The organism is Ostreiculturibacter nitratireducens (genome assembly GCF_032670585.1).
In the GTDB taxonomy this organism is placed as follows: Bacteria; Pseudomonadota; Alphaproteobacteria; order Rhodobacterales; family Rhodobacteraceae; genus Ostreiculturibacter; species Ostreiculturibacter nitratireducens.
In genome coordinates this window covers 1,341,253-1,387,500 of record NZ_JAVQHL010000002.1, presented here as the reverse complement: position 1 = coordinate 1,387,500, position 46,248 = coordinate 1,341,253, and the positions used below count along the sequence as shown (strand labels likewise).

General features: G+C 66.3%; 44 protein-coding genes and 2 pseudogenes (1 of these 46 only partly in view). 28 read left to right on the top strand and 18 right to left on the bottom strand.

Features of this window, described 5'->3' with window-relative positions; genetic code table 11:
• From ABCN56_RS14145 to ABCN56_RS14120, 6 genes are all read right to left on the bottom strand, one after another.
• Positions 1-337, bottom strand: the 5' portion of a protein-coding gene (locus tag ABCN56_RS14145) for an N-carbamoyl-D-amino-acid hydrolase (protein WP_343081435.1). It extends 581 nt beyond the left edge of the window; only the first 337 of its 918 coding nucleotides appear in the window; it begins with the start codon at positions 335-337; the stop codon falls past the left edge of the window.
• Positions 334-1,563 carry a M20 family metallo-hydrolase gene (locus ABCN56_RS14140; protein WP_343081434.1) on the bottom strand — a complete coding sequence of 410 codons (1,230 nt, stop codon included), beginning with the start codon at positions 1,561-1,563 and terminating at the stop codon, positions 334-336. Before ABCN56_RS14140 ends, ABCN56_RS14145 begins: the two co-directional genes overlap by 4 nt.
• A complete protein-coding gene (locus ABCN56_RS14135; RefSeq protein WP_343081433.1) occupies positions 1,563-2,801 on the bottom strand; it encodes a diaminopropionate ammonia-lyase in 1,239 nt (412 codons plus the stop codon). Before ABCN56_RS14135 ends, ABCN56_RS14140 begins: the two co-directional genes overlap by 1 nt.
• Before the next feature lie 76 nt (positions 2,802-2,877).
• A complete protein-coding gene (locus ABCN56_RS14130) occupies positions 2,878-3,915 on the bottom strand; it encodes a DctP family TRAP transporter solute-binding subunit (RefSeq protein ID WP_343081432.1) in 1,038 nt (345 codons plus the stop codon).
• A gap of 38 nt (positions 3,916-3,953) precedes the next feature.
• Positions 3,954-5,237: a TRAP transporter large permease gene (locus ABCN56_RS14125; RefSeq protein WP_343081431.1), complete on the bottom strand. Its 1,284-nt coding sequence runs from the start codon at positions 5,235-5,237 to the stop codon at positions 3,954-3,956.
• The gene (locus tag ABCN56_RS14120; RefSeq protein WP_343081430.1) at positions 5,237-5,770 is read right to left on the bottom strand and encodes a TRAP transporter small permease; all 534 of its coding nucleotides are present in this window, start codon (positions 5,768-5,770) and stop codon (positions 5,237-5,239) included. The genes ABCN56_RS14125 and ABCN56_RS14120 overlap by 1 nt, the downstream gene beginning before the upstream one ends.
• Before the next feature lie 102 nt (positions 5,771-5,872).
• On the opposite strand from ABCN56_RS14120, the gene ABCN56_RS14115 reads away from it, so the two are divergent.
• The gene (locus ABCN56_RS14115) at positions 5,873-6,733 is read left to right on the top strand and encodes a MurR/RpiR family transcriptional regulator (protein WP_343081429.1); all 861 of its coding nucleotides are present in this window, start codon (positions 5,873-5,875) and stop codon (positions 6,731-6,733) included.
• Positions 6,734-6,891: 158 nt separating this feature from the next.
• On the opposite strand, the gene glpD is transcribed toward ABCN56_RS14115, so the two are convergent.
• Positions 6,892-8,496, bottom strand: coding sequence for a glycerol-3-phosphate dehydrogenase (gene glpD, locus ABCN56_RS14110; protein WP_343081428.1), 1,605 nt, complete (start codon positions 8,494-8,496; stop codon positions 6,892-6,894).
• A gap of 278 nt (positions 8,497-8,774) precedes the next feature.
• On the opposite strand from glpD, the gene ABCN56_RS14105 reads away from it, so the two are divergent.
• A complete protein-coding gene (locus tag ABCN56_RS14105; RefSeq protein WP_343081427.1) occupies positions 8,775-9,539 on the top strand; it encodes a DeoR/GlpR family DNA-binding transcription regulator in 765 nt (254 codons plus the stop codon).
• Positions 9,540-9,599: 60 nt separating this feature from the next.
• On the opposite strand, the gene ABCN56_RS14100 is transcribed toward ABCN56_RS14105, so the two are convergent.
• Both ABCN56_RS14100 and ABCN56_RS14095 read right to left on the bottom strand, forming a co-directional pair.
• A complete protein-coding gene (locus ABCN56_RS14100) occupies positions 9,600-11,633 on the bottom strand; it encodes a DEAD/DEAH box helicase (protein WP_343081426.1) in 2,034 nt (677 codons plus the stop codon).
• A 462-nt stretch (positions 11,634-12,095) separates the two neighbouring features.
• Complete coding sequence (locus tag ABCN56_RS14095; RefSeq protein WP_343081425.1) at positions 12,096-12,299, bottom strand: hypothetical protein; 204 nt, start codon at positions 12,297-12,299, stop codon at positions 12,096-12,098.
• Positions 12,300-12,936: 637 nt separating this feature from the next.
• Here ABCN56_RS14095 and ABCN56_RS14090 point away from each other — a divergent pair.
• The 6 genes from ABCN56_RS14090 (at position 12,937) to ABCN56_RS14065 (ending at position 19,998) form a co-directional block, all read left to right on the top strand.
• Positions 12,937-14,094 carry a mandelate racemase/muconate lactonizing enzyme family protein gene (locus ABCN56_RS14090; protein WP_343081424.1) on the top strand — a complete coding sequence of 386 codons (1,158 nt, stop codon included), beginning with the start codon at positions 12,937-12,939 and terminating at the stop codon, positions 14,092-14,094.
• Entirely contained in the window at positions 14,091-15,653 is a 1,563-nt protein-coding gene (locus tag ABCN56_RS14085) for an ABC transporter substrate-binding protein (protein WP_343081423.1), read from the top strand. Before ABCN56_RS14090 ends, ABCN56_RS14085 begins: the two co-directional genes overlap by 4 nt.
• 106 nt (positions 15,654-15,759) lie before the next feature.
• Positions 15,760-16,713, top strand: coding sequence for an ABC transporter permease (locus ABCN56_RS14080; RefSeq protein WP_343081422.1), 954 nt, complete (start codon positions 15,760-15,762; stop codon positions 16,711-16,713).
• Between the two features lie 4 nt (positions 16,714-16,717).
• Positions 16,718-17,632, top strand: coding sequence for an ABC transporter permease (locus tag ABCN56_RS14075; protein ID WP_343081421.1), 915 nt, complete (start codon positions 16,718-16,720; stop codon positions 17,630-17,632).
• 4 nt (positions 17,633-17,636) lie between these two features.
• Positions 17,637-19,253: an ABC transporter ATP-binding protein gene (locus tag ABCN56_RS14070; protein WP_343081420.1), complete on the top strand. Its 1,617-nt coding sequence runs from the start codon at positions 17,637-17,639 to the stop codon at positions 19,251-19,253.
• Positions 19,246-19,998, top strand: coding sequence for an SDR family NAD(P)-dependent oxidoreductase (locus tag ABCN56_RS14065; RefSeq protein ID WP_343081419.1), 753 nt, complete (start codon positions 19,246-19,248; stop codon positions 19,996-19,998). The genes ABCN56_RS14070 and ABCN56_RS14065 overlap by 8 nt, the downstream gene beginning before the upstream one ends.
• On the opposite strand, the gene ABCN56_RS14060 is transcribed toward ABCN56_RS14065, so the two are convergent.
• Positions 19,999-20,886, bottom strand: coding sequence for a LysR substrate-binding domain-containing protein (locus tag ABCN56_RS14060; RefSeq protein WP_343081418.1), 888 nt, complete (start codon positions 20,884-20,886; stop codon positions 19,999-20,001).
• 164 nt (positions 20,887-21,050) lie between these two features.
• Between ABCN56_RS14060 and ABCN56_RS14055 the strand changes: the two genes are divergently transcribed.
• From ABCN56_RS14055 to ABCN56_RS14030, 6 genes and pseudogenes are all read left to right on the top strand, one after another.
• A complete protein-coding gene (locus tag ABCN56_RS14055; RefSeq protein WP_343081417.1) occupies positions 21,051-22,658 on the top strand; it encodes a fatty acid--CoA ligase in 1,608 nt (535 codons plus the stop codon).
• Positions 22,658-23,841: pseudogene (locus ABCN56_RS14050) on the top strand (thiolase family protein). Before ABCN56_RS14055 ends, ABCN56_RS14050 begins: the two are co-directional and overlap by 1 nt.
• Positions 23,842-24,036: 195 nt before the next feature.
• The gene (locus ABCN56_RS14045) at positions 24,037-24,528 is read left to right on the top strand and encodes a hypothetical protein (protein WP_343081416.1); all 492 of its coding nucleotides are present in this window, start codon (positions 24,037-24,039) and stop codon (positions 24,526-24,528) included.
• Between the two features lie 15 nt (positions 24,529-24,543).
• Entirely contained in the window at positions 24,544-25,647 is a 1,104-nt protein-coding gene (locus tag ABCN56_RS14040) for a glycine cleavage T C-terminal barrel domain-containing protein (protein ID WP_343081415.1), read from the top strand.
• A gap of 7 nt (positions 25,648-25,654) precedes the next feature.
• Entirely contained in the window at positions 25,655-27,022 is a 1,368-nt protein-coding gene (locus ABCN56_RS14035; protein ID WP_343081414.1) for an FAD-dependent oxidoreductase, read from the top strand.
• Positions 27,019-28,323 (top strand): FAD-dependent oxidoreductase, encoded by a 1,305-nt coding sequence (locus tag ABCN56_RS14030; RefSeq protein WP_343081413.1) that lies wholly within the window; start codon positions 27,019-27,021, stop codon positions 28,321-28,323. Before ABCN56_RS14035 ends, ABCN56_RS14030 begins: the two co-directional genes overlap by 4 nt.
• Positions 28,324-28,590: 267 nt before the next feature.
• Here the strand turns inward: ABCN56_RS14030 and ABCN56_RS14025 are convergent.
• The 5 genes and pseudogenes from ABCN56_RS14025 to ABCN56_RS14005 all read right to left on the bottom strand — a co-directional run.
• A pseudogene (locus ABCN56_RS14025) lies at positions 28,591-28,785 on the bottom strand (transposase); the annotation flags it as partial.
• Between the two features lie 376 nt (positions 28,786-29,161).
• Positions 29,162-29,680, bottom strand: coding sequence for an SH3 domain-containing protein (locus ABCN56_RS14020; RefSeq protein ID WP_343081412.1), 519 nt, complete (start codon positions 29,678-29,680; stop codon positions 29,162-29,164).
• On the bottom strand, positions 29,677-31,530 hold the full coding sequence (locus ABCN56_RS14015) for a serine hydrolase domain-containing protein (protein ID WP_343081411.1): 1,854 nt from the start codon (positions 31,528-31,530) through the stop codon (positions 29,677-29,679). The genes ABCN56_RS14020 and ABCN56_RS14015 overlap by 4 nt, the downstream gene beginning before the upstream one ends.
• A 116-nt stretch (positions 31,531-31,646) precedes the next feature.
• Positions 31,647-31,859, bottom strand: coding sequence for a hypothetical protein (locus tag ABCN56_RS14010; protein WP_343081410.1), 213 nt, complete (start codon positions 31,857-31,859; stop codon positions 31,647-31,649).
• A gap of 31 nt (positions 31,860-31,890) precedes the next feature.
• Positions 31,891-32,541: a pyridoxamine 5'-phosphate oxidase family protein gene (locus tag ABCN56_RS14005; RefSeq protein ID WP_343081409.1), complete on the bottom strand. Its 651-nt coding sequence runs from the start codon at positions 32,539-32,541 to the stop codon at positions 31,891-31,893.
• Positions 32,542-32,619: 78 nt separating this feature from the next.
• Between ABCN56_RS14005 and pdxR the strand changes: the two genes are divergently transcribed.
• Complete coding sequence (pdxR, locus tag ABCN56_RS14000) at positions 32,620-34,056, top strand: MocR-like pyridoxine biosynthesis transcription factor PdxR (RefSeq protein ID WP_343081408.1); 1,437 nt, start codon at positions 32,620-32,622, stop codon at positions 34,054-34,056.
• A gap of 96 nt (positions 34,057-34,152) precedes the next feature.
• Positions 34,153-35,253, top strand: a complete 1,101-nt coding sequence (locus ABCN56_RS13995; protein WP_343081407.1) for an acyltransferase family protein — start codon at positions 34,153-34,155, stop codon at positions 35,251-35,253.
• A 12-nt stretch (positions 35,254-35,265) separates the two neighbouring features.
• Here ABCN56_RS13995 and ABCN56_RS13990 read toward each other — a convergent pair whose 3' ends face one another.
• The 3 genes from ABCN56_RS13990 to ABCN56_RS13980 are packed head-to-tail and all read right to left on the bottom strand — an operon-like array spanning position 35,266 to position 37,696.
• Complete coding sequence (locus tag ABCN56_RS13990) at positions 35,266-35,862, bottom strand: DUF1349 domain-containing protein (RefSeq protein WP_343081406.1); 597 nt, start codon at positions 35,860-35,862, stop codon at positions 35,266-35,268.
• Positions 35,859-36,764, bottom strand: a complete 906-nt coding sequence (locus ABCN56_RS13985; RefSeq protein WP_343081405.1) for a GNAT family N-acetyltransferase — start codon at positions 36,762-36,764, stop codon at positions 35,859-35,861. The genes ABCN56_RS13990 and ABCN56_RS13985 overlap by 4 nt, the downstream gene beginning before the upstream one ends.
• On the bottom strand, positions 36,761-37,696 hold the full coding sequence (locus ABCN56_RS13980) for a GNAT family N-acetyltransferase (RefSeq protein WP_343081404.1): 936 nt from the start codon (positions 37,694-37,696) through the stop codon (positions 36,761-36,763). Before ABCN56_RS13980 ends, ABCN56_RS13985 begins: the two co-directional genes overlap by 4 nt.
• 148 nt (positions 37,697-37,844) lie before the next feature.
• Between ABCN56_RS13980 and ABCN56_RS13975 the strand changes: the two genes are divergently transcribed.
• The 12 genes from ABCN56_RS13975 to ABCN56_RS13920 all read left to right on the top strand — a co-directional run bounded on the left by ABCN56_RS13975 (position 37,845) and on the right by ABCN56_RS13920 (position 46,228).
• Positions 37,845-38,852, top strand: a complete 1,008-nt coding sequence (locus ABCN56_RS13975) for a GlxA family transcriptional regulator (RefSeq protein ID WP_343081403.1) — start codon at positions 37,845-37,847, stop codon at positions 38,850-38,852.
• 140 nt (positions 38,853-38,992) lie between these two features.
• On the top strand, positions 38,993-39,418 hold the full coding sequence (locus tag ABCN56_RS13970; RefSeq protein ID WP_343081402.1) for a hypothetical protein: 426 nt from the start codon (positions 38,993-38,995) through the stop codon (positions 39,416-39,418).
• Between the two features lie 138 nt (positions 39,419-39,556).
• Entirely contained in the window at positions 39,557-40,618 is a 1,062-nt protein-coding gene (locus ABCN56_RS13965; RefSeq protein ID WP_343081401.1) for an NAD(P)H-dependent flavin oxidoreductase, read from the top strand.
• Positions 40,619-40,646: 28 nt separating this feature from the next.
• Positions 40,647-40,886, top strand: coding sequence for a DUF1127 domain-containing protein (locus ABCN56_RS13960; protein ID WP_343081400.1), 240 nt, complete (start codon positions 40,647-40,649; stop codon positions 40,884-40,886).
• A gap of 11 nt (positions 40,887-40,897) precedes the next feature.
• Positions 40,898-41,521: a LysE family translocator gene (locus ABCN56_RS13955; protein ID WP_343081399.1), complete on the top strand. Its 624-nt coding sequence runs from the start codon at positions 40,898-40,900 to the stop codon at positions 41,519-41,521.
• Between the two features lie 21 nt (positions 41,522-41,542).
• Positions 41,543-42,343, top strand: coding sequence for a glucose 1-dehydrogenase (locus tag ABCN56_RS13950; protein WP_278030116.1), 801 nt, complete (start codon positions 41,543-41,545; stop codon positions 42,341-42,343).
• Positions 42,340-42,855, top strand: a complete 516-nt coding sequence (locus ABCN56_RS13945) for a DUF6653 family protein (protein ID WP_343081398.1) — start codon at positions 42,340-42,342, stop codon at positions 42,853-42,855. The genes ABCN56_RS13950 and ABCN56_RS13945 overlap by 4 nt, the downstream gene beginning before the upstream one ends.
• A complete protein-coding gene (locus ABCN56_RS13940) occupies positions 42,848-43,609 on the top strand; it encodes an alpha/beta fold hydrolase (protein WP_343081397.1) in 762 nt (253 codons plus the stop codon). The genes ABCN56_RS13945 and ABCN56_RS13940 overlap by 8 nt, the downstream gene beginning before the upstream one ends.
• Before the next feature lie 40 nt (positions 43,610-43,649).
• Positions 43,650-44,501, top strand: a complete 852-nt coding sequence (locus ABCN56_RS13935) for an alpha/beta fold hydrolase (protein WP_343081396.1) — start codon at positions 43,650-43,652, stop codon at positions 44,499-44,501.
• Positions 44,498-44,911: a hypothetical protein gene (locus ABCN56_RS13930; protein ID WP_343081395.1), complete on the top strand. Its 414-nt coding sequence runs from the start codon at positions 44,498-44,500 to the stop codon at positions 44,909-44,911. Before ABCN56_RS13935 ends, ABCN56_RS13930 begins: the two co-directional genes overlap by 4 nt.
• Entirely contained in the window at positions 44,904-45,446 is a 543-nt protein-coding gene (locus tag ABCN56_RS13925; protein ID WP_343081394.1) for a GNAT family N-acetyltransferase, read from the top strand. The genes ABCN56_RS13930 and ABCN56_RS13925 overlap by 8 nt, the downstream gene beginning before the upstream one ends.
• Before the next feature lie 227 nt (positions 45,447-45,673).
• On the top strand, positions 45,674-46,228 hold the full coding sequence (locus ABCN56_RS13920) for a TetR/AcrR family transcriptional regulator (protein ID WP_343081393.1): 555 nt from the start codon (positions 45,674-45,676) through the stop codon (positions 46,226-46,228).
• Positions 46,229-46,248: the final 20 nt, after the last annotated feature.

Here is a 46,248-nt window from a genome sequence, read left to right as displayed (position 1 = left end):
AAACGAGGATCGCGGTATTGAAATGCCGCCCTTCCGGCGTGAGTTCGGCATAGCCCAGATGGAAGCCGATCCCGAGTTCGCGCGCCAGGTCGAAAAGCGGCCGCACGTCGTCGTTGGGCATCTGCTTCTCGAACCATGCGTCCAGCGCGGCGTCATCGTCGATGAACCATCGCGGAAAGAACGTCGTGAGTGCCAGTTCGGGGAATACGACCAAGGCGGCGCCGCGCTCATGGGCCTTATGCATCATTGTGCACATGCGCGCGACGGCGGAGGCTCGCGGCTCGTCTTTCGTGATCGGACCCATTTGCGCGCCCGCGACGATGAATTTCCGGCTCATGCTTGGACTCCTGCCAGTTCGCACAGGACATCGAGCAGAACTTGCGCCCCCGCGACGACATCCTCTTCTTCGCTGAATTCCTTGATGTTGTGGCTCAGCCCCCCTGCCGACGGGATGAAGATCATCGCCGTGGGGCAATTCGGGGCGAACATCTGCGCGTCATGCCCGGCACCCGACGGCATCTGCCTAACCGAGAGTTGCCGCGCGTGCGCCACCTGTTCGATCCGCGCGACGATGGCGGGATCGAAGGCGACTGGCGCGAAACGGGCCAGCGGACGGTGGCTTACTTCGCATCCGGCGGCGCGTGCCAGTTCCTCGGCTTCTGCGATCAGTCGTCCGGTCGCGGCATTGAGGACATCGCCATCCGTGTTGCGCAGGTCCACGGTCAGGCGCGCGCGCTGCGGCACGACGTTGACGAGGCCCGGCGACAGTTCGAACACGCCGACCGTCGCGACCTGCGGCGGCCCATTTTCCGCCGCGATCCGGTCCGCCGCCAGCGCGATCCGCAGTGCGACCTGCCCCGCGTCGCGGCGCAGGGCCATCGGGGTGGTTCCCGCGTGGTTCGACTGACCCGTTACGGTGAACTCCGTCCAGTGGATGCCCTGAACCCCGGTCACGGCCCCGATCCGGATGCCGTCCCGCTCCAGAACGGGGCCCTGTTCGATGTGGTATTCAAGGTAAGCCGACGGGGTGAACGGTTCGGCCGTCCCCCGATAACCGATGCGGTCGAGTTCATCTCCGACCACGCCATCCCCATCGGTGGCGCGTGTCGCCAGCATGTCTTCCAGATCGAGGGCGCCCTGGTGCACGCCCGACCCCATCATGTCGGGCGCAAAGCGCGCGCCCTCCTCATTGGTGAACGCGGCCACGGCGACCGGTCTGGCGGTCCGTGCCCCTGCCGCGTTCAGCGCGGACATGACTTCGAGCCCGGCGATGACGCCCAGCGCGCCGTCGTAGATTCCCCCGGTCGCCACGCTGTCGATGTGAGAGCCGATCAGGACGGGTGGCCCCTCGTCGATCCCCGCCCGGACGCCCCATATGTTGCCGATCGCGTCGACCGACACGCTCAGACCCAGATCCTTCATCTGCGCGACAAGCCAGTCGCGACCCGTCCGGTCCGCGTCGGTCAGGGCGAGGCGGCAGACGCCGCCTCCGTCGAGCGCGCCGATCCCGCCCAGATCGCGCAGGCGCGCCATGAGCCGTGAGGGCGAAATCTCGGGACGCATCAGGCTTTCCCTCTGACCGCGTCGCCGGTCATGCCGACGAGCTTCTCGTAGAGTTCCCGGTCGGTGTCGCCCTCCGTGCCGAACAGCAAGACCCGCGAGTCCGCATCTAGCGCCAATGCGCTGCGGGCCTCCTCGTCAGACATGGCGGCGATGAGACCCGCGAGGCCAGCCACAGCGGACTCGCCTGCCACGATCGCCGGGTCGCCTCCCTCGGGCCGCGCCAGTTTCCGCATGGCCGCGACGGCGGAATCGTCCGTCAGCCCCATGACCGCATCCGCGTGATCGCGCAGGATTTCCCAAGCGAGCGACGAAACCTCGCCACAGGCGAGACCCGCCATGAGCGTATCGAGATCGCCCTCGACCGCGGTCGGCTCGCCCGCGCGGATTGAAACCAGCCAGCAGGCCGACTTGTCCGGATCACAGAGGACGATCCTCGGCCGCTCGCGCCCCCAGCGACGGACGGCGAGGGCCGTGACGGCCGCGGCCATGCCCCCTACCCCGGTTTGCAGGAAGATGTGGGTGGGCCGCGTCCCGATCGCTTCGAAAGCCTCGGCCGCCATGACCTCGTAGCCCTGCATGACGTCCTTTGGCACGTCCATGTAGCCGGGATAGGACGTGTCGGAGACGACGAACCAGCCCTCGCGCGTGGCCGTTTCCTGTGCCTCGCGAACGGAGTCGTCGTAATTCCCCGCGCAGCGCCGGACCTCGGCGCCGTAGGCTTCGATCGCCTCCTTCCGGCCTTCCGAAACCGTGGCGTGAATGAAGATCACGCAGCTGCAGCCGAAGGTCTGCGCACCCCAGGCGACGGAGCGCCCGTGGTTGCCATCGGTGGCGCAACACACCGTGATCGACGAAACCTCGTCGGGATGGGCCTTCCCGATGACTTCGTCCATCGCGACCGCACGCCCGAGCATCCGGGACAGTTCCGACTGCAACAGACGCGCCACCGCGTAGGCACCGCCGAGAGCCTTGAAGCTTCCCAGGCCGAACCGCTCGCCTTCGTCCTTGTAATGGAGGGAGGCCACGCCGATCTCCCGCGCCAAGGCCGGCAGCGCGACCAGCGGCGTCGGAGCATAGCCGGGCCATGCGCCGATGGTCGCCCGCGCCGCGGAAAGTCCGGCATCGCTCAGGATCGCGTTCTGCGCCTCGGTCCAGGGTCTGTCAGGCCCGGAGAGGGGGTTCAGGCAAAGCGTGAAGGCATCAGGGGTTCCTGCGCCTCGTATGATCTCGTCGGTCATTTAGTCCTCGAATGGAGATGCCCCTGCGGGGCGATGCCGGGGCGCGAAAGCCTGCGCCCCGGCGGGATTGGTTGTCTCAGAAGTCGTTCTTTTCTTCCTCGATCGAGGCGAGCATCGCATCAAGCATCGCGATCCCCTCCGCGCCGTACTGCTCTTCGATCAGCTTCCGCACCGCGGGCTGAGCTGCGGCTGCGAAATTGGCCTGCTCTTCGGGCGTCACGACGTTGACCTCCATCTTCGCGGAGAGTGCGGGCAGGCCCTTGTCGGAAGCCTCGATCACCCGGCTCATCGCGCGCCCCGCATCGGTCGCGACGTCGGCGGCCCAGCGGACCAGGTACTGGTCCTCCTCGCTGAGACCGCCAAGGAACTCAGCGTTCATCGTCCAGATGTAGGGCGTGATCAGGTGATTGGTGATCGACAGGTATTTCTGCACCTCGTCGAACTTGGCGAAGGCGATGATCGGAACCGGGTTCATCTGGCCATCGGCAACGCCGGTCTGAAGCGCCGTGTAGACCTCGGCCCAAGGCAGCGCCGTCGGTTGCCCGCCGAGCGAGGAGATGATCGCCTCGTGGGTCGGCAGCGTCATGGTGCGGATGCGAAGCCCTTCCATGTCCTCCACCTTGGCGATCGGGCGCTCGTTGTCGGTGAAGGCGAAGAACCCGCCCGAATCCAGAAGGCCCAGGACCTCGAGACCGGTCTTCGCCTCGAGGTCGGCGATGAACTTCTCGCCAAAGGCGCTGTCATCGGTGATCACCTTGGAGGCCACGCCGATGTTCGGGAAGGCGAAGGGCATGTCGAAGACGCCGACCAGCGGATAGTGCTGGGCCATGCCGCCCGAGGAAGAAATGGTGCTCTCTACCAGGCCGGACCGAACCTGATCGATCACCTCGTTGTCCTTGCCGAGCTGGCCGTTGGCGAAGAGCTGCACTTCGATGCGGCCGTTCGAGTTGGACTCGACCAGCGACTTGAACACGGCGGCCATGGCGCCGGAGTGGCTGGCGAAGGGATCCTCCGGGTTGAGGTGGGCGAGGCGGATCGTGATGTCGGCAGCTTGTGCCTGCGCGGCCATCAGGATCACGGCAAGGGCCGTGGCTGCTGTCTTCTTGAGGGTCATGGTCTGTCCTTTCCTGTTGGGAGGGTGTGCTGCCGGGTTCAGAACCCCAGCATGCGTGGTATGAAGAGCGTGAGATCCGACCAGAAGGCGATCACAAAGAGGACCCCTACCTCCGCGAAGATGAAGGGCCATAGTTCGCGCGCGATGCTTTCGACCTTCTCGCCCGTGACGGATGCGAGGACGAAAAGGCAGGCACCGACGGGCGGTGTCATGAGGGAGATGTTCAGCGCGAGGATGATCATGATCCCCGCGTGAACAGGCTCCATCCCGATCTGGGCCGTGAGTGGGGCAAGAACCGGGGCAAGGATGATCAGCGTCGCGTTGATATCCATCACGAGGCCGATCAGCAGCAAGAGAACGAGAATGAGTGCAACGATAATCTGAGGGTTGTCGGAAACGGACAGCAGGGCCGTGGCGATGGCCTGCGGTATGCGGTTGAACGTCATCCACCAGCCGAGGATCGAGGCCGAGGCGATGATCAGGAAGATCACCCCCGTGATCCGGGTCGTGCGGACACCGATTTCGTAGAGGTCGCGCCAGCTCAGCGCGCGATAGATCACGCCGCCGATGAACAAGGCATAGGCGACGGCGATGGCGGCTGCCTCGGTAGGCGTGGCGAACCCGCCGAGGATCGAACCGAGGATGAACACCGGCAGCAGCGCGGCAAGGAAGCCTTCGCGCAGCGCGCTCCAGATTGCGCAGAGACTCGGGCGGCCCTTGCCCTCGGGCAGGTTCTTGGCCTTGGCCGTCAGCGCGATCACGGCCATGCAGATGATGCAGATCATGAGCCCGGGCAGAATGCCCGCCGCGAAGAGCCCGGCTATCGAGACCCCCATGATCGAGCCATAGATGATGGCGAGCGTCGAGGGAGGGATCGTCGGCCCGATGATGGAGCCCGCCGCGGTGACGGCGCAGGCGTAGGACCGGGTGTAGCCGGCCTTCTGCATCGCCGGCACAAGCGTGTTGCCGAAAGCGGCGGCGTCGGCGGTGGCGGAACCCGTGATCCCCGCGAACATCACGGACGCGACCATGTTCGAATGCGCCATGCCGCCGCGCATCCAGCCCACCAGCGCATCGGCGAGCCGCACCAGACCATAGGTGATGCCAGAGCGGTTCATGATCTCGCCGGCAAGGATGAAGAACGGCATTGCGAGGAACGGGAAGAGGTCGAGCCCGGCAAAGAGGCGGTCGGGCGCCATCTGCATAAACCGCGGCCCCATTTCGAGGATGCCCACCATCCCCGCGACGCCAATGGCGAAGCCTACCGGCATCCCGAAGGCCATCAGGCCGAAGAAGGCGAGCGCTACGAGAAAGGCACCCATCATTCGTCTCCCGGAATGGCCACGGTCGCGCCGGTCGACTCGGGCGCGCGCTCGGCGAAGAAGTCGTGGATGCCGATCAGTGCCAGCTGGATGCAGGCCATTGCGGCGGCGAGGGGCACGCCCATGAAGGGGTAGCCCTTGGGAATTGCGTAGATCATCGTCAGCCGCGAGAAGCCCTGCGCGGCAAAGCCGATCCCGTAGAAGAAAAGCGCGAAGAAGAACGCGAAGGCGATCACGTCGAAAGCCACGGCCAGCCAGCGCCGCGCCCTCGCGGGCAGGCGGCCGAAGATGAACTCGACGCCGATGTGTTCACGGTGGGCGATGCTCGACGAAACGGCCAGGAGCGCCATCCAGATCATCAGGTAGCGCGCCAGTTCCTCGGTGAAGGTCAGGGGAAGCGGAATCGCGTAGCGCACGAGAACGCCCAGCCAGACATCGAGCACGAGGATCACGAGCAGCGCCACACAGACGCGCTCGACAAGCCAGTTGAGCCGGAGGCTCAGGTCCTTTGCCGTGGTTGCGATCCCCGCCATGTGGCGAATCCCTCGTCCCGCATCGGTTGACACAGACATGAAAAGAGATTTTCATTAGCTTGCATAGTGAGAAAATTAGTTTTCATCTCGGGGAATCCACAAATGCCCAGAACCGATGCACAATCCGCCCCCCGCCCGCTGGTTCGGCGCATTCATGAGGCATATTCCTCACTGTCCAGCAGCGAGCGCCGGATCGCAGACACCATCCTCGAGTCGACCTCGGAACTGGCGGTGTGGTCGGCTTCGGAACTGGCGCACCGGGCGAATGTCTCCAACGCGACGGTCAGCCGGTTCTTCCGGCGCCTTCAATACGCGAACTACGAAGAGGCAAGGCAAGCCGCCCGGCGTCTGCGGGAAACGGGATCCCCGCTCTTCACCGGAAGCACGAGTTCGAGCGCGAGGGATCCGATCTCCAAATTGGTCCAGGAGGAAACGGCCGTCATCGAGGCAACCCTGTCCCGGTTGAACCCGCTGACCCTCAGGGAAATCGGGCAGGCGATCGCTGAGGCGCCGCGGGTGCGAACACTCGGCTTCCGCAACAGCCATTTCCTTGCCCAATACGTGACGGCGCAGGTATCGCAGATGCGCCCCGGAGTGGCGCCGATGCTTCTTCCGGGGCAAACGCAGGCGGAGGGCATCTCTACCCTTGGCCGGGGTGACCTCGCGATCGTCGTCGGCCTTCGCCGCCGCCCCGCCGGCTTCGCGCGCATGGTGGAGGCGATCGCGTCGCGGGGCACACAGGTTCTTCTCCTTGCCGACCAGACCGTGCGCGAAGCGCCTGCCTTCGCGACCTGGACCCTGGATTGCGTGGTCAACACCAGCCAGTTCGCGGATTCCTATGGCGGGGCGATGGCGGTGCTTCGCCTGATCGTGCTGGAGGTCCGCCACGCCCTAGGAGAACGCGGACGCAGCCATCTCGAGATGGTTGAAGAATTGCGCGAGGAACTCGGAGAGCTGGAATAATGGGGGCATTGCCGCCCCCCGGGACCGGACCAGGGGATTACCCTGGGATACGGGGAGGTTCATCCATGCCGGCCTCAGTGCCGTAGGGGCGCTCGATCGCCCGGCATCCACGTCATGGCTGAACAGTCGGACCGTCCCAGCGGCCCACCACGTTCCCACTATTCGGCGGCAGCCACACAGTTGCTGTCGGCTGCCGAATTCCTCATCCACTCATCCAACGCGGCGATCTCCTCCGCACTCATCCGCAGGCCCAGCTTCGATCGGCGCCAGACCACATCCTCCGCGCGGCACGCGAACTCCTTCGACATCAGCCAGCGGACTTCGCGCTCACTCAGAGTGGCGCCGAAATCGCGGCCGAGGTCTTCTACGCGGTGGGCGTCCCCGAGAATCTCCCGCGCCTCGGTTCCGTAGGCGCGCACGAGGCGAAGTGCCCACGAGTCGCTGAGGAACGGGTAGTCGGAGCGCAGATCGGCGACAAGCCGCAGGACGCCGTCGACGGGGAAATCTCCGCCCGGCAGGGCCTCGCGCGCCGTCCATTTCCCCGGCATGCCGGGGAAATGCGGCTCAATCTTCTCAAGCGCGCCTTCCGCAAGGCGGCGATAGGTGGTGATCTTGCCGCCGAAGACGTTCAGAAGCGGCGCGCCCTCGCCCTCGTCGAGGCTCAGCACGTAGTCGCGGGTGGCGGCGGTGGCCGATTTCGCCCCGTCATCGTAGAGCGGCCGCACGCCCGAATAGGTCCAGACGATATCTTCCCGCGTCACCGGCCGCTTGAAGTATTCCGAGGCGAAGGCGCAGAGGTAGTCCTGCTCTTCCTCGGTGCACACCGGCGGCTCCGCGGCATCGGGATGATCGGCGTCCGTCGTGCCGATGAGCGTGTAGTCCGTCTCGTAGGAGATGGCGAATATGATGCGCCCATCGGCCCCCTGGAAGAAGTAGCACTTGTCGTGGTCGAAGAGCTTGCGGGTCACGATATGGCTGCCGCGCACCAGCCGGACGCCTTCGCGGCTGTCTATCCCGGCGACATCGTGGATCACGTCGCCGACCCAGGGTCCGCCGGCATTCACCAGCATGCGCGCGCGGCGTGTCTGGGTCTCGCCCGTTTGGGTGTCCTCCAGCCGGACTTCCCAGAGTTCGCCGGTGCGGCGCGCGCTCAGGACCCTGGTGCGCGTGAGAATTTCGGCGCCGCGAGCCTGCGCGTCCCTTGCGTTCAGCACCACGAGGCGCGCATCCTCCACCCAGCAGTCGCTGTATTCGTAGGCACGGGCGAACTTGTCCTTGAGCGGCGCACCCTCTGGCGCACTGGTCAGATCCAGCGAACTGGTGCCGGGGAGGATCTTGCGCCCGCCGAGGTGGTCGTAAAGGAAGAGCCCAAGCCGGATCAGCCAGGCCGGGCGGCGCCCCTTCATCCAGGGCATGACGAGCGTCAGAAGGTTCGACGTCGGAGTCCCGGCCTCGAACCGCATGTCCTTGTGATACGGCAGGACGAAACGCATCGGCCAGGAAATGTGCGGCATGGCGCGCAGGAGCGTCTCACGTTCGATCAGCGCCTCCCGGACCAGGCGAAATTCGAAGTACTCCAGGTAGCGCAGGCCACCGTGAAAGAGCTTGGTCGAGGCCGAGGAAGTGGCCGACGCGAGGTCATTCATCTCCGCCAGGGTGACGGATAGTCCCCGCCCGGCCGCGTCGCGCGCGATGCCGCAGCCATTGATGCCGCCGCCGATCACGAAAAGGTCGCAGACCCGATCTTCCCTTTCGAGTGACACGGCCACCCCTCCATTCGTTTTCTTTCGTCTTTGTACCTTCTTTACACGAACTCGCTCACAAACGAAATCCATTGTTCTGCATTCGACTTCGCGCAGATAAAAGACACAAAGCCCCTTGAAATTCGGGCTCTACACCCAGACTAAAGGCACCGCCGCATGCAGGACAGACAGGCGACAGGGGAAATCCGGCGGAGAATCACGACATGTTCGCTCACGGCTGGCTTGCGTTCTTGTTCCTTTGCCCGCCATAAAGCCCCAAACGAAGAGGGCCTCGCGCAATGCCGCAGACTTTCCGCCAACCCGAGATACTCGAGATCGCCCGCCGCGAGGGCAAAGTCTCCGTCGAGGAGCTCGCTTCGCGCTTCGACGTCAGCGTGCAGACGATCCGCCGCGACCTGACCGAACTCGCGGATACCGGCAAGCTCCAGCGCGTTCATGGGGGGGCCGTTTTACCCTCCGGCACGTCCAACATCGGCTACGAACACCGGAGAACCCTGAACTTCGAGGAAAAGCAGCGCATCGCGAGGGCCTGCGCCGCCGACATACCTGACAATGCCTCCGTCTTCTTGAACATCGGCACCTCGACCGAGGCCGTCGCGCGGGAAATGCTGCACCATCGGAACCTGATGGTTGTCACCAACAACATGAACGTCGCCAACATCCTGGTGGCGAACCAGGACTGCGAAATCATCGTGGCCGGCGGCAACCTGCGCCGCTCCGACGGGGGTCTGGTGGGCAGCCTGACGACAGAGGTCATAAGCCGCTTCAAGTTCGATCACGCCGTCATAGGCTGCTCGGCTTTGGATGAAGACGGCGATCTCCTGGACTTCGACATACAGGAAGTCGGCGTCAGCCAGACCATCATCCGTCAGTCGCGCAAGGTGTTCCTGGTCGCCGACCACTCCAAGTTCGCCCGGACCGCCCCGGCGCGCATCGCTTCGCTTTCGGAGATCGACGCCTTCTATACAGACGCCCCCCTCCCCTCGGACTTGTCGGTCCGCAGCCGCGACTGGGGCGTGAGGGTCGTGCTGGCCGATCGCTAGCACCGACATCCGAAACAGACGACTGACGCCGCCATCCGGCCCGGTGGCCGGGCGGACCTCCTATCGCTTCCGACGTTCCGGAGGCTTGCGACCGCCGTCACGGTTCGGCGCCCGCTTGCCGGGCTTCCACGGACCCGCCTTGCCCCGCCCTGGCGACTTGGACCGTTCCGTGTCGCCGGGTGCATCGGCCGCCGTCGAGGCCGGCTTGCCCTTCAGCTTGGCGGCGGACTTCTGCCCGGTCTTTCCGGTATACGGCTTGGACGGTTTTCCCTTGGGCGCACCGGCCTTGCCATCCCGTGCCTGAGCCGGCCTGGCCTCGTCGAAGCCGGGGGCTGGCTTGCGCTCAGGCGCCGGCGCGAAATCGCGGGACCCGACATTCTCGGCTTCATGGCTGGCCGCGCGGGGCGTCCTCGCCTTGCCAGGCCGGGGTTTTGCCCCCTCATCCCAGGGCTTGCGGCCCTTGCGAGCGTCGTGCGAGGCCCCCGGCCCTTTTGTGTGGGCGCGGCCCTGCGGTTGCAGATCGGGCGCGCGGTCCAGCTGCCGGACGGCTATGCCCTCTTCAAGGACGGCCTCCGGGCCGAGAGCAGCGAGAAACCCATCGACGCTTCCCTCGGAAAGTTCGACGAATGTCTCGGCCTTCTGCACCCTGATTGCGCCGATGGCAGATCTGTCGAGGTTGCCCGCGCGGCAAAGAAGCGGAAGGAGCCAGCGCGCCTCTGCCTGGTCATCACGACCGAGCGAAAGTGCGAACCAACGGCTGGGGCCGAAGTCCCTGTGGTCCCTCGCGACGGGTTTCTCGTCGGGCGGAGAGAGCTCTTCCGGCGCGGACTGGCGCGAGCGGTAGAGGCGCAGATAGGCCGCGGCAATTGCCTCGGGGCTATGGCGCGCGAGAAGTTTCGCGGCGAAGGCCGTCTGGGCCTCGGTCGGGGCTTCGTCCCACGCGGGGTCAGCCAGAAGCCGCTCCTCATCGCGGCGGAGGATGTCTTCGGCGGAGGGCGCTACGACCCACTCCGCCGATATCTTGGCCCATTTCAGGAGCTGCTCAGCCTTCTTCACGGCCTTCGGCGGCACGATGAGGGCCGAAACACCCTTGCGCCCGGCGCGGCCCGTGCGGCCGGACCGGTGCAGCAGGCTCTCGGTATTGGTCGGCAGATCGGCATGGATCACGAGGTTGAGATTGGGCAGGTCGATGCCGCGGGCCGCAACGTCGGTGGCAACGCAGATCCGCGCCCGGCCGTCGCGCATGGCTTGCAGCGCGTGCGTGCGTTCGTTCTGACTCAATTCGCCGGACAGGCTCACCACGGCGAAGCCACGGTTGGCGAGCCGCGCGGTGAGGTGATTCACGGCCGCGCGCGTGTTGGCGAAAATGATCGCACTTTCGGCATCGCGGTAGCGGAGCAGGTTGAAGATGGCGCGATCGCAGTCCGGCGCGGCCACTCGCACTACCTGATAGGAGATGTCGGCATGCTGCCGGGCGCCCCCGAGCGTGCTGACCCGGCGGGCATCGCGCTGATACTTCTCGGCGAGCTTCGCGATCCCCGGTGACACCGTCGCCGAAAACATCAGGGTGCGCCGGTCCTCGGGCGCTTTCCCGAGCATGAATTCGAGGTCCTCACGGAACCCGAGGTCGAGCATCTCGTCGGCCTCGTCGAGCACCACGGCGCGCAGTCCGCTCATGTCGAGGGACCCGCGTTCGATATGGTCGCGCAGCCGGCCCGGCGTCCCGACGACGATATGCGCCCCCCGATCCAGCGCACGCCGTTCGTCGCGCATGTCCATCCCCCCCACGCAGGACGTTACCCGCGCACCCGTCTTCGCGTAGAGCCAGCTCAGTTCCTGCATCACCTGGAAGGCAAGCTCGCGGGTGGGCGCGATGACGAGGGCCAGTGGCGCGGCGGCCAGGCCGAAACGCTCCGCCTCGCCTAGGATCGTCGGGGCAATTGCCAGGCCGAATCCCACGGTCTTGCCCGAACCAGTCTGAGCAGAGACGAGCAGGTCCGAAGTCGCAAGATCAGGATCAGCCACCGCCTCCTGCACCGGGGTAAGTGTGTCATAGCCGCGCTCGGCGAGCGCATCGGAGAGGGAGGGGGTCATGGAGGAAGGGTCCGTGGGATGATGGCGAATGTCGCCTTGGGACGCAGTCGAAACCGCGAAAGACCGGTCCCTTTAACGTCAGACGCGCCAAATGTATATGGCGATCTCACACTCCTCGACCGGTTCATTGACCCACCCGCTTGGGTGGTCCGTGCCGCGTGTCAATTCGCGAGCGGTCCCCCCCCGCGTCCGGGATGACGGCTTCCAGTGCAGCCAAACGGTATTCGAGGCCACCGCAGAGCCACTCTCTGCTCCTGTCCCCACGCGAAATGCGACGAGGTCGAATGGCGTTCACGGTGGGGATCGGGGGCCACAAGCAGGGCTCATGCGATCTGAAAAATCCTATATTCCAGAGGGCCTTGGCGGAGGGAACGGAACCCGGATCGAACCTTTCTCGCGTCGGGTTTTGGACAAGTGGGCCCTGCTGTCGCACCAACCCTTGAGGCGCGGCCAGGGGAGCATTCAATGGCCATTCGCCGATTCCATTTCGAAGGGGCGTTTCCTCCCAAGCGGATCGGCATTCGCAATGAATACCTCGTTAACGAAGCCGATCGCCGCACGAATGCGCGGCGCCTTGGCCATCGCAACGTGGACCTTTGCCCGGGCAATCCGCGACGCCACCGGACAAACCGCCACGCGGTGCAGATCCGGATCGCTGTCACCCACGAAGCAGTCCGGCACGCCGGTCCCTGATGCCGGTCGATCAGCGCCGCACCGGCGCTGATGTGTTCCCATGTTCTGCACCGCCGTCTGCCAGCAGTCGCGAGAGCGTCAGGCGGTAAGGTGAGGTTGGGCTAGAAGTCGGCATTGGACGGCCTGCGCTATCCCGTTCAAGGATGGCATGGGCCGTCCGCAAGGCGCGGATCCGAGCAAGATCGGGCTTCGCCCCTGCGACGGATGCGGCGACGGCCCAGGTCCGGCCGCTCCGTCGTGAGAAGCTGACCGGGATGCCCAGCTGGGTCTGATTTGCCGCACGGGGATGGTCATCGGCATTCTCATCAGGCCCGAGGCTTTCCTCTGACCTTCGGCGCAGATGCGGGCAAGGCAGTCCATCGCATTGGGCCGTTCCGCCAGGCTGGGGAGCGCCACAAATCGCTGCCCGACGGCGATGCCATCCGCCATCACGGGAATGATCGGAACAGGCCCGGCACAGGGCCACTGCGCCTTCCCGTGTCTTCGGCTTTTTCGGGGCATGGATAACTCCCATTCGCCCAATGGCTCGCATTTGGTTGTTTGCCCCGACCGGCCCTGCAGGGAATCCTCTGTTGACAACTGGTCAGTCTGCGCGAACACAAAGGTTTTGATGAACCGCATCGTCCGGATGGAAACTTTTCACGACGAGTTCGTCTGCTTCGTGCGTGTCACGGCGGATGACGGGGCTATCGGCTGGGGGCAGACATCCACCTACAACGCAGACATCACCGCCCAGGTCTTCCACCGCCAGATTGCTCCCTGGGCGCTTGGCGCGGACAGCCACGACATTGCGGGACTGGTTCATCTGATCGAACGGAGAGAGCACAAGTATCCCGGAAGTTACCGCGCGCGGGCCCTGGCAGGTCTGGATACCGCGCTCTGGGATATGGCCGGCCGGCGCGCGGGCAAGCCCGTGGCCAGCCTGATCGGCGGCGGACCGCAGCGCATACGCGCCTATGCCAGTTCCATGAAACGCGACATCTCGGCCGCAGATGAGGCCGCGCGTCTGGTGCGGCTTTGTGGAGAGCAGGGGTTCACCGCCGCGAAATGGCGGATCGGCGCGGAATGCGGCGACGACATCGACGAATGGCCGGGCCGGACCGTGGAGATCATCCCGACCGTGGCGCGCGCACTCGGCGACGGAATCGACAAGCTGGTCGATGCCAATTCAGGCTTCTCGGTTCCTCGGGCGATCGAGGTGGGCCGGATGCTCGCCGACCATGGGGTCAGCCACTACGAGGAACCGGTGCCCTACTGGGATCTCGATGCGACAAAGGCCGTGACCGATGCGGTGCCCATCGACGTGACGGGCGGCGAGCAGGACTGGGACCTCGTGACCTGGAAGCGCATGATCGACATGCGCGCGATCGATGTGGTCCAACCCGACGTCATGTACATGGGGGGCATGACGCGCACGCTCGAGGTCGCCCGCATGGCCGCCGCCGCGGGTCTGCCCTGCACGCCGCATTCGGCCAACCTGTCACTCGTCACCATGTGCTCGATGCACCTGCTGGCCGCGATTCCGAATGCAGGAAAATATCTTGAGGTCTCCATCGAAGGGGACGATTACTATCCTTGGCAGCGGAACCTGTTCCTCGGCCGACCTTTCAAGGTGACCGACGGCCACGTTGCCGTGACGGATGCTCCGGGTTGGGGCGTAGAGATCAGCCCGGCATGGCTCGACCGCGCCACGTATTCGGAGGCGGCCCTGGAAAACTTCAGACCAAGCGCCTACGGCGCACTTTATCACAAGGGAGGAAAACTATGACGAACCTGAGATTTCCGCGCGGGATGTCCCGCCGCGGGCTTCTGAAAGGCGCCGCCGCCATCGGTGCGGCCGGCCTGATTCTTCCGGCGAGCCTGGGCGCCGCCCGTGCCGAACCGAAGAAGGGCGGAGTCTTCCGCGTCGGCATCGGCCACGGCTCTTCGACGGACGGCTACGATCCCGGCCTTTGGGACAACCTCTATGCTCAGACCTTTGCCGCCTCCCGCCACAACCAGCTGATCGAGATCGCCGCGGACGGGAATCTCGTGCCGGAAATCGCCGAAAGCTGGGACTCAGCGGACGGCATGACCTGGGTCTTCAAGATCCGGGAGGGCGTTACCTTCCATTCCGGCAAGCCGGTGACGCCGGATGATGTGGTCGCCTCGCTGAACCACCACCGCGGCGAAACCTCGACCTCGGCGGCAAAGCCATATTTCGACGCGGTCACCGACATCAAGGTCGACGGGCAGAACGTGGTTATCACGATCTCGGCCCCGAATGCCGATTTCCCCTATCTGATGTCGGACTATCACCTGGCGATCATGCCGGGCACCGATGGCAAGATCGACCCGACCTCCTCGGACGGCTGCGGCGGCTATATCGTTGAGAGCTACGAGCCCGGCGTCCAGGCGACGCTGAACCGCAACCCGAACTACTGGAAGTCCGACCGCGCCCACTTCGACCAGATCGTGCTTCTGTCGATCCTCGACCCGGCAGCGCGGCTGAATGCCCTCATGACGGGCGAGGTGGACACGATCGACCAGATCGACCCGGCCACGATCGGCCTTCTGGAAGGCCGTGGCATCGCCAAGATCCTCTCGATCTCGGGCAATGCGCATTACGTCTTCCCGATGGACAGCCGCGCTGCGCCCTTCAGCGACAACAACGTCCGCCTGGCGCTGAAATACGCCTTCGACCGCCAGGAACTGGTGGACAAGATCCTTGCCGGCCACGGCTCGGTGTCGAATGACAACCCGATCGGCCCGGCAAACCGCTACTTCTTTGCGGAATTGGAGGCCAAGACCTATGATCCCGACAAGGCCAAGCACTACCTGAAGCAGGCCGGCATGGACACGCTGGAGGTCACGCTGTCCGCCGCCAATGCCGCCTTCTCGGGCGCGGTGGACGCCGCCGTCCTGATGAGCGAGAAGGCCGCCGCCGCGGGCATCACCATCACGGTGGACCGTGCGCCGGACGACGGCTACTGGGACAATGTCTGGATGAAGAAGCCGTTCTGCGCCTCCTACTGGGGCGGCCGTCCGGTCGAGGACCAGATGTTCACCACCGCCTACAAGACGGGCGCATCCTGGAACGAAAGCTTCTGGTCGAACGAGAGGTTCGACGCGCTGTTGGCTGCCGCACGGTCCGAACTCGACGAGGCAAAGCGCCGCGACATGTACCACGAGATGCAGCAGATCGTGTCCTTCGAAGGCTCGACCATCATCCCGATGTACAACAACTACGTGATGGCTGTCGCCAACGCCGTGGCAACTCCCGAAAAGGTTTCGAACAACTGGAACCTCGACGGATTCCGTTGCGTCGAGCGCTGGTGGTTCGCCTGAGCCTTAAGGACTGAAGCGAGGGCACCGGCGCATCGCCGCCGGGCCCCATCGCCATGTGTTGGCAAGGCGGCAGCAAGACCGCCGAACAGGTCCAAGGGGGGAAAGAATGAACGAAATCTGGCGCTTTATCGGGCGCAGGCTGCTTTTGGGCATCCTGACCCTGTTCGTCATCTCGGTGGTGATCTTCGGCGCGACCGAACTCTTGCCCGGCGACCTTGCCCGCGAGCTTCTGGGGCAGTCGGCGACCGAAGAGACCCTGGCCCAACTGCGCGAACAGCTTGGCCTGAATGATCCCGCTCCCGTGCGGTACTGGAACTGGCTGACCGGCGTGCTGCATGGCGATTTCGGGGTTTCGATGGCGACCAAGAAACCGATTGTCGACCTTGTGGGGGCAAGGCTGGGCAATACGCTGTTCCTGGCGCTGTATGCCGCTGCCCTTGCCGTACCGATATCGCTGGTCCTTGGCATCCTGGCCGCGCTGTGGCGCAACTCGATCTTCGACCGCGCCTCGAACGCCCTGGCGCTGACCTCGATCTCGTTCCCCGAATTCTTCGTGGCCTATATCCTTGTCCTGTGGCTGGCGCAGACCGGCTTCTTCCCGTCGATGGTGCGGATCACCGGGTCCACGACCTTCGGCGACCGGCTCTACATGACCTTCCTGCCCGCGCTGACGCTCACGCTTGTCGTCACCGCCCACATGATGCGGATGACGCGGGCGGCGATCATCAACCTGCTCGCCAGCCCCTATATCGAGATGGCGCGGCTGAAAGGCATGTCGCCCCTGCGCGTTGTGCTGCGCCACGCCGTGCCGAACGCGCTTGCACCGATCATCAACGTCGTGGCCCTGAACCTCGCCTATCTGATCACCGGCGTGGTGGTGGTCGAGGTGGTCTTCGTCTACCCGGGCCTTGGGCAATTGATGGTCGATGCGGTGACGAACCGCGATATCGCCGTGGTACAGGCCATCGCGCTGATCTTCGCTTCGGCCTATGTGCTTCTGAATCTCATCGCGGACGTTCTGTCGACCATCACGAACCCGCGTCTGATGCACCGGAGGTAAGGCAATGACGATTCTTCTTTCCCTGATCGTCGGCCTCGCACTCTTCTTCGTGATCGGCCATGCGGCTCGGATCGCCCTGCGCGGACTGGCCCCGGCTCATTACAAGCCCACTTTCCGCGACATGCCGCTCACGGCCTCCTTCGGCCTTGCGGTCATCCTCGTCTATGTCGTGGTGGCAGTTCTGGCACCCGTCATTGCGCCCTTCGGCGAGGGCCAGGTGTTGGGGGGCCAGTATCTTCCCTGGGCCTCGCCCCATTACCTTGGCACCGACAAGCTGGGCCGCGACATGCTGACCCGCCTTGTCTACGGCGCACGCAACACGGTGGGCATCGCTTTTGCCACCACGGCCCTGGCCTTTGTCGTGGGCTCGATCCTTGGCATCTGGGCGGCGCTTGTCGGAGGTTTGCTGGACCAGTGGCTTTCACGATTTGTCGATGCTCTGATGGCCATTCCGGCGCTGATCTTCTCGCTTCTTCTTCTGACGATCTTCGGCACCTCGGTTCTGACGCTGATCCTTGTCATCGCCGCCGTCGACGCCACAAGGGTCTACCGGCTAGCTCGGTCGGTTGCGCAAGGCATCGTCGTGATGGATTACATCGAGGCCGCCCGTCTTCGCGGCGAAGGGATGTGGCGGCTGATCCGCCGCGAGATCCTTCCCAATGCCGTGGCGCCCCTGGTCGCCGAGTTCGGCCTGCGCTTCTGCTTCGTCTTCCTTTCGATCTCGGCGCTGTCCTTTCTCGGCCTTGGCATCAAGCCGCCGACCGCCGACTGGGGCAGCATGGTGCGTGAAAACGCCACCCTGATCACCTTCGGGGACATCACGCCGCTTCTACCCGCAGGTGCCATCGCGCTGTTGACGGTTGCGGTGAACTTCGTGGTGGACTGGCAGTTGCACCGCGCCAGCGGGCTGAAGGAGTGAAGCCATGGAAGAACAGGTGCTTCTCACCATCAAGGGGCTTCGCATCGAAGGGCGTTCGGGCGACCAGTGGCATGAGATCGTCAAGGGCGTGGACCTTACGCTGCACCGGGGCGAGGTGCTGGGCCTGATCGGGGAATCCGGGGCGGGCAAGTCGACGCTGGGCCTTGCCGCAATGGGCTTTGCGCGCGACGGCTGCCGCATCTCGGACGGCACGATTGACTTCGACGGGATAGACTTGCGCACGGCCCCGGAGGCCGTGCGGCGCGGTCTGCGCGGCAAACGCATCGCCTATGTCGCGCAGTCGGCGGCGGCAAGCTTCAACCCCGCCCACAAGCTGATCGACCAGTATTGCGAAGCGCCCGTTGTCCATGGCGTCATGTCGCGCGAAAAGGCCGAGGCCGACGCGGTGGAGCTTTACCGCCGCATGCGACTGCCGAACCCCGAGGAAATCGGCTTCCGTTATCCGCATCAGGTGTCCGGCGGGCAATTGCAACGGGCGATGACGGCCATGGCCATGTCCTGCCGGCCGGATCTCATCGTCTTTGACGAGCCGACCACGGCACTCGACGTGACCACCCAGATCGAGGTTCTGGCCGCGATCCGCGACATCGTGCGGCAGTTCGGCACGGCGGCGATCTATATCACCCATGACCTTGCCGTGGTCGCCCAGATGGCCGACCGGATCAAGGTTCTCCTCCGCGGCGACGAAGTGGAAGAGGCCGATACCCGCAGCATGCTCGCCGCCCCCCGCGAGGACTACACGAAGAGCCTCTGGGCCGTCCGCAGCTTCACCCGGCCGGAACAGCCCCCGGCCTCGGGAACGCCCGTCGTCTCGGTCCGCAATGTTTCGGCAGGATATGGCGTGGTCGATGTCCTGAAGGACATTTCGTTCGACATCCACGCACGCCGCACGGTGGCCGTGGTGGGGGAAAGCGGCTCGGGCAAGTCGACTGCCGCCCGGGTCATCACCGGCCTTCTGCCGCCGCGAAAGGGAGAGGTTCTCTTCAACGGCAAGCCCCTGCCCCCCAGTTTCAAGTCGCGTTCGCGCGAGGAACTGCGCCAGTGCCAGATGATCTACCAGATGGCCGACACGGCGTTGAATCCCAAGCTCACCTTGCGTGAGCTGATCGGACGGCCGGCCGAGATGTATCTGGGGCTGAAAGGCAAGGCGTTGGAGGCCCGCGTGCGCGATCTTCTGTCGCTGATCGAGCTTGAGCCGGACCAGTTCATCGACCGCCTGCCTGGCGAATTGTCGGGCGGGCAGAAGCAGCGCATCGGCATCGCCCGCGCGCTTGCGGCGGAGCCATCGCTCATCATCTGCGACGAAGTGACCTCGGCGCTCGACCAGATCGTGCAGGAAGGGATCCTAAGGCTCCTCGACCGGCTGCAATCGGAACTTGGGTTGGCCTACATGTTCATCACCCATGACCTCGCGACCGTGAAGTCCATAGCCGACGAGGTCGTGGTGATGGAGCATGGCGTGGTGGTGGAGCGTGGAGCGAAGACCGAGCTGTTCGATCACCCGCATGAGCCCTATACCAGACTTCTCCTCTCCTCGGTGCCCGAGATGGACCCCGACTGGCTGACCCGTCTTCTGGCTGCAAGGGGGGAACATGCGTGACCTTGCAGGGGTTGCGGCGCTGGTCACCGGCGGAGCCTCGGGGCTTGGCCTTGCAACGGCGCGGGGACTTGCCGCTACCGGCGCAAGGGTCGCCGCGCTGGACCTGACGCCGGGCGAGGCGGAGCCCGGCATCCTGCATTTGGCCTGTGACGTGGCCGACGAGGGCTCGGTGGTGGCGGCCCTCGATGCAGCGGAAGCCGAACATGGCGCGGCGCGCATCGTGGTCAATAGCGCCGGCGTCCCGGGGTCGATGCGGCTTGTGGGCCGCGACGGGCCCGTGGACATGGGCCGGTTCGCCCAGGTGATCGGGGTGAACCTTCTGGGCACGGTCAGCGTGATGACCAAGGCGGCCGCGCGCATGATGGCCTTGGAGCCGCTTGGCCAGGACGGAGAGCGCGGCGTGATCGTCAACACCGCCTCGATCACGGCTTATGAGGGCCAGATCGGCCAAGGTGCCTATGTGGCCTCCAAGGGCGCCATCGCTGCCATGACCATCCAGGCCGCGCGCGAGTTTGCCGCCAAGGGCGTCCGGGTGCTGGCCATCGCACCCGGCCTCTTCAAGACCCCAATGGCCTCCGAGGTCCCCCCGGAAGTGGTCGAGGCAATCACCTCCGACTCCATCTTCCCTCGCCGCTTCGGTGAACCCGAGGACTTCGCAGACCTTTGCCTGTCGATGATCCGCAACCCGATGCTGAACGGCGAGGTGATACGGCTGGATGCGGGGGTGCGGCTCCGCGCTAGCTGATCACTCGCGCCCCTCGGCCGCCTCTGCCAGCAACCAGTCCCGGAACACCTCGGCATCGGGGTGCCGCGGACCCTTTTCCGGCGCGACCAGAAAGAACCCCTCCTTGATCGGCAGGGCCAGATCGAAGGCGGGGACAAGACGTCCCGAGGCGAGCTCACGTTCGAGCATTGAGGATCGACCAAGCGCCACGCCGCCGCTCTGGGCCGCGACCTCCAGTGCCATCGGCGTGGTGTCGAACCATAGGCCCGCCCCTGGATCCACCTGGTCCGCTCCTGCCGCGGCAAGCCACGTCGCCCACCCTTCCTGATAGCCGAGAACATGCAACAGGCGTTCCTTGGCCAGATCGTCCGGATCCGCCATCCGGGCAGCGATCTCCGGAAGGCACATCGGGATCAGTCGTTCCCAGGTAATCCTGTCGGCGGAGAAGCCGGACCACTTCCCGAAACCATACCGGATATCCAGATCGAAGGTCTCGGAGTCATAATCTTCGGCCCAGACAGACGAGACGATCCGCACCTGCGTCTTGGGGTGTGCCGCCAGGAAGCGCGGCAGGCGCGGGGCCAGCCACGTTATCGCATAGCCGACCGGCGCGCGAACCGAGAGGATGCCCAGGCGACGCCCGCCAAACACTTCGACCGTGCCTGCCGAAAGCCGTTCGAAGGCATCGTTCACCTTGGGAAGGTAGGCGGCCCCGGCCTTGGTCAGCGTCACGCTTCGCGGCAGGCGCTCGAAAAGCGGCTCGCGCAGATGATGCTCCAGAAGTTTCACCTGCTTCGAGATCGCCGCCTGGGTCAGGTTCAGTTCTGCCGCAGCATTCGTGAAGCTCAGGTGCCGCGCAGCAGCCTCGAAGGCGCGCAACCAGGGAAGGGGCGGCATCTGATGTGTCACTGGCGAAACTCCGTTCAATCGTCCCCGCATGCCTGCGCCCGGAATTCCGCCTTGGCTCGTAGCGACGCATGACTATTCGGAAACTGAGCTTAGCCCCTCTTTTCGTCATTTGTAAGTTGGCCATGACGTGCCTAGCGTCGGAATCGACGATTGGAGGAGACCTGATGGAGCCGCATTTCGCACTGAGCATCGGCCAGATCCTGCGCGCACCGGTGGCCCGCAATCCCGATCAGCTGATCGCTGACGGGAATGGCCGAGCAGTGACCTACCGCCAGTTCCACAACAGGGTAGACCGGCTTGCACGCGCACTCCGTGACCTGGGTCTGGCTCAGGGAGCTACCGTGGCCGTCATGGATTGGGACAGCCCGCGCTATCTGGAATGCTTCTTCGCAATCCCGATGATCGGGGCGACGCTGCACACGGTGAACATCCGGTTGTCGCCCGAACAGATACTCTTCACGATCAACCATGCCGAGGACGATGCGATCCTCGTCCATGAGGATTTCCTGCCGCTTCTGCTGCCTCTCCTGCCCCGGGTCGTCCGGCCTGTCACGCTGATCCTTCTCTCCGACAGCGAGGGCGTGGACCTTCCCGAGGGGTTCGCAGGGGAATACGAAGTGCTTCTGGCGCAGGCAGGGGGCCCGGTCAGCTATCCCGACCTGCCCGAGACCACGCGGGCGACGCTGTTCTACACCACCGGCACGACCGGCGATCCCAAGGGGGTCAGCTACACGCATCGCCAACTCGTGCTGCACACACTCGCGGTCACGGCGGATCTGGGTACGGTTCCCGGCAGCGGCGGGCTGAAGCGCGACGATGTCTACATGCCGATCACGCCGCTCTTTCACGTCCATGGCTGGGGCTTTCCCTATGTCGCCACCTTCCTCGGGCTGAAGCAGGTCTATCCCGGCCGGTACGACCCGGCCCGGCTGCTGGCGCTTGTCACGGAACATGGCGTCACATTTTCGCATTGCGTGCCGACCATTCTTGCCATGGTCCTTGGCGCACCTCAGGCGGCGACAACGGATCTTACGCGCTGGAAGGTCCTGATCGGCGGCTCCGCCTTGCCCGAAGGGCTGGCGCGGCAAGCGCGCTCCCGTGGCATCGACGTTCATGCCGCCTACGGCATGTCCGAGACTTGCCCCTTTGTCACCCATGCCGACATGGTGGCCAGCCAATCCTCCGATGACCTTTCCATCCGGACCGCCACGGGCAAGCCCGCGCCCCTTGTCGAGGTGCGGGTGGTCGACCCCGACATGACTGACGTCCCCCACGACGGCCGCACGACCGGCGAGGTGATCGCTCGGGCGCCCTGGCTGACGGAGGGATACCTGAAGAATTACGCCGCCCGCGCCGATCTGTGGCGCGGCGGGTGGCTTCATACCGGCGATGTCGGCCACATGGCGCCCGACGGAACGCTGCGGATCACGGATCGGCTGAAGGATGTGATCAAGTCGGGGGGCGAATGGGTGTCCTCGCTGGTGCTGGAGAACCTCGCCTCCACCGCGCCGGGCGTGACCGAGGTTGCCGCCGTCGGCGTGCCGGATGACCGCTGGGGCGAACGACCGGTTCTGGTGGCGGTGATCGAGGGCGACGGGGCGGTCGAGACAGCAATCCGCGCCCGGATCATGGCAGCGATAGAGCGGGGCGAATTGCCGAAATGGGCAGCACCCGACCGCATCTGCCCGGTTGCCGCCCTGCCCCGCACCTCGGTCGGCAAGATCGACAAGAAACGCATTCGTCAGATGCTCGAAGCCGGAGAAATCGCCTGATGCGCGAAGCTGTCGTCGTTTCCTACGCCCGCACGCCCATCGGCCTGGCCTTCAAGGGCAGCCTGAACAATGTCAAATCGCCCACCCTTGCCGCCCATGCGATCTCGGCGGCGGTCGTCCGCGCGGGGATAGATCCTCGCGAGGTCGAGGATCTGGTGATGGGCAGCGTCCTGACAGCCGGAACCGCCGCAATGAACCTCGGGCGGCTGTCCGCCTTGGCCGCGGGCCTGCCGGTCACGGTCGCCGGCCAAACCGTCGACCGGCAATGCGCCTCAGGGCTGCAGGTCATCGCCATCGCCGCGCATCAGATCTTGGAAGGCGGTATGGACGTCGTGATAGCCGCCGGTCAGGAGAACATATCGGCCATCCAGACCCCCTATTTCGACTGGGCCTCGCGCGAAATGGCCCCCTCGGTCACCGATCGCGAGCCGCTGGCCTATCTGCCGATGCTGGACACCGCCGAGGAGGTGGCTCGCGCCTGGGGCGTCAGCCGAGAAGCGCAGGACGCCTTTGCCCTGCAGTAGCCGCAGCGGACCGCCGCCGCGCAGACCGAGGGCCGCTTCGACACCGAGATCGCGCCAATCACTGCAACCCGGCTGGTGAAGGACAAGGCGACCGGAGAAGTGCGATCCGAAGTGGTCACGCTGGCGCGCGACGAAGGCAACCGCCCCCAGATGACCGCAGAAGCGCTTGCCGCGCTGAGACCCGTCCGCGAAGGGTGGTGGTCACGGCCGGCAACGCCAGTCAGCTCTTCGACGGCGCGCCGGCGATGGTGATGATGGAGCGGCGCGCGGCCGAGCGGCGGGGGCTGCCGATCATGGGGCTCTTCCGGACCATGGCGGTCGCGGGCTGCGCGCCCGAACACATGGGCATCGGCCCGATCCACGCCGTCCCGCGCCTTCTGGAGCGGACGGGGCTACGTTCCGCATCGGTAGGGCTGTGGGAGCTTAACGAGGCCTTTGCCGCCGAGGCGCTGCCCTGCATCGACAGGCTCGGCCTCGCCCCCGCCGCTGTCAACGTCGATGGCGGGGCGATATCGGTCGGACATCCCTATGGCATGACGGGCATTCGGCTGGCCGGTCACGCCTTGACCGAGGGGCGTCGCAGGGGTGTCTCGAACGCGGTGGTGTCGATGTGCGTCGGCGGCGGCATGGGTGCCGCCGGTCTGTTCGAGATCGGATGACCCCCATCATGACAAGAACAGGGCCTGAGCCAGAATATCCGTCATTTGCGGTACGCAGGCTCAAGGGGACAAGCTTTGGCCACGCGGCCGGGTCTCAGGTCGCGCTCCTTGACGGTTTTTCCGTAACTTACCCCTGCTGACGGGCTGAAGCCCATCGGCAGGGTCTTTGCGAGCTAACCAGAAAGCACAAGACCGATGACCCTGCGTTTGACGCCTTCCGGAATTGCCCTCGCAACCCTGTCGAGCCTTGGCGCGACACCGCTCCATTCCGAAACTCCGGACTGGACGCAGGTCGACTGCATGACGGCGATGCAACCGGACACGGCGCTCTTTCCGGACGTGCTGCTCGATCTGGTGTTCACGGCAACTGGCGATGCCCTACAGCTCGATCCGTGTCTTGTCCTCAGACCCGTCGCTGAACGGACCGCGAGCCTCCCGATCTGTCTGGAGCAGCCTCATGACGGCGAAACCTGGATCGGCAAGGCCAGCTTCGACACTCGGGGAGAGGAGACCACACCACTCAAGGTGCGGTTCACTTCGGTCTCCTCGGGCGGGCTCCCGTTCCGCAATCCCGACTTGGACCCTGCGTCCCGGGCCGCGGTTCCGGCCACGACTTCGCCTTCGGCTGCAGATCCGGCTGAGGTCTCTGCCGCCCTCGAAGCCGCCCGTGCCATCGACCTGTTCTGAAAACCGGAGCTCACCTTGTTTGGCATTACACCATCCGCCCGCCTGCGTCCCTCACCGTTCTACGACTCGACCCTCAAGGAAGGCGTAACCAGCTTCACCACCTACAATCACATGCTGATGCCCACGGCCTTTGGCGATCCAGAGGGCGAATATTGGCGGCTGATCAACGGCGTCAGCCAGTGGGACGTGGCGGTCGAGCGCCAGGTTCAGCTCAGGGGACCCGATGCGGGCAGGCTGGCGCAGATCCTTGCCCCGCGCGACCTGTCGAAACAGAAGGTCGGTCAGGGCAAATATGTGCCCTTGTGCAACCATCGGGGCGTTCTGATTAACGATCCCATTTGCCTGAAACTGGCCGATGACCTCTACTGGCTGTCGATCGCGGATTCGAACATCTGGTTCTGGGCCGAGTCCATCGCCGCAGAACGGGGACTGAACGTCGAGGTCAGTGAGCCCGACGTTTCCCCAATGGCCATTCAGGGCCCCAAGGCCGAGGATGTGGTCGCCCATGTCTGCGGCGACTGGGTGCGCGGGCTGAAATACTTCTGGTTTGGCGAGACCGAGATCGGCGGCATTCCCGTGGTCGTCCAGCGTTCGGGCTGGTCGAAGCAGGGAGGCTTCGAGATCTACCTGCGCGATGGATCCAAGGGCACCCGGTTGTGGAACATCTTCAAGGAAGCAGGCCAGCCTTGGAGCATCGGACCCGGAAGCCCGAACTGGTGCGAGCGGGTGGAATCCGGTCTGATTTCCTACGGCGGGGATACGAACAGCACGACGAACCCCTTCGAGGTGCGGATGGGCAAGTATGTCGACCTCGACGTGCCCGACGACACGGTCGGAATCCAGGCCCTGCGCAGGATCGCGGCCGAGGGTCCCAAGCGCTGTTCGCTGGGCCTGATCCTTGACGCAGGCAAACCGGTGAAGCCCGGCTTCCTCTGGAACCCGATCTTCAGGAACGGCCGTAAAGTGGGGGACTTGACGAACTGCATCTTCTCTTACCGGCTGAAGAAGAATATTGGCTTCGCGCTGATCGACCGGTCCTGCGCCATCGGCGACCGCGTCGAGGCCCGCATTGACGGTTTGATGCAGCCCGGTGCGCTCACCGACCTGCCCTTTCTCTGAGAGACCCATGAACCTCGATTTCATCACCGAACCCGCCCGCCATGTCCCTGTCATCCACCGGACCGATGTTCTGGTGGTCGGCTCCGGCCCCGGCGGGCTGGCCGCGGCACTCGCCGCCGCGCGCGCCGGGGCCGATGTCTGTCTGGTGGAGCGCTTCGGCTGTTTCGGTGGCAACATCACCGTGGTCGGGGTGGAGGGCTTTGCCTGGTACCGGCACGAGGAAACGGTCGAGGCAGATGGCATCGGGCGCGAGTTCGAAGAGCGGGCCAAGGCGATGGGCGCCGCCGTGCCCGAGAGCCAGTCGCTGAGCTATGAATTGGACAGCGAAGGCTTCAAGCTGGTCGCCGACGCGCTGGTAGAAGAGGCCGGGATCCATCCCATGCTCCACCGCCAGTTCGTCGCTCCGGTGATGGAGGACGACCGCATCGCCGGGATCATCGTGGAATCGAAAGCCGGCCGCGAGGCGGTCCTTGCCCGCGTAGTGATCGACGCCACGGGCGATGCCGATGTCGCTCATCGTGCCGGCGCGGCAACGCGCAAGACACCCGCCGAGCAGATGCAGGCGGCCTCGGTCATGTTTCACCTGGCCGGGGTCGACAAGGCCGCCTTCATGGCCGAGGTGAAGGCCGATCCCCAGACCTACAAGGATTGGTCGACCGGCGAGTGGTCGGTGGAAACCGACGGCAAGGAAGACGACATGTTCTCGCCCTTCCTCAAGAAGCCCTTCGCCCGGGCGATCGAGGAGGGTCTGATTCCGAAGCACCTCAACACAATCGCCGGGACCTGGGGTGCGATGCATGATACCGGCGAACTGACCTACATGAACCTCGTGCACCTCGCGGGAATCGACGGCACCGATCCCGACAGCATGACGAAGGGTGAGATCGAGGGCCGCAGGCAGGCGATGCTGGCGATCGAGGCGCTGCGCCGCTTCATGCCGGGCTGCAAGGGTGTCCGGCTGCGCAACTTCGGCATGACCATCGGCATCCGCGACACCCGCAAGCTCGACGCGGTCTACAATATGACCGAGACCGATGTGCGCCACGAAGGCCGGTTCGAGGATACCATCGGCATCTACCCCGAGTTCATCGACGGCTACGGCATTCTCATCATTCCGACCACAGGGCGGTACATGCACATCCCCTACCGGTCGATGCTGCCAAAGGGGGTCAGGGGGCTCCTGGTCACCGGCCGGGCCATCGGTGGCGACATGGTCGCCCATGCCGCCACTCGGAACATGGCCTGCTGTGCCGTGGCAGGACAGGGCGCTGGCGTGGCCGCGGCGCTCGCGGCACGCAATGGCCGGGATGTCCGAGAGGTGGATATGGGCGCGGTTCAGGCCGAACTGGTCCGCCAGGGCGTGCGGATCCGATGACCGGCCCCGCGCAAGGCACCAGCCCCCGCGAGATTGCCTGCGATGTCGCGGTCATCGGCGGCGGCACCGCCGGGTTCGGCGCGGCCCTTGCGGCGGCGCGCGCGGGCCTCTCGGTTCGGCTGGTCGAGGCCGGGTCCAAGATCGGCGGCGTCATGGCCTTCTGTCCCGGCATGCCCTGGGGGGGCGGCTATCCGCTGGGGCACAACATCGGCGGCATCTTCGGGGAACTGACAGGTCGGCTCACGGCGATGACGCCGCCGGCCGCCGAAGTCCGGCCCTGCGCGCTCGAGAATTTCGGCGCCGAAGTGCTTTACGATCACGAAGTCGCCACACTGACCATGTTCGAGATGCTGTCCGAGGCTGGAGTGACCCTGCATCTGAACAGCTTTGCCCTGAGCCCCCGGGTGGAGGGCGGTCGCATCCGGTCGATCGACTGCGCCGACCGGCGCGGCGCCTTCAGCATCCGCCCAAGCGTGGTGATCGACTGCTCCGGCGACGGCGATATCTCTGCCAAGGCCGGGGTGCCCTACACTTTGGGCGACGCGCAGGGCAACATGATGGCCGTCACCCTGTCGTTTCACATGATCGACGCCGATCCCGACAGGGTCTTTGCCGAAGGCGATCCCTATTTTCGGCACCACGCGGCAAGGGGCATCGCCGAAGGCAGGCTGCATCCCGACCTTGCCAAGCTCTACCTCATGCGCGGCTTTCACCCCGGAGCCGTGTTCTGCAATACCGTGACGATCCGCGGCGTGGATGGCACCGACCCCGACGCGGTGACCCGCGCAACCCAGGAGGGGCGCCGCCGCTGCCATCAGGTCGCCCGATTCCTGATCGATACGGTACCTGGGTTCGAGGCCGCGCAGATGTGGGGCGTCGGTCCCACCGTGGGCGTGCGCGAGACCCGCAAGCTGGAGGCCGTGTATCGCATCACCGGCGAGGACATCGCCCGCGCCACCAGGTTCGCCGACGGGATCGTCGCCTGCGACAACCCGATCGACGACGTGATGCGCAATACCGCCGAGATGACCCATGAGGCCGCAGTCGGCGGCGGGGAGTATTACACGATACCCTTCAGGTCGCTGATGCCGCGCCAGATCGGAAACCTTCTGTTCGCGGGCCGCCTGATCTGCGCCGATCCCGTCGCCTTTGCCTCGGTGCGGGGCATGCCGCAATGCATCGCGATGGGTCAGGCGACCGGCGTTGCCGCCGCGATGGCTCTGGAACAGGGCTGCGGGGTGCAGGCACTGGACTTGGCGGACCTCGTGTCGCGGCTGACCGAGCAGGGGCTGTGGACATGATGCGGTTGGTGCGCGCCCTCGATACCTCCGGGTTTGTGTGACTGGTTTTCTTCGCCATCACCCTTGCCGCATGGGCCGGGATTCTCGTCACCGCGCCGACGTCGCCTCTTGCCGGAAAACCGGCCTTGTTGCGCAAATCCTCCTGAGGCCGGATTTGCCCTTACCCTCGATGGAGTCATTCTGCGCGCTGCGCGATCGCTGTGCCAAGAGAGGTGAAGCGGACGACCAGGCTTCGCCCGTGATGGCCGCTTCGGCGCGCCAAGGCTGGGGGCGATACGGGATCTGAACCATCAAGTTTTCTGACGACGGCACAGCATGCTGAAGTCCCGAACCGGCCAGCCCCGCCAGGTCCAACAAGCTAGCCACCATGCCGGTCGGCTGCCGCCTGCGTTTGCCGGTCGGTTCGGCAAGCCGCTGTGACCCAGAACCGAACCATGACGACTGCAATCCATGCTTCGCCAAGGCGGCGTTGCAGCTGCGCCAGTTCGTCGTGCGGCGGGTCGGGGGCTTTGGTCAGCTAACGCCGACTGACTGACGGGCTGGATTGGCGCTGTGAATCCGTCACGGTATTTGCACACGGAAGCTGGCGGAGAAAATGCGACTCGGGGCTGGTGGCGGAGGGGACGGGACTGGCATCGAACGTTCTCTGGCCCGTAACCCATTGCAATATAGGAAAATCGTCTCAGTTCGCGGCGTCGTTCGATGCAATCGCGACCGGGAGCGAACTGTTCAAAGCTTCTGCTTCGCCGCCGTTAGCCGCAGCGGCATCCGCAGGCCGGCCGCGAAACTGCTGACCCCGACCCATGGCGGCGATGACCGCGAGGTGGCACAATCTGCCCTATCCATCGATGAAGAGAAGGTCCGACAGCCGGACCCAGCCTTCCCATCCCCCTTGGCGGACCTTCTGCCAGCCCTCTACTTGATATGGTAGAAGGGCGATGCCGCAGCTTCGTGGAGCGAGGCGTGCAAGCACTCGCGAACCATCGGACGGCCAGGCCCGCAGTGCCACGGCTTGCGGCTGTGTGAGCGGGCTGAGGCAGTTCGTTGCGCGCGACACCGCCGCGATGTGGCGGCGGTGCACCCAGCCGGCATGGTGGCCGTCCTCCACCGGGCACCAGTTGCCGCGGCACGCTGCGGTTACGGTCAGTCCGCAGGTCGCATAGGGCAAGCGGGTCACGACCCGGTGGCCGGTTCCGGGCCCGACGCGCAGGTTCAGCGGATCTTCGGGCGAAACGTGGACGACACAATGCTCGGCTCCCACGCGGACCGGTTCGGCCGCTGCGTGACCGGAAGAGCCGATGAGCGCGATCGGCGCAAGTGCCGCGAGGAGCGGGAGGACGCCTTTGGCAAAATTCATTGTACCGCCTCGAACACGTACTGCGCTGCGCCTTCGCCGAAACTCAGCGACCGGGTCGCCGGATCGAAGGCGAGCGGCGTGGTGAAGAGCGGCCCTTCCCAGACGATCCAGCGTTCGGGTCTTGCGGGGTCAACGCGAAGCTCGCCCGCCATCTCCCCGATATCGAAGATCAGCCGGTCGCCGTCGCGCCGCAGGGCCACCTCGCCCAGGACACTCGACCGATACCGTTCCACGGCGGCACTGGCCACCTCGGGCGGGATCGGTCGGGCGTTGGCCCAGTCAGCCGCACGGCGGTCGGCCTCGGCCCGGGCAATCAGGGCGCCAGCGTGGTGGTTTTCTGGCAGGTCGAACAGCACTTCGAGGAACCGCGCGCGGACCGCCTGGACGAAGTCGTTCGCCCGGCCCGCGTTGGTCAGGATCACGATGCCAGTACCCGCTTCGGGCAGGAAGGCCACCTCGCTCGTAAAGCCGAAGGTGTTGCCGCCGTGGTGGATCAGACGCTGACCCTTCCAGTCCTCGACGAACCAGCCGAGCCCGTAAGACATTGTCGCGCTGACCGGCACCTGTGGCGCGGTCAGATGGGCGAGGCTCTCGGGCGCGACGATGCCGTGCTCGCCGCCGGTGGACAGAAGCGCCTCGAGATAGCGTGCCATGTCGGCCGCGGTGGACCAATGCGCGCCGGCTGGTGCCACGGGCAGAAGCGCGGCTTCGGTCTGGATCGGCAGTGCGCGGCGCTGACCCGCGCCATGGGGCGCGTGAGGCGTGGCGACATCGGCATCGGCCATGACCTCGGAAAAGTCGAGCGTGGAGCGGGTCATGCCAAGGGGGGCGAACAGGCGTTCCTCCAGCAAGCGGGCATAGCCGGCGTCCAACGCACCCCATTCGGCAGCGTCGGCGGCGGCTGCGACCCAGCCGCCCGTTGCGACCAGCTGGTTCGAATACTGGAAGGCCTCGCCGAACCCGGTGAAGAACTCGAACCCGGCCAGAGAGCCGATCACCGTCTCGGCATCGAGGCTTTCCGCGTTGAACAGGAATTCCATGTCGCGGCGCGGCACGCCCGAGCAGGCGCAGACGAGGTTCTGGACGGTGATCGTCTCCGAAAGCTCCGGATCGGCGACGGCAAAGCCTGGCAGGACGCTCTGCACCGGTTGGTCCCACGACAACCGTCCTTCCTCCACCAGCCGGGCCATCAGCAGCGTCGTCATCGACTTGCCGATCGAACCAATCATCATCCGGGTGTCCGGTGTCACCGCATCGTCTGTGTCGAGGGCGCGGACGCCGAAGCCCTGCAGCATCCGGACCTCGCCGCCCTGCACCACGGCGACGACGGCGCCCGGTACGTCGAAGCGGTCGAGGTTGTCCTGAACGTAGGAACCCAGCGCATCCAGATCCGCCGCATCGAGGTCATCAGGCGCGATACCGGTGAGGTCGACAGTCGCCGCATCGGCAGGCTGGAACCCCGTCACGGCGATGTTCACCTGCGCGCCGCGCCGCTCGAGCGCGGCCAGCGTTCCGCGGATCAGTGTCACATGCAGGCGGCCGCCGCGGCTCTCGACGACAGCCTGACGGATCACGTCGCCCTCGGGCGGATAGGCGAAGGCCGTCGCGGTCTCGACCCCTTCGCGGGGTGGGGCCGGGACAACGGCGTGGGGGGCGGGCACAGTCTCGCCAGCCGCGCTCCACGCGGTATCGACCGCCTGCGTCGGTTCGCTTGCGTCCGACAGACCGAACCAGAGCGCGATGTCACCCTCCGGACTGGTAAGCTCCACAAAGGGTCCCGACCCGTCGAGCTGCCATCCCTCGGGCGAAACGAGAGTGAAGCGGTTTTCGGGATCTGTCCAACGGGTCATGGCGTCGTCCTCGGCGCAAACGGAAACGGTCAAGCCGATCAGAGCCGCCCCGACAAGGAAGCTGGAAAGAAAACGGTGTCTCATCGCGATGGTGCTCCGGTAACTGTCTTGTCGGCCTAGCGCCACGCCATCATGGCGGCGCGCGCCGCGGCTTCGTGCGGCAGGAGCGTGCGCTCACTCTTCGGCGGCAGACCGACATCGGCACGCAGCCGGTCATCGAGATGCGCGATCACTGATGCCGTGCGCTGACGGTTGCAGAGGCTCGAAAGGGTCTCCCTCAGGGGCAGGATGAAGCGGGGGGTCGCGAAGGTGGTATCGGCGAAGGTCATGGGTCTGGTTCCTTGAAGGGGGATCATGAGGTCAAAATGCGAACCGCGCGCGGGCGCGGGCGATCGACGGCGGTTCGGGCAAGGTTTCAGGCGTATGCGCGTCGGGCAGGCCTCGGCCGAGCGCCGTGACCACCGGTACGACACCGCCCCAGAGGCCGAGCGCATGGTCGCCCTCGTCATCCACGGGCGGGCCGCCGCGGACCTTGGCACTGGCGGCCTCGATCGTCAGGGCGACGACTCCTGTTGCCTTGCGCTCCTGAGCGGTCATCGGGCGGATTTCGGCATAGCGGCCTGGCAGCAGATGCTCGGTGATGGCCTGAAGGGCGGTTTCCAAGTCTTCGGGGTCCGTCACGGCACGCCCGGTCCCGTGCACCACCGCCGAGCGGTAGTTCACCGAATGATGGAACCCCGACCGTGCGGCCACGATCCCGTCGAGCAGCGTCACGGTCATCGACAGGGGTGCACCGTGGGCCAGCTTCACGATCCGTGCCTTCGACGCGCCGTGCAGCCAGAGGCATCCGGGGCCACGGGCGTAGGCCATCGGCATCACCATCGGCCGCCCCTCGGCGACAAAGCCGACATGCCCGACCATCCCAGCGTCGAGGATCGCGTGGACGGTCGCCTCGTCGTAAAGGGCGCGTTTGGGGTTGCGGGCGCGGTTGAAGCGGGGCTGGTCGGTCATGGCGCATCTTCCTCTTTCGGATGGGCGCCTTCTGCCCCATGATCTGGCCCCATGGAGGAGCCAGTCGGCAGGCGTTTCATGGAACCAGCAGTCTTTGCGAGCCTCGTGACGGTCGACCCCGCGGCGTCCGAGACATTGGTCGCCCGGCTCTATCGCGGCATTCGGACGGCGGTTCTGGAGGGGCGGCTGACTGCCGGCGAGTCGCTACCCTCGTCGCGCGCGGCCTCGGCCCTTCTCGGCGTCGGGCGCAACACGGTGAATGCGGCCTACGAGCTTCTGGCCGCCGAGGGGGTGATCGAGGTCCGGCCCGGGACGCTGCCGCGCGTGGCGGCACTGGATCTCGGACGGGCGTCCGGTTCTACATCGTCCGTCCGCCTGTCGGATCGCGCGCGGGCCGCAGGCACGACCCTTCGCCGGGGATTGTCCGAGGGCCGGCTTGCCCCCGGCTCGCCCGATCCGGCGCTGTTTCCCGCCGACGCCTGGGGCCGGGTCCTGCGCCGCGCCGCGCGGCACCGCCAGGACGGGGCCGAGGGCTATGCCCATTTCGAGGGCCTCCCCGAACTTCGCAAGGTGCTGGCCGACCAGCTGCACCGCCACCGCGGACTGGTCTGCTCGCCCGAGGATATCGTCGTGACGCCCGGAACGCAGGCGAGCCTCATGATCGCCGCAGCCACGTTCGCGGATCCGGGCGAGGTCGCGCTGGTCGAGAGCCCCGGCTACATCAGTGCGCGCGCGACGTTCGAGGCGGCCGGGCTGACCTGCCGCGCGCTACCGGTGGACGCGCAGGGTGCCGATCCCGCAGCAGCCGACCTGAACGCTGTTCGGCTGATTTATCTCACGCCCTCGACGCAGTATCCCACAGGCGTGCGCCTGCCGATGCCGCGCCGCCTTGCCCTTGTCGAGGCCGCCCGCGCCACTGGCGCGATGATCGTCGAAGACGACTACGACAGCGAATTCGTCTGGGAAGGCAGAGGCATCGCCGCGCTGGCGGCGCTGCCCGACGCCGGTCATGTCGTCTATCTGGGCAGCGCCGCCAAGAGCCTGCTGCCGGGTCTGCGCATCGGCTGGCTGGTGGCGCCCAAGGGCAGCGCCGACGCCGTTCAGGCGGTGCAGCGCAGGCTGGGCCTCGCGGCCAATGTCCACGCACAGGCGGCTCTGGCGGAGTTCATGGCGCAGGGAGCCTACCGCGCGCATGTCGCGGCGATCTCCTCGGCCTATCGCGAGCGCCTGCGGCTCGTCACGTCGGCGCTGACCGAGGCGCTCGGGGACCGCGTCCAGCTTTCCGCTCCCGATGGCGGCCTACAGCTGACGGCCCGCTTGCCGGAGGTGGCGGATGACGGCCCGCTGCGCGCGTCGCTGAACGACGCCGGCTTTGCCGTGTCTTCGTTGTCCGACTATTTCCTCGATGCTCCCGTGCAGGGGCTCGTCATCGGGTTTGGTACCGCAAACGCCCGCGATGCCCGTCGCTTCGCCGAGACGCTGCTCCGGCTTCTGGACAGGGGCGACGGAGGATAAACCCGAACCGGCTCCCATCAATCGATGACGACTGGTTCTGTGCGGGGGCGCACTTCCTCTGCATGGGTGGCGCCAGCTCTTCAGCAAGGCGCGACCATGACCACCATCACCGCAATCCGACCCGCCCCGTCCCTCACCCGCGCCGTCTGGATCGACCGGCTGCGCACGGGCCTCATCCTGCTGGTGATCCTGCACCACGCCGCCATCACCTACGGTGCGAGCGGCAGCTGGTTCTTCAAGGCTACCGAGGCGACGAGCATACCGCTCACCTTCCTCGCTGCCGTGAACCAGGCCTTTTTCATGGGGCTGTTCTTCATGCTCTCGGGCGCGCTCGCGCCGAGATCGCTGGACCGGAAGGGTGCGGCCGCCTTCCTGTCCGAGCGCGTCCTTCGGCTCGGGCTGCCGGTCCTTATGTTCGGCTTCGTGCTCGGACCACTGACCGCCGCGCTGGCCAGCGCCCCTCCTGGCGACATCCTCGCGGAGACGGGCCGACGTATCCTGCAGGCCAGCTTCATCCTTGGCCCACTCTGGTTTCCGGCGGCCCTGCTGGTCTTCTCCATCGTCCTCACCGTCTGGCCTGGACACGTTGGCGAAACCCGGCCCGTGCCGCCCTTCGTTCATAGGTTTGGCCTCGCGCTCCTCACTGGCCTCGCCGCCCTCGCAATCCGGCAGGTCGTGCCGGTCGGCGCGACGGTCGCGGGCTTCCAGCTTGGCTATTTCGCATCCTACGTCGTTCTCTTCGTGGTCGGCGTGCAGGCGTGTCGGAACGGCTGGCTCGACCGTCTACCGGCGCGCAGCCTGTGGCGCTCCATGGCCGTAGGTCTGGCGACGCTCCCCGTTCTGCCGGCCGTGCTGCTGTCGACCGATGCCCCCCGCTTCGAAACGGGCTTTTCGCTGGCCGCTATCTCCTATGCCTTCTGGGAGCCGCTGGTCGCCCTTGGCACCATCGCCGCGCTCGTCCACTGGACCCAGCGCAGCGGCGATCGCGCCAAGGCGTTCTGGACCTGGGCGGCGGCGAACAGCTACGGCGCCTTCATCCTGCACGCGCCGATCCTGGTGGCTGCGAGCCGCGCGCTCGATGGCACGGGCGTGCCGCATGGCGTGGCCTTGCCGGTGTCCGTGGTCGCTACGGCCCTCGCGGCCTTCGGACTGACGGCGCTATCGCGCAGGTCCGCGCTGGTGCGGCGGGTGGTCTGACGGCGAGGGCCCCTAGTAGGCCGGGGTGTCGTCGTGAAGCGCCGAGGCGACGGCGGGGCCGAGGGTGAACTCGCTGAAGCGCGCCCTGAACCCCGCACGCTCGGGCGAACACGCCATGGGCCCGACATGCGCCGGCCCCTCGGGAAAAGGCGCCACCCGTAGGAGTTGCCAGCGGTTCGCGGCATTGCGCGCCTGGATCACGACGGCGCCGCCTGTCCGCGTCAGGCGCAGGCGTTGCGGCCCGGGCGCAGGTCCCAGCGCCACCGTGGACCAGTCCGAAGCCCCCCGCGTCACCACGACCGAAAGGTTCGCCACCCCGTCGGACAGTTCGATCCCCGCCTTGATCCAGTGCGCCTCGTCCCGGCGCAGCATCACCCCGGCCTGATCGTAAAGCGCCTGGTAGTCACCGTCGAAGCCGACATGGGCCGTGAAGTCGCCCTCGACCGGCACCAGCAGCGCATGGCCGCTGTCGCGACGAAAGCCGTAGAGCGTATCGCGCCAGAAATCCGTGCGCTCGCCGGTTTCCAAGGTCAGGGCCTCGGCTGCCCGGTTCCAGGCGGGCGGCGGGTTCAACCAGTCGGCCCCATCGAGGGCTGTCAGTGCGGTCATGTCCGGTCTCCGTCCGTCGCCGTCATGCGGATCAGCGGCAGCGCGCGTCCGTGGTCGTCGGTGTCGCGCCGCCCCGTCTCGGCGAAGCCGCAGGCGGCGTAGAAGGCGCGCGCGCCTGCATTGGCCTCGTAGACCTCGACCGCCAGCCGCCCCTTGTGCCGAAGGGCCTCCCCGATCAGGGCGCGGCCCGCCCCGGAGCGATGTGCGGCGGGATCGACGAAGAGCCCGCCCACCAGGTCGCCCAGAAGCGCGATGAAGCCGATCACCGCGCCATCCCGCTCCGCGACGGTGATTTCGGCGGCCGGCATGTAGGTGTCACGGATGACCGCCGCATCCGCATCCAGCGTCGCGGCGTCGAGGAACGGATGCCCGGCCTCGGAGGCCGCGCGCCACAGGCTCATGCACCCCTCGAGATCCCGGTCAGCCTCGTAGGGCCTTAGCCGCAACCCGAGGTGCCCGTGCAGATGTGGCCGGAGGATGCCGGGGATGTTCCCCGGATGGACGGTGTCGGTGGTCCCGTCCAGGTCGTTCAGGCGCCACCACTTGTGGCGGTCAAGTACCTCGCGCTCATGCACGGTCCGGCCCGACAGGCTCAGGTCGGTCCTGTCGGTGCGGATGAGGAAGAACCTCTCCTGCGCCTCGACCCATGAGCCGTCCGGCATCTGCAGGGGAAAGTCGCGCGCATGGACAGGCGCGCCGGGGTCCGTGGCGGCGAGCCCGGTTTCCTCCGCGAGTTCGCGCAGGGCGGCATCCTTCCAGCTTTCGCCCGGCTCGAGCGCACCGCCCGGCGTGGCCCAATAGACCTGCCCGGCCAAGGGGCCGTCGCGGTGATTGAACTGCAGGAGTAAGACCCGGTCATCCGGATCGACGACCAGCAGGCGGGCGGCGGGGCGCGGTCTCATTTCAGCGGAGCGACATATTCATGCGACAAAGTGGGGAATCCCATCTCCGTCGTAGGGTAGGTTCGCCGCCTCTTCCAGCCTGCGCGTTCGTAGAAGCGGATCGCGCGCTCATTGAAGGTACGAACTTCCAAACGGCGGGCACCGAGCGCCTCGGCATGACGTAGCAGGCGCAGCCCGATGCCACCTCCCTGAAACTCGCGCGCCACATGAAGATCTTCGAGACAGTCATCCTCGACAAGGAGTGCGCCGACCAAATCAGGGCCCAGTTCGGCCAACTGGATACGGCCGAGCGCTGCGTCGAGAAACCGCGCGACGGGATCCTCGGCCCGAAACCGCGCCTCGGCTTCCGGCGGCAGATGCGGGGCCCAGAAGGTGAGCCACGAGTCGGCTAAAAGCGCATGCAAGGCGTCGCGATCCGACGCCTTCGCAGATCGGATCAGGACCGGCGCGGCGCTGGCACTGTCGCGTGCGCTATCGGAAAGCGATCCGGTCTCTTCGCGATCGCCTTCGACTGCCGGGGCGGTAATAGCGAGGAAACGAGCGGACTCGCCGGTCTCGTTAAGAACCTCGTGGGCAATGCCCGCGGGAATGCCGAGGAGATCACCCGGTCCAAGCCGGCGCGTTTCGTCCGGCAGACGGATGAGCAAGGTGCCTGAGAGCACGTAGAACGCCTGCTGACCCGACAGATGCCGGTGTGGACGTTCCGAGGTTCCGGGCGGCATCCGCTCCTCCCGGATACTCAGACCCGGCGTCTCGAGCAGCCGCCAGCCATCGCAGCCGTCTCCCCACGTGTAATGGGTTGCGGGATCGGCGCGGGATGATCTCGGCAAGGGCATCGGGACGTGGCTCTCTCGTTTGAAACGCTTCGGCAGGTGGAACGAACGGCCGGAGAAGTCGCGGCTTTGGAACGGTTCGGGCACAACACTGTCCATAAGCATCCGTCGGCTCAAATGACTCGTTAGCATCAAATTCTGCCAACACGGCAGCAAACGATGGACTGGTTTCCGTTCTTCCCCAATGCTCCCCGTGGCATTGCCAATTCAGGAGCGCTTTCGCCGCATCGAGAGAGATCATCGCACCGTGTCGCGGAACAGTCAGATACAGCCGATCCGCCGCGTCGGGTTCCTCGTCTACGAGGGAATGGCGGCAAGCGACATCCTCTGGGAGATCGACATGTTCCGCCTCGCACCGGTGATTGCGGAGGCGGAAGGGCTCGCCTGCCCCAGCTACGAGACGATGGTCGTCGGGCTGAAGCGAGGTCCGGTGACGACGTGGTCAGGGTTTCAGATCGTCGTGGAGAAGGCTCTCTCCGACCTCGGTGCGCGGCTCGACCTGCTCTACATCGGCAGCGCCGCGCCGGAGAACCAGGAGCGGCTCGCGGCCGATTCGGGATTTGCGCGGGCCATGGCGACGGTTGCCTCCAGCGGCTGCCGCATCGTCGCCGTGGGGTCTGCCGCCCTGATCCTCGGTCGGCTGGGTCTGCTGCGGGGGCGGCGCGCGACGATCCATACGGTCGCAGCACAAGTCTTCAGGGCCGAGTTTCCGGAGGTGGAGTTCGATCCTGACCCGCTCTGGGTCGAGGACGGGCCAATCGTGACCACGGCGGGATCCATGCCTGCGGTCGAGTTCACACTCGAGGTGCTGGAGCGGGATTGCGGGCGGGCGATGTCCTTCGCCATCGCCAAGGCGGGCCTCCTGCCGATGCGGCGCGGATCGAGCCAGAGCCGACTGTCGGCAGCACTCGTCATGCAGATGGAGGCGAGCGACCGGTTCGACGGGATGCTGCAATGGCTGAGCGAGAACCTGCACGTGCAGGTCACGGTGGCCGATCTGGCGGATCTGGCGGGCATGAGCCCCCGCAACTTTGCGCGCCGCTTCGTGGAGCGGACAGGGACGACGCCCGCGAAACTTGTCGAGATGCTGAGGGCCGAACGCGCGCGGCAGCTGATCGAGACGACGGCCCTGCCGCTGGTGCGCGTGGCCGAACGGTCCGGTTTGCGCGACGAGCAAAGCCTCCGCCGCGCGCTCGTCAAGGCCTTCGGCAAGACCCCGAGCGCGCTGCGCAGCCGGTCGACGCCGGAAGACTGACACCAATGGCAGAAACTGTCGGGTCCTTGTCCTAGGGGCCTGGGGTCGTTTCGAGGTAGTCAGGCCGCGACACGAAACGGCACCGACACGAATGGCGTCTCGATCTGCAAGGACTGCGAACCCCCGCAATGACACATGCAATGACCCTCGACGGCACCGCCAACTCCTCGACCCGACGCACGGCTAAGGTGATGAAAACCGCTCAGGCTCTGGTGTTCCTCGGCCTCGGCGGCTGGTGCCTTCTGACACCCCACATGGTCGAAGAGCTGTCGCTGAAGCCCGAGTATCAACACCTGAGCGATACCACCGCGCTCCTCATGGGCTGTTTCGGCGCGCAAGCGGTCCTTTGCGGCTCGCTCATGCCGCTCTCGCGCTTCACTGCGATGACGTTCCTCGGTTTCGGGCTTCTCGCCTCGATCCCGTTCTTCGTCTTCAACGCATGGTTCGTCTGGGTAGTGGAAATGTTCACGCCCCTCATGCTCCTCGACTTCGCCGGAAACGTCAGCTTCTTCCTCATCGGGATCTTCGGCTGGCGCCTGATGCGGCACGAGACGACCCCCGTCTGAGCCCGCAAGCCCCGGCGCCGCAGTTCCTCCCCTGACGCGGCGCCGGGCAACTCTGGCAGAAACTGACCGAACTCAACGGGCGGCGCATGGCGCTTGGCCGGCCGCCCTCTTCATGCCTCGTGAAAAGGAAAGACCCTGATGTTCGACACCGCAATCACCCGCCGCTTCGGCATCAAGACCCCGATCCTGAACGCCGGGATGGCCATGGTCGCCCGGCCCGATCTCGCCGCCGCCGTCTCGAACGCGGGCGGGCTCGGCATGATCGGCGCCGACGTCGCCCCCGCCGAGGCCCTGCGCGCCATGGTGCGCGCGGTGAAGGAGAAGACCGACAAGCCGTTCGGCGTCGATCTGCTCGCGCCGATGATCACCGACGCGCATCTCGACGTGCTGGCCGAGGAAGGCGTGGCGCTCTGCGTGGTCTTCTGGGGCAACCCGACCCGTGACCAGGTCGCACGGATCAAGGCGGGAGGCAGCGCCTTCTGGATGCAGGTCGGCTCGGTCGAGGAGGCGCTGGATGCCAAGGCCCTCGGCGCCGAGGCGATCATCGTGCAGGGGCTCGAGGGCGGCGGCCACAACCGCTCGGTCGCGACGACCTTCAACCTCCTGCCCGCCGTCCGCGCCGCCGTCGCCCCGATCCCGGTGATCGCCGCTGGTGGCATCACCGACGGCGCCAGCATGGCGGCCGCGCTGGCCCTCGGTGCCGAGGCGGTCTGGTGCGGCACGCGGTTCCTCGCCAGCCGCGAAGCCGACGCGAACGACGGATACAAAGCCCGGGTGCTGGAGGCAGGCGTGGGCGACACGCTCTCGACCACGCTCTTCGGCCCCGAGATGCCGCTCCAGCCCATGCGGGTGATCCGCAACGCGGCGACCGACGAATGGGCCGGCCGCGAGGAAGAGGCGATGGCCGCGACCGCCGGCCAGACCGCCGGAACCCTGCGCACGCCCAGTGGCGAGGTGCCGCTGCCGCGCTTCTCCGTATACCTGCCGACGCGCGACGTAGAGGGCGACCTCGACCAGCTCTGCCTGACCGCGGGCCAGAGCGCCGGCAAGATCCGCGAGCTGAAACCGGCGGCGCAGATCGTCGACGAAATGACCCGCGAAGCGCACGAGACCATCGCGGCGCTGGCGCGGCGTGCGACCGGTGCAGCGGCCGTTATGGCCGCCCTTCATCACGCGACCGCCGAGACTGCCCCGGCCTGAATACCGAACCCATTCTGAGAGAGACGACATGACGGACAATGTTCTGAAGAGAGTCTTCCCGACCCTCGATTTCACCGACCTGCCCCGAAAGGGCACGCGCCATCTGCACGCCCTGCTTCGGCGGGCGCGCGAGGCCCGGGACTTCCGCCATCTGGCGGGCCTTCCCGACTACCTCCTCGAAGACGTCGGGATGACACGCGAACAGGCGAAAGCGTTCGCGAGGCGTGCCACTTGGGATCCGCTGGCGCTGCGACGTCCCGCGGACTGAAAGGCGAGATCATGACCGGCTTCTGGACCCTCCACGCACCGGCCACGCTCGCCATGGTCCTGCCCGTGCTGATGATGCCGGGGCTCGACTTCGCGGCGGTCTCGCGCAACGCGCTGGCAGGGGGGCGCCCGGCTGGCATCGCCGCGGCGCTCGGCAATACGCTGGGCGCAGGTGTCTGGATCGTCGGTGCCGCGCTCGGCACCGGCGCCGTCACCGCGCGCATCCCCGGAGCGGAGGCGGCCCTCCGCCTCCTCGGCGGCCTCGTGCTCTTCTGGTTGGCCTGGCGGTTCCTGTCGCTTGCCCGAAGAGTGCAATCGGATACGCGATCGGGGCCGCCGCAGACCTCCCGCACCGGCGCGTTCCGCGACGGCGCGCTCGCCGCCCTCCTGAACCCGAAGACGCCGCTCTTCTTTGCCGCGGTCTTCGGTGCGAGCGGCCTCGCCACCGCCTCTACCGCGGACCGCAGCGCATTCGCGCTCGTCGTGTGCCTGCTGCACTTCGCATGGTTCGCGGGTGTGGCGCTGGTGCTGGACCGCATCGGAACGCGTCCAGGCAGCGGTCCGGTTCTGCAGATCGGTGCGGGCGCCGTCGCGATGGTTCTCGCCGCGGCCGGGATCATGGCGCTTCGCGGCTGATCAGGGATGAAAGGAAACGGAATGCGATTGCAGGGAAAGATTGCGCTCGTGACGGGCGCCGGGCGCGGGATCGGCGCCGCGATCGCTCAGGCGTTCGCAGCCGAGGGTGCGCATGTCTGGGTCAGCGACATCGACGCCGCCGCCGCGGAGGCTGTCGCCGGTGCGATCGGCCCGGCCGCGAGCGCTCTCGCGCTCGATGTGCGCGAACCGGACGATTGGCGCGATGCTGAGCGGGCCATCCTCGCCCGCGACGGACGGCTGGATGTGCTTGTGAACAATGCCGGTATCACCGGCCTCGAGGATGGCGCGGCGCAGGATGTAGCCACCGTCGCGCTAACCGACTGGCGTGCGGTGCTTGCCACCAATCTCGAAGGCGTGGTGCTCGGCTGCCAGATGGCGATCCGCGTCATGGGCGCGCGGGGCGGCGGTTCGATCGTTAACATAGCCTCGCGCTCGGGCCATGTCGGAATCCCGGCCGCAGCCGCCTATGCCGCCTCCAAGGCCGCGGTGCTGAACCACACGCGCAGCGTTGCGCTCCATTGCGCCGAGCGTGACCTCGGCATCCGCTGCAACTCGATCTCGCCCGCAGCCATCTTGACGCCGATTTGGGAGCCGATGCTGGGCGACGGCCCCGAGCGTGCGGCGCGGATGGCCGATTTCGTCGCCGACACGCCGCTGCGCCGCTTCGGCGAACCAGCGGAGGTGGCGGCGCTGGCGGTTCTGCTCGCCTCCGATGAGGCCCGCTACATGACCGGCTCCGATCTTGCGCTAGACGGCGGGCTGCTGGCGGGCACCGCCGCCCGGCCGGAGGTCGAGCAATGAGCGGTTCGACCTTGTCTCGACGGGGGCTTGCGGCGGTCTTCCCGATGATTTCGGGCGCCGATGCCGACGCCTGGGCGCGGCACACGCACCCTGTCAGCGTCTGGACGCGCATCGGCCTCGGTCTGCCGCTCCTGATCCTCGCCGGCTGGAGCCGTGTGTGGATCGGCCCGTGGTGCATCGCGGCGCTCCTCGGGGCGGTGCTGTTTCTTTGGCTCAATCCACGCATGACGCCGGTTCCCAAGTCCACCGATAACTGGGGCGCGCAGGCGGTAATCGGCGAACGCCGATGGGTTCGGACGCCGCGCGCCGACCTGCCACGCTGGCACCGCACCGTGCCGCGCGTCCTGATCCTCAGCTCGGGCCTGGGCCACGCCGCCGTGCTTTACGGCGTCGTGGTCCTCGACCCGTGGTTGACGGCGCTCGGATACGCCACCGGCATGCTCTGCAAGCTCTGGTATCTCGATCGCATGGTCTGGCTCGAGCGTGACATGGGACGGGATCGCGATGCCTGATCTGCACCTGCCTCCCGTGCTGCTGCTCCACGGCGTCTGTTCGACAGGAGAGACCATGGGCGCTCTCGCCGACGCCTTCCGCGACCGTGGTTGCCGCGTGGCTGCCCCGACGCTGGCGCCGCAACGGCGAACCGATGCAGGCGCGCTCGACGGCAGCCTTGCGAACCTGACGCTCTCCGTTCTGCTCGAAGAGGCCCGCGACCATGCCCGCGCCATGACAACGGAGTTCGCCGAGAAACCTCTCGTCGTCGGGCATTCTAACGGGGCGCTTCTTGCCCTGGCACTTGCCGGCATGGGCGCGGTTGGCGCCGTCGGTCTCGCGGCCCCTGCGCCACCGCCCTCGGTGCCCGGCGCACCCCTCTGGCTGCGCAGGCTGCTGTTCTCGCGATTGTTCGGCACGGGCTGGGAGACGCGCGCCATCCGGTTCCGTCCAGGATGGCCGTTCAGGGAAGAGATGCCTGGCATGGACCTCGCGCGAACCCTTTGCCCCGACAGCGGACCAGCCATGGCCGAGGCGCTGGCGCCCGCGCGAGGCGGACCTTTCGACCCGACGCCCCCGCTTCAATGCCCTGCCGTCGTCGTCGCCGGATCGAAGGACAAGATGGTCCCGATCGCCCTGACGCGCAGCCTCGCGCAGAGCTTCGGCGCGGCCCATCGCACGATCGACGGCGCGGGGCACTGGCTTATCGGAGAAAGGGCGCATGGTCGTGCCATCAGCACCGCCATTCTCGAAACCCTGAATGAAAAGGCGTGACGACATGATCACCGAAACCCCGATACGACCAAGAGGCCACTTGGAAATCGAAGGCGTCTTCGTCCCGTTCAGCAGCGAAGGCGAGGGGCAACCGGTTCTGCTGACGCATGGCGTACTCGGCGACTTGCGCAGCCTCGCCCCGGCGGCCGGCGAGCTTTCCGACGCGTTCGAGACGATCACCGCGTCGCTGCCCGCCCTGCCGGCCGTAGCACGGCCGAGCCGGCCCTTCGGCACGGCGGGCCAGCGCGACGACATCATAGATCTCATCTGGTCGTTGGGGCGCGGCCCCGTTCACCTGGTCGCGTGGTCGTTTTCGGCGCATTCCGCGTTGGCCGTGGCCATCGACCGCCCGGACCTCGTGCGCAGCCTCTTTCTTTACGAACCCGGCTTTCCGACCTTCATCGAGGACGACGCCATGCGCGACGCCGTGATGGCGGATATGGGCGCGGCCTTCGGGCCGGTCGCGCAGGCGGTCGAAAGCGGTGACCGAAAGGGCGCCGTTCGGCTCGCGATCGACGCTGCGGCGCGACGGGTCGGCCATCATGACGCTCAACCCGAGGCGATCCGGGCGATCTACCGCGACACTGCTCACACCCTTGAAGCGATCTTCGCGCAGACGCAGCCGATCCCGCTCGGGTCCTCGGATCTTTCGCGAATCCACTGCCCGGTGACGGTGGCGCGCGGGGACGGAACGCGCGACTGCTACGCCATCGTCTCCGATGCAGCGGCGCGCCTCGTACCGGGCGCCGCGCATATCGTCGTGCCGGACGCCGGCCATCTGCTGCCCGAACAGGACCCGGCGCGCTTTGCCTCCCTCGTGAGAACGCATCTCATGGTCGCCGAGGGCCAAAAAGACAGCGCCGAACGTACGGCAATGGAGGCCGCCCAATGACGCTCGACGGACGCCGCATCCTGCGTTGGCACGCAGGCTTCCTGATGACGCTGACGCCGATCCTGACGGTCGGCTCCTATGTCGGATTGTTCACCGGTCTGGGGCCCTATGGTGGATTGGCCGAAAACCCGATGGCCGTCGCGGGGCTCGCTCAAGCCTATCCGCTGATGGGGCTGGTCGCGGTGGCGATGTGGATGGGTGCGCGCGGCCCCGCGCCCCGGCGCTTCAGTCTGCTGGCCATCGCCGCCCACTGCATTCCGCTCTCGGCGCTGGCGATGCTCTGGGAGCCGATCATGGCAAGCCCGATTGCCCCGGCGATCCCGCTGAGCTTCCTGATCCACGGCGGCGGCATCGCGGCGGAGCTCTGTTCACTCGCCTTCGCCTCCAGAGACGGCAGCCGGCATGTGTGACCGTCGTCCACGATTCGTGATCCGGGAGGTTTCCCCGAAGGATATGGAAGCCCTCGATGCCGTGGAACGATCCGCGGCGCAGGCCTTTTCCGCCATTCCTGGCCTCGGCTGGCTCGCGCACCGCGCCAGCCCACCTCGGCATCTGTCCGACCGCGTCCCTGCTGGCGATTGTCGTCTGGCTGCAACAGGCGAGGGCTGCGGCATCGTCGGCTTCATCCTCGCGCGCAGGGTCGAAGTCCACCTTCACATCGACGAGATCTCCGTGCGGCGCGACTGGCAGCGCCGGGGCATCGGGCAAACGCTCATGCGCCATGTTCTGGACGCCGCGAACGAACAGGATGTGGTCGGGACGACCCTTACGACCTGGCGCGATGTCCCCTGGAATGCGCCGTGGTATCGCCGCTTTGGCTTCAGAGTCCTTGGCGCGGAAGAGGCACCGAAGTTCCTGAGCGACCTCTTGGCGCTCGAGTGCGCAGAAGGTCTTTCTCCGCCGGAGCGTGTGGCCATGATCCGACCGAAGCTGCCGTCTCGGTGAGCCGTTCCCAAGAACGCCGTCTCCCCTTAGGCAGCAGCGACGTGTTCTCGGGCCTTGGCGTCTGAACCGCACCGCCAAATCTGGGGGGCGCCACCCAACGCCGCTCGGCTTCTCCGGTTCGTTACCGGAAAACCGGCTTCGCAGCGCTTGACAGCATCAAGGCTCATCAATATAGGACGGCTGTCCGTTTTACTGGTGAGTCGATGCCGAAGATTGCCAAAGAAGCCATGGAAGAGCGGCGTGCGCAGATCCTCTCTGCCGCGCGACGCGTCTTCGCCGTAAAGGGGCTGTCGAAGGTCACCCTGCGCGACGTGTTCCGCGAGGCGGGGCTGAGCGCCGGGGCGGTCTACAACTACTTCCAGTCGAAGGACGACCTGATCCTCGGCGTGACGGAGGCAGGCATGGCCGAGGCGCTGTCGGCGTTTGGCGGCGCTGCTGCCGGTGCCGGCCTGGATGCGATCATCGACACCTTCTTCGATGCTCTGGCCGGCATGGACCCTGCCGAGGCACCGCGCGTCGACCTGATGATCGCGGCCGAAGCACTGGCCACTCCTGATGTTCACCGCGCGGTGGTAAAGAACCGCGCCGCGGTCAAGGCCGCGCTAGTGCGCCTGATCGAGCGGCGGCAGGCAACGCGCGGGGACTGGGCGGGCCATGCCGCCCCGACCCTCGCGGACCTTCTCTACGCGACCTACCAGGGCCTGATCCTGTCGGTCGCGCTGGGCGAGAAGCCCGACATCGCGGGGATCGGCCGCGCGCTGAAGGCCATGCGCTTCGACTGATCCATTTTTTACCAGAAAAT

What these genes read in the sequence shown, in the direction of transcription:
- ABCN56_RS14085 (WP_343081423.1), top strand. Translation starts at nt 14,091, where the DNA reads ATGACGAACCTGAGATTTCCGCGCGGGATGTCCCGCCGCGGGCTTCTG.
- ABCN56_RS13995 (WP_343081407.1), top strand. Translation starts at nt 34,153, where the DNA reads ATGACCACCATCACCGCAATCCGACCCGCCCCGTCCCTCACCCGCGCC.
- ABCN56_RS14030 (WP_343081413.1), top strand. Translation starts at nt 27,019, where the DNA reads ATGACCGGCCCCGCGCAAGGCACCAGCCCCCGCGAGATTGCCTGCGAT.
- ABCN56_RS14130 (WP_343081432.1), bottom strand. Translation starts at nt 3,915, where the DNA reads ATGACCCTCAAGAAGACAGCAGCCACGGCCCTTGCCGTGATCCTGATG.
- ABCN56_RS13985 (WP_343081405.1), bottom strand. Translation starts at nt 36,764, where the DNA reads ATGAGACCGCGCCCCGCCGCCCGCCTGCTGGTCGTCGATCCGGATGAC.
- ABCN56_RS13925 (WP_343081394.1), top strand. Translation starts at nt 44,904, where the DNA reads ATGTGTGACCGTCGTCCACGATTCGTGATCCGGGAGGTTTCCCCGAAG.
- ABCN56_RS13930 (WP_343081395.1), top strand. Translation starts at nt 44,498, where the DNA reads ATGACGCTCGACGGACGCCGCATCCTGCGTTGGCACGCAGGCTTCCTG.
- ABCN56_RS13990 (WP_343081406.1), bottom strand. Translation starts at nt 35,862, where the DNA reads ATGACCGCACTGACAGCCCTCGATGGGGCCGACTGGTTGAACCCGCCG.
- ABCN56_RS14035 (WP_343081414.1), top strand. Translation starts at nt 25,655, where the DNA reads ATGAACCTCGATTTCATCACCGAACCCGCCCGCCATGTCCCTGTCATC.
- ABCN56_RS13965 (WP_343081401.1), top strand. Translation starts at nt 39,557, where the DNA reads ATGTTCGACACCGCAATCACCCGCCGCTTCGGCATCAAGACCCCGATC.
- ABCN56_RS14055 (WP_343081417.1), top strand. Translation starts at nt 21,051, where the DNA reads ATGGAGCCGCATTTCGCACTGAGCATCGGCCAGATCCTGCGCGCACCG.
- ABCN56_RS14065 (WP_343081419.1), top strand. Translation starts at nt 19,246, where the DNA reads ATGCGTGACCTTGCAGGGGTTGCGGCGCTGGTCACCGGCGGAGCCTCG.
- ABCN56_RS14080 (WP_343081422.1), top strand. Translation starts at nt 15,760, where the DNA reads ATGAACGAAATCTGGCGCTTTATCGGGCGCAGGCTGCTTTTGGGCATC.
- ABCN56_RS13920 (WP_343081393.1), top strand. Translation starts at nt 45,674, where the DNA reads ATGGAAGAGCGGCGTGCGCAGATCCTCTCTGCCGCGCGACGCGTCTTC.
- ABCN56_RS14120 (WP_343081430.1), bottom strand. Translation starts at nt 5,770, where the DNA reads ATGGCGGGGATCGCAACCACGGCAAAGGACCTGAGCCTCCGGCTCAAC.
- ABCN56_RS14115 (WP_343081429.1), top strand. Translation starts at nt 5,873, where the DNA reads ATGCCCAGAACCGATGCACAATCCGCCCCCCGCCCGCTGGTTCGGCGC.
- ABCN56_RS14010 (WP_343081410.1), bottom strand. Translation starts at nt 31,859, where the DNA reads ATGACCTTCGCCGATACCACCTTCGCGACCCCCCGCTTCATCCTGCCC.
- ABCN56_RS13945 (WP_343081398.1), top strand. Translation starts at nt 42,340, where the DNA reads ATGAGCGGTTCGACCTTGTCTCGACGGGGGCTTGCGGCGGTCTTCCCG.
- ABCN56_RS13960 (WP_343081400.1), top strand. Translation starts at nt 40,647, where the DNA reads ATGACGGACAATGTTCTGAAGAGAGTCTTCCCGACCCTCGATTTCACC.
- pdxR (WP_343081408.1), top strand. Translation starts at nt 32,620, where the DNA reads ATGGAACCAGCAGTCTTTGCGAGCCTCGTGACGGTCGACCCCGCGGCG.
- ABCN56_RS14020 (WP_343081412.1), bottom strand. Translation starts at nt 29,680, where the DNA reads ATGAATTTTGCCAAAGGCGTCCTCCCGCTCCTCGCGGCACTTGCGCCG.
- ABCN56_RS14005 (WP_343081409.1), bottom strand. Translation starts at nt 32,541, where the DNA reads ATGACCGACCAGCCCCGCTTCAACCGCGCCCGCAACCCCAAACGCGCC.
- ABCN56_RS14070 (WP_343081420.1), top strand. Translation starts at nt 17,637, where the DNA reads ATGGAAGAACAGGTGCTTCTCACCATCAAGGGGCTTCGCATCGAAGGG.
- ABCN56_RS13970 (WP_343081402.1), top strand. Translation starts at nt 38,993, where the DNA reads ATGACCCTCGACGGCACCGCCAACTCCTCGACCCGACGCACGGCTAAG.
- ABCN56_RS13980 (WP_343081404.1), bottom strand. Translation starts at nt 37,696, where the DNA reads ATGGACAGTGTTGTGCCCGAACCGTTCCAAAGCCGCGACTTCTCCGGC.
- ABCN56_RS14090 (WP_343081424.1), top strand. Translation starts at nt 12,937, where the DNA reads ATGAACCGCATCGTCCGGATGGAAACTTTTCACGACGAGTTCGTCTGC.
- ABCN56_RS14075 (WP_343081421.1), top strand. Translation starts at nt 16,718, where the DNA reads ATGACGATTCTTCTTTCCCTGATCGTCGGCCTCGCACTCTTCTTCGTG.
- ABCN56_RS14015 (WP_343081411.1), bottom strand. Translation starts at nt 31,530, where the DNA reads ATGACCCGTTGGACAGATCCCGAAAACCGCTTCACTCTCGTTTCGCCC.
- ABCN56_RS13950 (WP_278030116.1), top strand. Translation starts at nt 41,543, where the DNA reads ATGCGATTGCAGGGAAAGATTGCGCTCGTGACGGGCGCCGGGCGCGGG.
- ABCN56_RS14100 (WP_343081426.1), bottom strand. Translation starts at nt 11,633, where the DNA reads ATGACCCCCTCCCTCTCCGATGCGCTCGCCGAGCGCGGCTATGACACA.
- ABCN56_RS14105 (WP_343081427.1), top strand. Translation starts at nt 8,775, where the DNA reads ATGCCGCAGACTTTCCGCCAACCCGAGATACTCGAGATCGCCCGCCGC.
- ABCN56_RS13940 (WP_343081397.1), top strand. Translation starts at nt 42,848, where the DNA reads ATGCCTGATCTGCACCTGCCTCCCGTGCTGCTGCTCCACGGCGTCTGT.
- ABCN56_RS14125 (WP_343081431.1), bottom strand. Translation starts at nt 5,237, where the DNA reads ATGGGTGCCTTTCTCGTAGCGCTCGCCTTCTTCGGCCTGATGGCCTTC.
- ABCN56_RS14140 (WP_343081434.1), bottom strand. Translation starts at nt 1,563, where the DNA reads ATGCGTCCCGAGATTTCGCCCTCACGGCTCATGGCGCGCCTGCGCGAT.
- ABCN56_RS14135 (WP_343081433.1), bottom strand. Translation starts at nt 2,801, where the DNA reads ATGACCGACGAGATCATACGAGGCGCAGGAACCCCTGATGCCTTCACG.
- ABCN56_RS14045 (WP_343081416.1), top strand. Translation starts at nt 24,037, where the DNA reads ATGACCCTGCGTTTGACGCCTTCCGGAATTGCCCTCGCAACCCTGTCG.
- ABCN56_RS13955 (WP_343081399.1), top strand. Translation starts at nt 40,898, where the DNA reads ATGACCGGCTTCTGGACCCTCCACGCACCGGCCACGCTCGCCATGGTC.